The 57671-nt window shown below is 50.2% G+C and carries 47 protein-coding genes and 2 pseudogenes (1 of these 49 running past the window's edge); 18 read left to right on the top strand and 31 right to left on the bottom strand.

Annotated elements, in window-relative coordinates:
- A protein-coding gene (locus FYJ62_RS05615; RefSeq protein WP_154548606.1) for an NAD-dependent succinate-semialdehyde dehydrogenase crosses the window boundary here: on the top strand, positions 1–523 show its end. It extends 863 nt beyond the left edge of the window; only the last 523 of its 1386 coding nucleotides appear in the window; the start codon falls outside the window, past its left edge; it ends in the stop codon at positions 521–523.
- Between the two features lie 99 nt (positions 524–622).
- Here FYJ62_RS05615 and FYJ62_RS05610 read toward each other — a convergent pair whose 3' ends face one another.
- From FYJ62_RS05610 to FYJ62_RS05600, 3 genes are all read right to left on the bottom strand, one after another.
- A complete protein-coding gene (locus FYJ62_RS05610; protein WP_154548604.1) occupies positions 623–1810 on the bottom strand; it encodes a zinc ribbon domain-containing protein in 1188 nt (395 codons plus the stop codon).
- 131 nt (positions 1811–1941) lie between these two features.
- Entirely contained in the window at positions 1942–6498 is a 4557-nt protein-coding gene (locus FYJ62_RS05605; RefSeq protein ID WP_154548602.1) for an MMPL family transporter, read from the bottom strand.
- A gap of 14 nt (positions 6499–6512) precedes the next feature.
- Positions 6513–7091 (bottom strand): TetR/AcrR family transcriptional regulator, encoded by a 579-nt coding sequence (locus FYJ62_RS05600; protein ID WP_154548600.1) that lies wholly within the window; start codon positions 7089–7091, stop codon positions 6513–6515.
- Positions 7092–7248: 157 nt separating this feature from the next.
- On the opposite strand from FYJ62_RS05600, the gene FYJ62_RS05595 reads away from it, so the two are divergent.
- Positions 7249–7482 carry a hypothetical protein gene (locus FYJ62_RS05595; protein ID WP_154548598.1) on the top strand — a complete coding sequence of 78 codons (234 nt, stop codon included), beginning with the start codon at positions 7249–7251 and terminating at the stop codon, positions 7480–7482.
- 134 nt (positions 7483–7616) lie between these two features.
- Here FYJ62_RS05595 and FYJ62_RS05590 read toward each other — a convergent pair whose 3' ends face one another.
- The 4 genes from FYJ62_RS05590 to FYJ62_RS05575 form a co-directional block, all read right to left on the bottom strand.
- The gene (locus tag FYJ62_RS05590; protein ID WP_154548596.1) at positions 7617–8558 is read right to left on the bottom strand and encodes a serine hydrolase; all 942 of its coding nucleotides are present in this window, start codon (positions 8556–8558) and stop codon (positions 7617–7619) included.
- Positions 8559–8875: 317 nt separating this feature from the next.
- Positions 8876–10054, bottom strand: coding sequence for an RNA-guided endonuclease InsQ/TnpB family protein (locus tag FYJ62_RS05585; RefSeq protein WP_154548594.1), 1179 nt, complete (start codon positions 10052–10054; stop codon positions 8876–8878).
- A 40-nt stretch (positions 10055–10094) separates the two neighbouring features.
- Complete coding sequence (tnpA, locus tag FYJ62_RS05580; RefSeq protein WP_407657299.1) at positions 10095–10520, bottom strand: IS200/IS605 family transposase; 426 nt, start codon at positions 10518–10520, stop codon at positions 10095–10097.
- 158 nt (positions 10521–10678) lie between these two features.
- Complete coding sequence (locus tag FYJ62_RS05575) at positions 10679–11596, bottom strand: magnesium transporter CorA family protein (protein WP_154548590.1); 918 nt, start codon at positions 11594–11596, stop codon at positions 10679–10681.
- Between the two features lie 81 nt (positions 11597–11677).
- Between FYJ62_RS05575 and pepI the strand changes: the two genes are divergently transcribed.
- The gene (gene pepI / locus FYJ62_RS05570; RefSeq protein WP_154548588.1) at positions 11678–12559 is read left to right on the top strand and encodes a proline iminopeptidase; all 882 of its coding nucleotides are present in this window, start codon (positions 11678–11680) and stop codon (positions 12557–12559) included.
- Here the strand turns inward: pepI and FYJ62_RS05565 are convergent.
- Both FYJ62_RS05565 and FYJ62_RS05560 read right to left on the bottom strand, forming a co-directional pair.
- Positions 12556–13083 (bottom strand): GNAT family N-acetyltransferase, encoded by a 528-nt coding sequence (locus tag FYJ62_RS05565; RefSeq protein WP_326831997.1) that lies wholly within the window; start codon positions 13081–13083, stop codon positions 12556–12558. The two genes, pepI and FYJ62_RS05565, sit on opposite strands and share 4 nt — an antisense overlap.
- 86 nt (positions 13084–13169) lie before the next feature.
- Positions 13170–14060, bottom strand: coding sequence for a DNA/RNA non-specific endonuclease (locus FYJ62_RS05560; RefSeq protein WP_154548586.1), 891 nt, complete (start codon positions 14058–14060; stop codon positions 13170–13172).
- Between the two features lie 139 nt (positions 14061–14199).
- On the opposite strand from FYJ62_RS05560, the gene FYJ62_RS05555 reads away from it, so the two are divergent.
- Positions 14200–15030: an aldo/keto reductase gene (locus tag FYJ62_RS05555; protein ID WP_154548584.1), complete on the top strand. Its 831-nt coding sequence runs from the start codon at positions 14200–14202 to the stop codon at positions 15028–15030.
- A gap of 229 nt (positions 15031–15259) precedes the next feature.
- Here FYJ62_RS05555 and FYJ62_RS05550 read toward each other — a convergent pair whose 3' ends face one another.
- Together FYJ62_RS05550 and FYJ62_RS05545 are read right to left on the bottom strand one after the other, a co-directional pair.
- Complete coding sequence (locus tag FYJ62_RS05550; protein ID WP_154548582.1) at positions 15260–16006, bottom strand: PAS domain-containing protein; 747 nt, start codon at positions 16004–16006, stop codon at positions 15260–15262.
- A 240-nt stretch (positions 16007–16246) separates the two neighbouring features.
- Positions 16247–17878: an ATP-binding cassette domain-containing protein gene (locus FYJ62_RS05545; RefSeq protein WP_154548580.1), complete on the bottom strand. Its 1632-nt coding sequence runs from the start codon at positions 17876–17878 to the stop codon at positions 16247–16249.
- A 139-nt stretch (positions 17879–18017) separates the two neighbouring features.
- On the opposite strand from FYJ62_RS05545, the gene FYJ62_RS05540 reads away from it, so the two are divergent.
- Together FYJ62_RS05540 and FYJ62_RS05535 are read left to right on the top strand one after the other, a co-directional pair.
- Positions 18018–19082 carry a hypothetical protein gene (locus tag FYJ62_RS05540; protein ID WP_154548577.1) on the top strand — a complete coding sequence of 355 codons (1065 nt, stop codon included), beginning with the start codon at positions 18018–18020 and terminating at the stop codon, positions 19080–19082.
- A 71-nt stretch (positions 19083–19153) separates the two neighbouring features.
- Complete coding sequence (locus tag FYJ62_RS05535; RefSeq protein WP_154548575.1) at positions 19154–20068, top strand: proline-specific peptidase family protein; 915 nt, start codon at positions 19154–19156, stop codon at positions 20066–20068.
- 62 nt (positions 20069–20130) lie between these two features.
- Here FYJ62_RS05535 and efp read toward each other — a convergent pair whose 3' ends face one another.
- Both efp and coaA read right to left on the bottom strand, forming a co-directional pair.
- Positions 20131–20688: an elongation factor P gene (gene efp, locus FYJ62_RS05530; protein ID WP_154548573.1), complete on the bottom strand. Its 558-nt coding sequence runs from the start codon at positions 20686–20688 to the stop codon at positions 20131–20133.
- 51 nt (positions 20689–20739) lie between these two features.
- Positions 20740–21657, bottom strand: coding sequence for a type I pantothenate kinase (coaA, locus tag FYJ62_RS05525; protein WP_154548571.1), 918 nt, complete (start codon positions 21655–21657; stop codon positions 20740–20742).
- A 94-nt stretch (positions 21658–21751) separates the two neighbouring features.
- Between coaA and FYJ62_RS05520 the strand changes: the two genes are divergently transcribed.
- Positions 21752–22324, top strand: a complete 573-nt coding sequence (locus tag FYJ62_RS05520) for an SGNH/GDSL hydrolase family protein (RefSeq protein WP_154548551.1) — start codon at positions 21752–21754, stop codon at positions 22322–22324.
- Between the two features lie 100 nt (positions 22325–22424).
- Positions 22425–23177: a LiaF domain-containing protein gene (locus FYJ62_RS05515; protein ID WP_154548549.1), complete on the top strand. Its 753-nt coding sequence runs from the start codon at positions 22425–22427 to the stop codon at positions 23175–23177.
- 110 nt (positions 23178–23287) lie between these two features.
- Here FYJ62_RS05515 and FYJ62_RS05510 read toward each other — a convergent pair whose 3' ends face one another.
- The 4 genes from FYJ62_RS05510 to helD form a co-directional block, all read right to left on the bottom strand.
- A complete protein-coding gene (locus tag FYJ62_RS05510; RefSeq protein WP_154548547.1) occupies positions 23288–24115 on the bottom strand; it encodes an amino acid ABC transporter substrate-binding protein in 828 nt (275 codons plus the stop codon).
- A 2-nt stretch (positions 24116–24117) separates the two neighbouring features.
- Positions 24118–24750 (bottom strand): amino acid ABC transporter ATP-binding protein, encoded by a 633-nt coding sequence (locus FYJ62_RS05505; protein WP_154548545.1) that lies wholly within the window; start codon positions 24748–24750, stop codon positions 24118–24120.
- 13 nt (positions 24751–24763) lie between these two features.
- The gene (locus FYJ62_RS05500; protein WP_154548543.1) at positions 24764–25405 is read right to left on the bottom strand and encodes an amino acid ABC transporter permease; all 642 of its coding nucleotides are present in this window, start codon (positions 25403–25405) and stop codon (positions 24764–24766) included.
- A 388-nt stretch (positions 25406–25793) separates the two neighbouring features.
- On the bottom strand, positions 25794–28085 hold the full coding sequence (helD, locus tag FYJ62_RS05495; RefSeq protein WP_154548541.1) for an RNA polymerase recycling motor HelD: 2292 nt from the start codon (positions 28083–28085) through the stop codon (positions 25794–25796).
- A 165-nt stretch (positions 28086–28250) separates the two neighbouring features.
- On the opposite strand from helD, the gene FYJ62_RS05490 reads away from it, so the two are divergent.
- From FYJ62_RS05490 to FYJ62_RS05475, 4 genes are all read left to right on the top strand, one after another.
- The gene (locus FYJ62_RS05490; protein WP_154548539.1) at positions 28251–28916 is read left to right on the top strand and encodes a matrixin family metalloprotease; all 666 of its coding nucleotides are present in this window, start codon (positions 28251–28253) and stop codon (positions 28914–28916) included.
- Between the two features lie 27 nt (positions 28917–28943).
- A complete protein-coding gene (locus FYJ62_RS05485) occupies positions 28944–29597 on the top strand; it encodes a histidine phosphatase family protein (protein ID WP_154548537.1) in 654 nt (217 codons plus the stop codon).
- 139 nt (positions 29598–29736) lie between these two features.
- On the top strand, positions 29737–30423 hold the full coding sequence (locus tag FYJ62_RS05480; protein WP_154548535.1) for a glycerophosphodiester phosphodiesterase: 687 nt from the start codon (positions 29737–29739) through the stop codon (positions 30421–30423).
- A gap of 142 nt (positions 30424–30565) precedes the next feature.
- Positions 30566–33478 carry an SEC10/PgrA surface exclusion domain-containing protein gene (locus tag FYJ62_RS05475; protein ID WP_154548533.1) on the top strand — a complete coding sequence of 971 codons (2913 nt, stop codon included), beginning with the start codon at positions 30566–30568 and terminating at the stop codon, positions 33476–33478.
- A 236-nt stretch (positions 33479–33714) separates the two neighbouring features.
- Here the strand turns inward: FYJ62_RS05475 and FYJ62_RS05470 are convergent.
- The 6 genes and pseudogenes from FYJ62_RS05470 to FYJ62_RS10775 form a co-directional block, all read right to left on the bottom strand.
- Positions 33715–35093, bottom strand: a protein-coding gene (locus FYJ62_RS05470; RefSeq protein ID WP_154548531.1) for an IS3 family transposase whose coding sequence is annotated in 2 segments (ribosomal slippage) — positions 33715–34607 and positions 34607–35093 — 1380 coding nt in all. Because the reading frame shifts where the segments join, the coding sequence is not laid out codon by codon here.
- A 469-nt stretch (positions 35094–35562) separates the two neighbouring features.
- Complete coding sequence (locus tag FYJ62_RS05465; RefSeq protein WP_154548529.1) at positions 35563–36870, bottom strand: RNA-guided endonuclease InsQ/TnpB family protein; 1308 nt, start codon at positions 36868–36870, stop codon at positions 35563–35565.
- 2 nt (positions 36871–36872) lie between these two features.
- Positions 36873–37487 (bottom strand): IS607 family transposase, encoded by a 615-nt coding sequence (locus FYJ62_RS05460; protein ID WP_154548527.1) that lies wholly within the window; start codon positions 37485–37487, stop codon positions 36873–36875.
- Positions 37488–37574: 87 nt separating this feature from the next.
- A complete protein-coding gene (locus tag FYJ62_RS10990) occupies positions 37575–37655 on the bottom strand; it encodes a hypothetical protein (RefSeq protein WP_326831998.1) in 81 nt (26 codons plus the stop codon).
- Positions 37656–38164: pseudogene (locus tag FYJ62_RS11070) on the bottom strand (transposase); the annotation flags it as partial.
- A gap of 482 nt (positions 38165–38646) precedes the next feature.
- Positions 38647–42768, bottom strand: coding sequence for a glycoside hydrolase family 70 protein (locus FYJ62_RS10775; protein WP_154548524.1), 4122 nt, complete (start codon positions 42766–42768; stop codon positions 38647–38649).
- 113 nt (positions 42769–42881) lie between these two features.
- Between FYJ62_RS10775 and FYJ62_RS05445 the strand changes: the two genes are divergently transcribed.
- Positions 42882–43760: an IS982 family transposase gene (locus FYJ62_RS05445; protein WP_229771845.1), complete on the top strand. Its 879-nt coding sequence runs from the start codon at positions 42882–42884 to the stop codon at positions 43758–43760.
- Positions 43761–43966: 206 nt separating this feature from the next.
- Here the strand turns inward: FYJ62_RS05445 and FYJ62_RS05440 are convergent, their stop codons facing one another.
- From FYJ62_RS05440 to FYJ62_RS05425, 4 genes are all read right to left on the bottom strand, one after another.
- On the bottom strand, positions 43967–45496 hold the full coding sequence (locus FYJ62_RS05440; protein ID WP_154548512.1) for an ATP-dependent nuclease: 1530 nt from the start codon (positions 45494–45496) through the stop codon (positions 43967–43969).
- Positions 45497–45622: 126 nt separating this feature from the next.
- On the bottom strand, positions 45623–46399 hold the full coding sequence (locus FYJ62_RS05435) for a tyrosine-protein phosphatase (RefSeq protein ID WP_154548510.1): 777 nt from the start codon (positions 46397–46399) through the stop codon (positions 45623–45625).
- A 28-nt stretch (positions 46400–46427) separates the two neighbouring features.
- Entirely contained in the window at positions 46428–47105 is a 678-nt protein-coding gene (locus FYJ62_RS05430) for a fructose-6-phosphate aldolase (protein WP_154548507.1), read from the bottom strand.
- A 31-nt stretch (positions 47106–47136) separates the two neighbouring features.
- On the bottom strand, positions 47137–47844 hold the full coding sequence (locus FYJ62_RS05425) for a VanZ family protein (RefSeq protein WP_154548505.1): 708 nt from the start codon (positions 47842–47844) through the stop codon (positions 47137–47139).
- A gap of 206 nt (positions 47845–48050) precedes the next feature.
- On the opposite strand from FYJ62_RS05425, the gene FYJ62_RS10615 reads away from it, so the two are divergent.
- From FYJ62_RS10615 to FYJ62_RS05400, 5 genes are all read left to right on the top strand, one after another.
- Positions 48051–49886, top strand: a complete 1836-nt coding sequence (locus FYJ62_RS10615) for a hypothetical protein (RefSeq protein WP_195837400.1) — start codon at positions 48051–48053, stop codon at positions 49884–49886.
- Positions 49887–50024: 138 nt separating this feature from the next.
- The gene (locus tag FYJ62_RS05415; RefSeq protein ID WP_154548504.1) at positions 50025–50459 is read left to right on the top strand and encodes a GtrA family protein; all 435 of its coding nucleotides are present in this window, start codon (positions 50025–50027) and stop codon (positions 50457–50459) included.
- A gap of 107 nt (positions 50460–50566) precedes the next feature.
- Positions 50567–51031: a VanZ family protein gene (locus tag FYJ62_RS05410; protein WP_154548502.1), complete on the top strand. Its 465-nt coding sequence runs from the start codon at positions 50567–50569 to the stop codon at positions 51029–51031.
- A gap of 128 nt (positions 51032–51159) precedes the next feature.
- Positions 51160–51621, top strand: coding sequence for an RpiB/LacA/LacB family sugar-phosphate isomerase (locus FYJ62_RS05405; protein ID WP_154548500.1), 462 nt, complete (start codon positions 51160–51162; stop codon positions 51619–51621).
- Positions 51622–51872: 251 nt separating this feature from the next.
- Positions 51873–53579: a hypothetical protein gene (locus FYJ62_RS05400; protein ID WP_229771844.1), complete on the top strand. Its 1707-nt coding sequence runs from the start codon at positions 51873–51875 to the stop codon at positions 53577–53579.
- Positions 53580–53640: 61 nt separating this feature from the next.
- Here the strand turns inward: FYJ62_RS05400 and FYJ62_RS05395 are convergent, their stop codons facing one another.
- The 4 genes and pseudogenes from FYJ62_RS05395 to FYJ62_RS05380 all read right to left on the bottom strand — a co-directional run.
- A complete protein-coding gene (locus tag FYJ62_RS05395; protein WP_195837399.1) occupies positions 53641–54894 on the bottom strand; it encodes a C39 family peptidase in 1254 nt (417 codons plus the stop codon).
- A gap of 65 nt (positions 54895–54959) precedes the next feature.
- On the bottom strand, positions 54960–56009 hold the full coding sequence (locus FYJ62_RS05390) for an IS30 family transposase (protein WP_154548496.1): 1050 nt from the start codon (positions 56007–56009) through the stop codon (positions 54960–54962).
- A gap of 229 nt (positions 56010–56238) precedes the next feature.
- Positions 56239–57369, bottom strand: coding sequence for an acyltransferase family protein (locus tag FYJ62_RS05385; protein WP_154548494.1), 1131 nt, complete (start codon positions 57367–57369; stop codon positions 56239–56241).
- 114 nt (positions 57370–57483) lie between these two features.
- Positions 57484–57671, bottom strand: a pseudogene (locus FYJ62_RS05380) (IS256-like element ISLdl2 family transposase); the annotation flags it as partial.

The following is a 57671-nucleotide window of genomic DNA, read 5'->3' as shown; positions in this document are numbered from 1 at the left end:
AGGCTTGAAGTGGGGCGACCCGCTGGACCGGACCACCACCCTGCCGCCTTTGAACTCAGAAGGCACCAAGCAAAAGCTGTCCAAGGCAGTCAGAGATGCCGTCGCTGGCGGGGCCAAGGTTTACTACCAGTACCCGGAGATCGACTCCCAGGGGGCCTTCTTCAGCCCGGTAATTTTAACGGACATCGCCAAGGACAACCCGATTTTTGACCAAGAGCTCTTTGGCCCGGTCTGCGAGGTCTTCAAGGTCAAGGATGAAGACGAAGCCGTTGCCTTAGCCAACGACTCCAGCTACGGCTTGGGCTCATCCGTCATCTCCAGCGACGTGGCCCACGCGGAAGCCGTCGCGGCCAGAATCGAAACCGGAATGACCGTGATCAACGGCCGCTGGATCACTGACGCAGCCCTGCCCTTCGGCGGGGTCAAGAAGTCAGGCTATGGGCGTGAATTAAGCCCGCTGGGCCTCTATGCTTTCGTCAACGAGCACCTCGTGGTCGACTTCAGCCAGCAGAACCAACAGTAATTGCCAGTTAAATTTATCCACTAAAAAAGCCGGACTTGAAATTCAAGTCCGGCTTTTCTTGTGCACAAAATGTTGATAATTTGCTTATTCTTCGGGTTCTTAGTCCTTCTTTTCTGCTTGCTCCTGCTTTTTAGCCCGCTGCTTTTGGGCCAGAGGCTCAAACATGCTGTAGCCTGTCAGGCCAGTCGTGAGCAGGGAGTCAAAGATCAGCAGCCAAGCGGAGGCATTCAAGGCAACCGCGTAGCTGTGCAGGCCGCTGAAGACCGAGTAGATGAACTGGGTATTGACCACCCGCCCGGCTGGCAGGTGGTAGGTCACGTAGATGACCAGGACCGTTTCCAGCAAGGACAGGAAGAAGGCCTTGACCCGGCTGCCCTTGGTATTTTGGACGATGGCCAGCAAGGTAAAGATTGGCAGGATGATCCAAGCGGCCAGGACCGCGTAGATGATTGCCGCCGGCACGTATTGTCCGCTCTGCATCAGGGCATTCCCCGTCTCAAAAAAGACGCTGGCAATGGTCATGCGGCTGCCGCTGCCGGCCGTGAAGCCGTAGCCGGCAAACAGAAGGATCAAGGCAATGGCTGCCGTCATCACCGCGGCGATCTGGACCCAGCCAAAGTCATGCTTGCGGGCCTTTTTGGCCGGTTTGAGCTTAGTCTTGTGCTGCTCAACCTTAACGTGGACCTTGGGATGCTTGCTGGCAAAATGCTGCTTCTTCTCTTCCAGCTCGCTTTCCCGGTCGTCAAAGGAATCAAAGACCTTGCTGGTAGTCTGCTTGAATTCATCAGTCAGGTTCTTGTCGGCCTCATATTGGCTGACTTCCTTGTTCCGGCAGACCCACCAGAGGGCGATCATGGAAACGGCAAAAGCCGTCCAGCCGATCTCCCGGCTGAAGCTCATGATGACCAGCAAGGCCACGCCAACGCAGAAGGCGATGGTCGTGTTCTCCCGCATCCACTGGAACATGCGCTCGGCCGTCGTGTTGACCGCGCTCTTGGACTTTTCCGCCCGTTCTTGGGACTGGTAGGACCGCCGGGTCAGTTCCCTTTTGGGAGGCTCAGTTGGCTCGGCCGGCTCAGCCGGCTTTGCCTCCTCGTCGTCCAGCCAGGATGACTGCGGCGCCGCTTGCTTCATTTCTTGCGTCTCTTGCAGCGAATCATTGCTTGCAGCTTCTGGTTCTTCGCCAGTAAAGTAGTCGCGCCGGTACTTGGCCAGGTTGAAGCCGCAAGTGCGGCAGTAGGCGTCTTGGTCAGTCACTGGCTGGCTGCAGTTCGGACACTTGTTCATGCGAATCCCTTCTTCCCGTTCTCTTCAGGTGTCTTTATATTATATCATAGCCATTTTTTGCCAAAAAACATAATAAAAGAGGACCCACGGTCAGGTGAGTCCTCTTTGCGCTGTTAACGCAGTTTTTCAATTTAATTGTTCTTGCCGAACTTGAAGCTGTGCTTGCCAGCTCTTCTCTTGAACAAAGTGAACCCTTCGTAGGTCAGCTTAGTTGAAGCAGACAAGTTGATTGGCATCAGGAAGACCAGAATCAGCAGGCCGATGATGACGCCGATCGCAACTTCGATCAAGGTTGGCACGCCTGATGGAATCAAAGCGGCGAAGGTACCACCCAAGATGATAGCAGCGGAGATGACAACCGTACCGATGACGGTACATGCTTCCAGGATCCGCTCGCTAGGCAAGCGCGATGCATCCCCATCGCGGTAGCGCATCATCACGAAGATGCTATAGTCAACGCCCAGGGCAATCAGCATGATGAAGGTGAAGAATGGAACATTCCAAGCCATCATGTCTCTGTGCATGATTGAGGTAACGAACCAGCGGGTGATTGACAGTGAGCAGAAGTATGCCAGAACCAAAGTCCCCAAAATGTAGACTGGCTGCAGCAGACTGTGCGTTACGAAGATCAAAGCGATGCCGATCCCGACCAGCATGATCGCAACCGTTCTCGCGAAGTCCTGACTGGCCGTGTTCTTGGTGTCTTCAATGATTGAGCTTTGACCGCCCATGGCCACCTTGGCCTGGCCCAGGTCGGTCCCCTTCAGGGACTTGCGGGCCATGGCACTCAGTTCTTGTGAGTGCTCAGCGGCACTTTCAGAACTTGGGTTGCTGTCCAGGATGATGATGATCATCGCACTCTTCTTGTCTGGGCTGAGCAGGACGCTCATGGACTTCTTGAAGTCCTTGTTGTGCTTCAAAACGTAGCTTGGGACATAGAAGGTGTCTGAAGCTGGTGAAGTTCTCAAGCCGTTCAGGTATGAGCCAGCTGAAACCAGCCCGTTGTTGACAGTAGTCAAGCCGTTGGTGATCTGCGGCGTCTTGTCAGCCAGTTCGCCGGCACCATCCGCCAATTGCTGAGTCCCGTTGTCGAGCTTTTCAGCACCGGCAGACAGTTGGCTGGCACCGGAAGTGCCTTGGCTCAAGCCGTTCTTCAATTGGCCCGCACCGCTTTGCAGCTGGCCGGCACCATTAGCCAGACGGCCGGCGCCATTAGCCAGTTGGCCAGCACCGCTGAGACCAGCGTTAAGGCCGCTGGCCAGAGCATTGGCCCCGCTTTGCAGGGTGCCCGCGCCGGAGTTCAGTTGACCGGCACCGGAGTTGACCTTGTCAGCACCGCTAGCAACAGCAATCGCCCCGCTGTTGACCTTGTTGGCGCCGCTGACCAGCGTGCCCGTGCCAGTGTAAAGACTGGCGGCACCGTTGTTCAGCTTGCCAGCGCCAGAGTAGAGGCTGGCGGCACCGGAGTTGACCTTGCCGGCACCAGCGTAAAGGCTGGCAGCACCAGTGTTCAATTGACCGGCACCAGCGTAAAGCTTGGCGGCACCAGCGTTCAATTGGCCAGCGCCATCATAGAGGCTGGCCACGCCAGTGTTGGCTTGGCCCGCGCCAGCGTAGAGGCTGGCGGCACCGGAGTCAACCTTGCTGATCCCGTCATACAGGGAAGCAGCACCGGAGTTCAGCTTGTTTGCGCCTTGTGACAGGGCCAAGGCCCCAGCCATCCCCTTGCTCAAGCCGCTGTAAAGTGAGTTTGAGCCGGTGTAGAGTTGGTGGGCGCCAGTTGCCAGGGCGTCAACCGCATTCTGCATCTGGCTGATCTTGCCCAGGCCAGACTTCAGGCTGTTAATCCCTGCGCTTGCTTGACTGTTCAAAGTGCTTGAACCATTAGCCAGCTGAGCAACGGCTGCCTGCAATTGCTGCACTTGCGTGCTCAAGTCAGCTGTTGAGCCAATATTGCTCAAGCCGCCGGCTGCTGATTTAATGCCACTAGCGGCAGTGCCCATGTTAGCAGCCGCAGAACCGGCAGCGCCCAAGCCGCTGCTTGCAGCACCTAAACCATTCTTAGTAGAAGACAGGCCAGATTTCAGAGCTTCGAGGTCCTTTTGCAGTTCTGCCTTCACAGTTGGGTCTGAAACCTTGCTGATTGAACTTGCCAGGCTGCCGGCTGCTGAGCTGGCAGCACCTAAGCCGCTGCCAGCATTCGTCAAGCCAGTCTTAGCATCAATCAAGCCCTTTTGCAGAGAGCCAACTTGCCCTTGCAGGTTTTGCAAGCCGCCGACTAAGCTGGAGATCTTTGAACTGTCGATATTTGGCACGCTGATTTGGCTGACCTTGCCGTTCAACTGCTGCAAACCGTTGTTAAGATCAGTCAAGCCCTGGGACAGTTGGTCAAGCTGGGCAGCGTTCAAGGAGCTGGCGTTTTCTGACAGCTGGCTCTTCAGCTGGTCAAGGCCGTTGACCAGGGTGTTCATGTTGGCCGTCAGGTCCTTGGCCCCGTTGGTCAAGGTCTGGGTGCCAGTGTAAAGGCTGCTTGCGCCAGTTGCCAAAGAGTCAGTCCCATCCTTCAGGCTGGAGCCGCCAGTTACCAGCTGGGCAGTGCCGTCTTTCAAGCTGCCAGCACCAGTGTACAGACTGCCAATGCCAGTCTTCAAAGTGCCAGCGCCAGTGTAAAGGCTGCTGATGCCGTTCTTCAAAGTGCCAGCGCCAGTGTAAGCCGTGCTGATGCCGTTCTTCAAAGTGCCGGCACCAGTGTAGAGGCTGGCGGTACCATTCTTCAAAGTGCCAGCGCCAGCGTACAGGCTGGCAGTACCGCTCTTCAAAGTGCCGGCACCGTTCTTCAGGGTCTGGGCCCCGGTTGCCAAAGAACCGGTCCCGCTAGCCAAAGTCTTGGACCCGCTGGCCAAGGATTGCGTCCCGTTGGCCAAAGTCTGGGTCCCGTTCTTCAAAGTGCCAGCGCCATTAGCCAGTTGGCCGGCCCCATTGGCCAGCTTCTTGGTCCCGCTGTAGAGGGCGTTGGCCCCAACGGCCAGGGTCTGTGACCCGTTGTAAAGGCTGCCGGCTCCGTCGTAAAGGGCAATTGAGCCGTTGTACAGCTTAACCGTCCCGACGTACAGGTCCTTGGCCCCATCGCTCAAGGTGCCAGTCCCTTCGTGCAGGGCATCAGCCCCGCTGGACAGCTTCTTGGCCCCGTTAGTGACCTTTTCGCTGCCCTTGGTCAGCTTGGTGACCCCGTTTTCCAGCTTCTTGGTCCCGTCGGTGACCGTCTTCAGCTGCTTCTTCACGTAGAGCAGCTTGATCTTTTGGTTGTATGGCTCAGTAACTGAAATGACCTTGTCGACCCCTTCTGACTTGCGCAGCTTGCGGGTCAATTCGTCAATCAGCTTCAAGTCCTTTTCATTGTCGAGCTTGTGCTTGCTTTCAATGTACAGGTATGATGGCATCGCCATCCCCTTTGAAAAGTGCTTCTCGACGATGTTCAGCCCCTTCTTTGAAGGAACTGAGTCAGCTACTTCCGCTGAGTTGTCGTAGTTCAGCACGTTTGAGTAAGTCAAAAATGCCGGCGCGACGACAACGGCTACGGCGGCCAGGAAGGTGACCGGCCGCTTCAAGGTCTGGGCAGAAATCCCGTGCCATAACTTGCTTGGGTTTTCCGCGTCAAACTTCTTGCTTGGCCAGAACATGTTCCGGCCCAAAGTCATCATAAAGAATGGGTTCAAGGTCAGCAAGACGATCAGCAGGACCAAGACGCCCACGGCCACGCCGGAAGCTGACCGGTAAACGGAGAACTTGGCCAGTCCCAAGGCGCTGAAGCCGATCAGGATGGAGGAGCCTGAGTACAGGATGGTCCGTCCAGCCTTCTTGATCGAGTCCTTGGTGGCCGCGGCCACGTCCATTCCGCCCCCTAAATTTTCTTTGAAGTGGTTATAGAGCAGGATGTTGTAGTCGGTCCCGATCCCGAACAAGACGATGACCATGAAGACCTGCGTAAAGTTTGAGAATGGGAAGTTGGCCTGGTTGACCAAGTTGGTAACGATTGAGAAGGCAACCATGAAGGAAACCCCAACCGTCAGCAGGGAAACCAAGGGAACGACTGGTGATTTGAAGACCAGCACCAAGACGATGAAAATGAACACGACCGTGATCAATTCCGTCTTCTTGATCCCTTCCTGGATCGAACTGGTAAAGTCATTGCTCAAGACGTCGGCACCGGTGACATAAGTGTCCACGCCGCTAGTCTTGGTGGCTTTGTTGATCTCGTCGTAGATCTTGGAGATGGTCCCGTGCTTCTTGGAGATGTTCATCTGCATTACCCAAGTCGTGCCGTCCTTGGACTTCAGCATCTTCTTGGTCGCGATGTTCTGTTGCGGGGCCAGGTAGTCCTTGATCCCGTACTTCTTCTTGTTGCTGGTGACACGATCGATCGACGCTTGGATATTGTCCTTGTCGGTCTCGGTCAATTTGCCAGTCTTCTTATTGAAAACTACAGCAACCTCATAGGTATTCTTCTTCTTGCTGCCCCAGTTGTTTTGAATCAGCTTGGCCGCTTCGCTTTCCACGCTGCTTGGCAAAGTGATGTCACTGTGTGCCCGCGTCAAGGCGTCAACGTTTGGCAAAGCGAACAAAGAAATTCCCAGAATGAGGATCCAGGCGATCAGGGCGCCTAGATGATTCTTGAATAGCTTCTTCAACTTACTTTTCCTTTCTAATTGCTAACACTGGTCGGTAATTGACTTTCCGTGCTTGGATTGACAAGTCGCAAAATCATGTCGTGATAGTTCCGGTCTGCTTCTTCTGGCGTCTCCGCGTCCTTGGACATCCGGTCCAGAAAGACGTAGCCCAGTACCGCGCCCACCAAGGCGTGCTGAGAAGCAATGTGCTCCGTTCTCAGGTGCAGCTTGTCACCTAGTTCCAATATGCTCATAACTTCCTGCACGATGGCTGAATCATCAGGAAATTCATTCAGATGATACAGAAGCACCGCCAGGGCCTGGTCATGTCGCAGCCAGTCGCGGACGATGTCCGCGAACTTGAGCAGGGCATCCTGACCGGACAGGCCGATCAGCTGGTCAACCAGGGCTTGGTAGAGCAAACGGATTCTGCTAGCCGCGACTAAAGAAAGCAGCTGAGCCCGGTTCTTCACGTAGTGATAAAGCGATTGACTTCGCACCCCAAGGGCCTTGGCCAGATTTGGCATCGTGGTTTCAGGCAGTCCCTGGTTTTCAATCAACTCAGTCGCCGCTGCGATCACCTTGTCTAAATCCAAAGTTCTCTTTTGAGTCATAATTGCTACCACTTTTTCCTTTCAACTACCAAATTATATAACTACGCAGTGAAGATTACAATCTACAAATTGTAGATTATTCTTGAAAAATTTGCAGTTTTCTCTTGTAAGCGGCTTCTGTAAGCGCTATAATCAGAGGCGATAGGAGATGAAAACAATGAAAAAATGGTGGATTGCCAATGTATATTGGCTGACAATGGTAGCCTTTCTGGTTTACCAGCTCTTCACTTACCGGGCTGAAGACGGCTCCATGATCAACGGAGCCGCGGCGACTATCGTCTTGGTCTCGGTTATTACATTGATTTCAGAATTTCAATTTGCCTGGTACATGTGGCTGACGGGAAAGACTTTCATCTTCAAGCGCCGCCACAAGCGCAACTTGAAATTTTAATTCCTATCAGCAAACAGAACCCTGCTGAAAAAGCTCTGTGCCAACTATTGGCTCTTTAAAAGCAACACAATAACAACACACTATAACGACATAAGAAAAAGGAGATTCACGCGAATCTCCTTTTTCTTATGTTTTTATTTATTTTTGCTCATCCAGGCACTGACGGTCTTGCCTAAGGCCGCGAACTTGTCATTCTTTGAGGCCCAGACGCTGACGACGTAGCTGCTGGAGCCATTGTTGACCAAGGCTACGGCTGAATCGTCATCCCCGATCTGGTAGACCGTCCCGCTGATGGACTTGACCAGCGGGCTCTTCTGCCTGCTGGTGGACAGGGCCGTCAGGATGCTTTGATTGTAGCTGCCGACCACCTTGCCCTGGTAGAGGGAGACCATCACGGCCCGCATGTCCGCGGCCGTGGTCTTGCCCACGGACTTGCCAGAGAAATTGCCGCTGATGCTGGTCTGGCTGGCCCCCATTTGCTTCAGGCAGGCCGTGACTTGGTCCTTGCCGATCTTGCGCAGCAAGGCATTGGCCGCCGTCTTGCTCCCCTGCAGCATCTGCTGGCGCAGGTAGCTGGGCCCATAGCTGATGCCCTTGGCTACCCCGGCCTCCTTGCCGGCCACGTCGCTCTTTTCAATCTTGATGGCCGTTGATGCCCCCAGCTTGCCGGCCTTTTCCTGAGCATAAAGGGCAATCAAAAGGTACAATTCAAAAATCTTGCTGGTCGCGTGGGCTTCTTTGGTGTTGCGCAGGCCCGCGAAGGTCTTGGCCTTGGTCAGGGACTGGACTTCAACCTGGTAGTTGGCATCTTCCCCCATGACCTTCTTCACTTGCTTGGCCAGGTCCTTGTTTGAGCCGGACCTGGTATAGATGTGGTTGCTGTACTCAATTGACCCGACGTTTGGCTCCTTGCCCCCGGAGCTGGAAGGGGCAGCGACCTGCTTGGTCACCTTCCCCTTCTTCTTGACCTGGATCACGGTCAGCTCCCGGTTTTCAGCGGCTCGCTGGCTGGATGTATACAGGCCAAAGGCAAACAGGGTCGCGATCCCGGCCCCTAACAAAATGCGATTATTCATGCTTTGCAGATTACCTACTTTTCTTGAACTACTTTTGCTGTCAGCTGTTTATGACATGCTCCCCCGACCAAGGTCGGGGGTTTCTTTATAGGCTAGTGCTCACGCGCAGCCTACAGCTTCTGAGAACGACCAACTTATTCTTGCAAGCGGGCTTGACCGAAGTCAAGCCTGCTTTTTTACTGGTTCTGTCCAGCAAGCTGAACAGCAGTGCAAAAACAGAGGTCAGTCTATTTATCACGGAAGTGCCCCCTCCGACGATTCCGCCAAGCCGCATTGACTGCTGCTTGACGGTACGATTTTTTGCTTGCCCAGCTCTCTCAGAGCTGGGCAAGTCCTTTAAGCAAAATATTGATTGATGCATTGATGTCACGGTCATGATGCGCCTTGCAGAATGGGCAGTCCCATTCCCGCACTGACAGTGGCTTCTTGCCCGTATCCTTGCCGCATTTTGAGCAGATTCGGCTGGTGTATGCTGGATTGACCTTGATGAGGATCTTTCCGTACTTCTTGCACTTGTACTCCAGCATGTCACGAAATCTGCCCCAACTTTGGCGCAGAATTGAGCGGGCACGGTGGTGATTCTTCGTCATGTTCTTGATCTTGAGATCTTCAATGACGATGACGTCGTATTCCTTTACCAGCTGATCCGAGATCTTGTGCAGATAGTCATCGCGCTGATTCGTGATGCGGCTCATATAGCGGTTCTTGGCGACATTGGCTTTCTGCCAGTTGCGATAGTCAGACAGGCTTTTTGCGCCAAGAGCCTTCCTGTTGGCGTCCTGCTGCGACTTAACCAAAGCCAAATGACGGCGCTTGGATGACTTGCTCTGCCAGATTTCTGCTTGTTTCTCGCAGTAATCTGATGAGAACTTGTCAAACTTTCTGCCGTCTGACAGGATGGCCAAGTGCGTCAGCCCCACGTCAATGCCAGCTGCCTTGCCAGTCTTTGGCAGGAAGGCGGTCTTTTTCTCCACAATGAGAGAAAGCCAGTAGCGCCCGCAAGCATCGACGCTGATCGTGTAGCGCTTGATCTTGCCGTCGATGACGCCGGTTTTCGATGATCTGACTCTTCTCAGCTTCGGCAGGAACATGTTTCTTTTGCCCATGATCCGGATGCCGGACGACTTGCCAGTATATGACTGCTTGGCGCTATGCTTTGAGTGGAAGCGGGGCTTGCGTCTTGTTCCGGCAAAGAATGCCTCCCAGGCATCGCTGATGTTCTTGGTCACGATTTGGAAGCTGGAGCTGTCGCTTGCCTTGAGGAATGGATATTCGTTCTTTAAAGCGGGAAGCAGATTGTTAAGATCGAATTCCGTTAACAATTTTGATTTCTTGTTGTTCTTGTAGCGTTCCTGATAGAGGCTGACAAGCTGATTCCAGAGGAAGCGGTCATTGCCAAAGAACTGTCTAAGTTTGGCTTGTTGTACGAGAGTCGGGTACAATCTGATTTTTACTCCATATTCCGGCAGATCTGACTTGCGCTTGCGTATTGCCATGTCGCTTCCTCCCTTCTAGCGTTTAGTGAAATGGTCTATTTCATTGCGTCTCAATGTATTTCTTGACGACGGCTTCGGTTGCCACTCCAATGCTTCCTGCGTAATAGCTCGGTGACCAGACGTGACCACCCCAGAAGTATTCCTTCATCGTTTCCGGGTACTTTTCAAAAAGCCACTTGGCCGTAATGCCTTTGAGCTTCTTGACGATATTTGTCACGCTCTCTTTTGGTTTGGCAGACAGCAGAATATGCACGTGAGTTGGCATTATTTCCAAAGCCTTGACCGTATACTCATTCTCATGGCAGATCTGCAGGATCTTGTCCTTGAGTGAATCGACAACAATCGGATTAGCCAAGGCTTGATTGCGATACTTGGTACACCAGACGATGTGGTAATTGAGGTTGTATGCGTAGCCTCGTCCATGGGTGATATCTGGCTCATCATTCCTGAATTCGTATTTAACTATATGAGTTGCACCTTCTTCCAGCATTTGCAGTCCTTTAGCTATTTATATTATATCGCACATCGAACTAATGTTCACGTATTAAAGTAAAAAAGGGGGCGATTCAACTCGGCATTGAAATGCCAAGTTTTCTCGCCCTCAACGTAATAAACATAAGGATCTTAGAAGAAATGGTGCTTGCGCATCAAGAGGATCAGCCAGACCATGAGGGCGACCATCAAGATGACGATCACGATCCAGTCGTAAGCCGCGTTAAAAATCGGCAGCTTGACGTTCATCCCGTAAAAGCCGGTCAGGATGGTCGGGATGGTCAAAACCAGGGACCAGACGGTCAGGAACTGCATCGTATCGTTCAGGTTGTTGTTCATCATGTTGTTGGAAGTTGAGGACAGGGTCTTGGTTACCTGGCGGGAAATCTGGACCATTTCTGAAGACTGGCTGGATTCAATCAGGACGTCGTCCAGTCTTTCCTTGGCCGGCTTGGAAAAAGTCAGCTGGGAGTGCTGCAGGCTGTTCAGCATCATCTGGTCGGTCTGAATGGAGCTGGACAGGTAGACCAGGGACTTCTCGATATTGGACAATTCAACCAGGTCCTGGTTGTTGATGTCGTCGCTCAGCTTGGCGTCCAAGTCGTTTCTTTCCGCGTCCAGCTGGGTAACGGCCCGCTGGAAGTACTGGGAGGCAAACATCAAGAAGGTCACCAGCAATTCGGTCACGTCCTGGGCATGGGAAAGACGCCGCAGCATCTGCGGGTCGTTGAATTCGTCAAAAACGTAGCTGGTCTCGACCGTGTGGAAGGTAAACAGGTTCTTGTCCTGCAGCAAAAAGGTAATCGGCCGGGAAATGAAGTGCTTGCTGGCAGCCGTTGGCCAGACAGGCACGTCGTAGACCAGCAGGTGCGTGTCGGTGTACTTGTCATAGTCATAGTGGGGCCGCTCATGCCGGTCAGATACGTAGGAAATGATTTCCGGCGTAAAATAGAATTCCGATTGCAATTGCCGGCTGTCGTCCTGGCTCAGGCCGCTGATGTCGTACCAGCTGTAGTCGGTATCAATTGGAAAAATTTTTTGTTTAATCATGACTTTCCCCACCTTCAATTATTTCTTCATTAATGTTACCATTTTTTACAAAATATATTGCGCTTAAAGAAGGTTAAAAATATGCAAATTTTAGAAAAATACCTGCCGTTTGGCAAATACCAGACATATTGCCGGATCGTCGGCGAAAAAACGGCTAAAGCGCCGCTGCTGCTCCTGCACGGAGGGCCGGGCTCCAGCCACAACTATTTTGAAGTCCTGGACCAGGTAGCCCAGACCAGCGGACGGCAAGTCATCATGTACGACCAGCTGGGCTGCGGCGAGTCATCCATCCCTGACGACACGCCCGCGGTCTACAACGCCCGGACTTGGGTCAAAGAGCTGGAAAACGTCAGAGAGCAGCTGGGATTGGACCAGATCCACCTGCTGGGCCAAAGCTGGGGCGGGATGCTGGCCATCATCTACATGTGCGACTATCAGCCCAAGGGCGTTAAATCCGTCATCCTCTCCTCTACCCTGTCTTCAGCCAAGCTGTGGAGCCAGGAGCTGCACCGCTGGATCAAGTACCTGCCGGAAAAGGAGCAGGCAGCCATCCAGCAGGCGGAAGAAAGCGGCGACTTCTCCGCGCCCGCCTACCAAGCCGCCAACGCCCACTTTATGGAGCAGCACGCGATCAAGCTGACCCCGGACATGCCAGAGGCGGTTTTGCGCAAGAAAAAAGGCGGCACCGTTGCCTACCTCACTGGATGGGGTCCCAACGAATACACGCCAATCGGCAATCTCCATGACTATGAGTACACGGATGACTTGTCCAAAATGCAGCTGCCGGTCCTGATTACCAGCGGCACGGATGACCTGTGCACGCCTTTGGTGGCCAAGACCATGTTTGACCATTTGCCAGCTGCCAAGTGGGAGCTTTTCGCGGGCTGCGGGCACATGCCCTTCGTCCAGGAAAACGAAAAGTACCGGAAAATCCTGACCGACTGGCTGGTCCAGCATGACTAGCCCAGCAGCAGATTCTTTTTAAATAAGTAATCGATTTGATGATCATCGCCAACGACGAACTCATGCTGGCCAATCTTTTGGTAGCCCTTATGAGCGTAAACGTCCTTGGCTTTTTCATTATGCTCCCAAACGCCCAGCCAAATGGCGTGCTTGTGCCACTTTCTGGCTTGGGCTTCGGCGTAGTCCAGCAGCTGGCTGCCGATCCCCCGTCCTTGGAAGTCCTTCTTCAAGTAAATGCGCTCGACTTCCAGCCCGTTGTCGTCCACGCGCTCGCTTTGGGCCGTGTTGACGTTGAGCTTCATGTAGCCAGCCAGCTGCCCGTCTTCGTAGACGAAGTAGAAGAAGCTGCCGGGCGTTTCCAGCTCCCGCAGAAGGCGGTCACGGTTGTAGTGGCCGTCAAGAAATTTCTGCATGTTTTCTTCAGTATTGGAGTCCTCAAACGTGGCTTGGAAAGTCTCGCGGCTGAGCGCGACCAGCTCATCGATTTGATCGGGCTGAACTTGCTCGATTGTCAGTTTTCCCACTTTTGTTACCTCTCTTGCAATATATAACTCAGTTCTTTAGCAGTTTGCCAGCCTGTTGCAGGCTGCTTGGCCTACTGAATTCTATTTTAATGCAGATTTGCCCGGCTGTTTAGTTCAAAGCCGTCATTGACCGTCAAAGACCGGTCAACCTTGGCCCGCCCCGTCGCGTAGTCAAAGGCGTAGCCGGGCTGGACGTTGAACAAATAGACGTTGAAGTCCAGGCTGCCGTCGGTAGCAACGGCCTGGAGGTTGATCCCCCGCGCCATCAATTCCTGTCCCCGGAAAATTGGCGTAGCCTGGTAGATGACCTTCTTGTTCTGCCGCAGGGCCGTCCGCACCTTGCTTTCAAAAATCGTCTGGATCTTCTGGTTGGAGTAGGCTGACTGGGTGAAGAGGTTCTTGGGATTGTTCTGGTCTCCGGACTGGTTCTTGGGGTTGTAGTTGCCGTCCTGGTCGATCCCGGCTGACACGGAATAGGCGATCAAGTGGCCGCGGTTGTAGAGCTGGGTGCCATTGCGACTGTTGTAGTGCCAGCCGGTTGGCTGGATGTATTGTCTTACTCTTAAAGAGTCATTGGCCACGTTTCTTTTTTCCAAAAAGCCCGTGTTGGAGCTGGAAGTCCGGTTCAGGGAATCCAGGTTGGAGTAGATGACCCGGTTGACCTGCCAGGCGTTCTTGACCAGGGTCGAGTGGTTGCCGTTCACGTAGACGTAGCTCTTGCCGCCGGACTTGAAATTGAGCTGGGCCAGCTTGCGGTAGTCGCTTTGGGCCAGACCGCCGTAAACCTTGCCGGCCGTCTGGGCCTTGCTGACGGTCTGGCTGGATGACGCTGAGCTGCTGGTGGCCGGACTGATCTGCGGGTTGACCGTCTGTCCGCCTTGGGTGTAGATTCCCCACAAGACCGCGATGGCCGCGATGGCAGCCGTGAGCAGGCTGGTATTTTGGCGCTTCTTGGAACGCCGGCGCTTTTTTGCCATAAGTTATCCCTCTCTGTTTCTGTGCTTGCTGCTAGAAAATATGTTCTCATCCATTTTAGCTGATTTGCGCCGCCCAGGCCAAAATTTTTGAACTGGTTTACAATATTTTTAACAGCAAAAAAGCAAGGAGAAATATATCATGGAACATTTCAGATTAAATGACGGCAACTTGATCCCGGCCTTAGGCTTCGGGACCTACAAGGTGCAAGGCTTCCCGGGCGTGCAGGCCATCACCCAGGCAATCGAGAACGGCTACCGCCTGCTGGACTCAGCCGTCCGCTATGAAAACGAAGGGGCTCTGGGCAAGGCGATCAGAAACAGCTCGGTTGCTAGAAGCCAGCTGTTCGTCACTTCAAAATTGCCAGGGTCAAACCACGAATACCAAGCCGCGATCAACGAAATTGAAGAAAGCTTGCTTAGAAGCGGTTTGGACTACTTCGACCTGTATCTGATTCACTGGCCAAATCCGCTGGAAGACCACTACGTTGAAGCCTGGCAGGCCTTGATTGACGCGCGCCGTTTCGGTCTGGTGCGGTCAATCGGGGTTTCCAACTTTGAGCCAGAGCACATTGACCGGATCATCAAAGAGACTGGCGTGACTCCGGCCGTCAACCAAGTCGAGCTGCACCCTTACTGGTCAAGCAAGAAAGTCCGCGAATATGATGATGCCCACGGAATCGTTACTGAAGCTTGGAGCCCGCTCCTGCGCGGCGGTGAGGTCTTCAAGGAAGACTTGCTGCAAAAATTAGCCGCCAAGTATGGCAAGACTCCGGCCCAAGTCATCCTGCGCTGGGAAACCCAGCTGGGCGTCGTGCCGATTCCAAAGGCTTCTTCCAGCCAGCACCAGTTGAGCAACCTGGACATTTTTGACTTTAAACTGACCCAGGACGAAGTGGCAGCTTTGACCGGACTGGACAAAGCCGACGGCCGCCGCGCTGACCGCAATCCTAACCAGCACCAGGAATTCTAAGCTGTCGAACTCAAGCCTCGCCACCGCCGGTGGCGAGGTTTTGTTTTGCTTGAATTATTGAAAGAAGTACCCTACTGAAGCCAATCCCTGTCACCTTGAGCTTTTGTCCCAGCTAACCAAAAAGACCAGCCGGCTGGCTGGTCTGAAAGAGATAATATGGTACTTTTGCGTAAAGAAAAATAATGTCTTAATGGGGTAACAAAGAATTTATTGTCAACTCAGTTCTTTATTAGTGGTGGGAAGCACCGCTAGTTGCGTCTGCTTCCGGCTTCTTTTCTGCTTCTTCCTTGGCAGCGGCTGCCTTGGTTGAAGGACCAGTCGTGGCGTCTGGGTCAGAGTTGCGGCGATAGGTCGCGCCAGTTGCGGCATCGGTGTCGACAACGAGCTTTTGGCCAGTTGCTTCACAGAAGTACTTCACGAATGGATAGATGTCTTGGACCCATTCGTAGATCCCCATGTAGTTGCCTTCTTCGTCTTCAACGCGCTTGTAGTAGTGCAAAACGAGCTCAGTCAAATTGCCAGTTGGCACAGGCATCCAAACAGCATCGTGGCCGCCTTCCTTGGTGCGCAAAGCGTGAACGACCTTCTTGGCGGTTGGGATCACGTCGCGGATGTCAGGGTGAACCGTGCCCATAGTGTCACCGACTTGGTCAGGCGTCCGGCCGGCCTTCATCTTGTAGTTCGGGTCTTGTGGACGGTTGTACCACAGGAATTGGTTGTTGTCGTCAACAAAGGTCATTTCGCCAAAAGTGTTGCGCAGCATCCAGTTGAGCTGGTTGACCGTGAGCAGGCCGGCATCCAGCTTAACGTAGTCATCGCCTTCAGCGGCGCCAACCTTGGCCGCTGCCTTGTCCAGCCATTCCGGGTCGTTCTTTTCCAAGCCGTCAACCGTGTAGCGGCTGTGGCCAGTTGCTTCAAAGTCTTCCTGCAAATATTCTTCAGGGTTCATGTCCTGAAGCCATTTTGGTTCTGCCATCTTGATTTCTCCTTCGATTTCTCAAACAGCTGATCTATCTATCACTTACTTAATTACGTCCTTCATTATATCGTGAAAGCATTTGCAACGCAAGGCTCGATATTTAAATATCAATATATTACAGTCATCAAAGCAAATGTTATTATATATTTTAGTAAATATCGACCGCTCTTCCGGCCCATTTTTGCCAAAAAGAAAAGCCTGGGCAGCTGGCTGCCAGACTTCACGTTAGCTAATTTCCTATTTGGTCGCCTGCAGAATTTCCCGTTCCGCGGCGTTCTTGTCCTTGACCTTGTCGAGGACGATAATTTGGTCGAACATGGCCTTTTCAATATCCGTGATCTTGTGGGCCACTTCCACGACCGCGATCTTTGGATTGCCCAAAAGGGTCTCATGGATTTCCAAAGACAAGCGCGGGTCCAGCGCGCTGGTTGCTTCATCGGCCAGCAGAATTGGCCGGCCGGACAACAGGGCCCGGGCGATTTCCACCCGCTGGATCTGCCCGCCGGACAGATTGTTCCCATTTTCCCCGACCTGGTAGTCCAGACCGTTTTCCGCGATCAGGCTGTCCAGGCCCGCCTCATGGCAGGCCATAAGCAGCTGGTCCTCAGACACCTTGCGCCCTAAAGTCACGTTAAAACGCAAAGTATCGTTGAACATGAACGGCTTCTGGTTGACGTAAGAATAAAAATTATGGGCCTTGTACCAGTTGCCGGTAACGTCTTCCCCATTGATCATGATCTTGCCCTGGCTTGGCTTGTAGATCCCCAGCATCAGGCGCAAAAGCGTGGTCTTGCCCCAGCCAGACGGGGCCATGAGCAGGATCTTCTCGCCCGGCTTGACCGTGATGTTCACGTCCTTGAAGATCTGCCGCTTGCTGTGGCGGGTCACGTAGGCCAAGTTCTTGATGATCATCCCGTTGAAGCCGCCAACCTCATAGATGTCAGCCTGCTGGACGTAGTTCAAAGCCTTCTGGGTGCGCTGCCACATTGGAACCGTGGACTTGACCTGGTTGAATTCGTTGAACAGGGTAACGACTGGCGTGATAAAGTTGATCGCCAAGTCGACCATCATCACCAGGGTCCCGACCGCCAAGCGCCCCCTCATCATCAAGATCCCGCCAATCGTGCACGGAATGATGAAGCAGAAAAGCTCGGCGGATGAATAGATCAGTTCCAGTGCCCAGGCCTGGGTCAGGGTCATGTTCCGCAGGGCATCCTCCATCCCCTGGGCCGCGCCGATGGCCCGGGTCACGACATTGCTGCGGACGTTGTACAGGCGGGCGGATTGGGCCCCGTTAAGGGTATCAGACACGTACTGGGTGTAAATGGCGTTTTTTTCCGTCCAAACCTTGGCCTTCTTGGTGATGATCCGGCTGGTCAGCATCTGCACGATTGCCGGCGCGATCGTGGCGACAATGAAGACCAGGGTCATTTCCCAAGAATTGTAAAAAGCAAACAGCAAGGAGCCGGCAAAGGTCAAGGACTGGTAGATGATGTCCAATTGGGCCGTCACCCGGTTGGTTTCGATCTGCTTGAGATCGTTGGTCATAAAGCTCAGGCCGTCTTTGGTATCCAGCGTGTTCTGGTCGACCAGGTAGCGCAGGTTGGCGCTCTTCAGGGCCATGTTGACGCTTCTGATGATGTTCATCTTGGTCGTTTCGTACAAGAAGTTGCTGCACATGAAGAGCAGCTGGCCCCCGGCCGTCAAAGCCGCGAAGCCGACCAACCGCATGTAGTCGCCCTTGCCTGACGAGGCAATGTTCAGCATGACTTTCAGCATGTAGGCGACGAACAAGACGTTGCAGGCCTTGATCGCTGACAAGAGCGTGAACAGCATGACTTGACTCTTGCGCGCATATTTGAGACTCATAGCAAGTACCCCCTCTTTATAGTCCATTATAGCAATCTTTCGATTTTTTCTGGAAAGCATTGCTATAATTAAACTAAAACATAAGATTTTAAGCTGGTCCCAGCAGCTTAAAAGCACAAATAGAAATGAGGGACTTATCATGAAACTTGTTGAAGTGCATACCAAGGCCGACCAGCAGACTGACGGCTACTACTTGGGCTATCTGGTCTACCAGAATGACGCGGTGACCGTCCTGATTGCTTTAGATGATGACGCCAACGCCAGCGGCGTGATGGTCCTGAACAACGATGACCTCTTGGGAGTCGTGGAAGAGTCGCCAAGCATCGCCTACGTCCAGCGCTTGATCGATGAAGGGCAGTCGCGCGACCCCTTTGACTTGATGCCGCGCAACCAGCAGCTTTTGAAGCGGCCCTTCAGTCAGCTCTACCAGGCAGCCGAAGCCGCCCTGCTTGAAGACATGCCCTTGACCATCACCTTGAACAACGGCGAAGTCTACGGGGGCATCGTCATCCAGAGCACGCTCAGCGAAATCCGCATCCGCCAGATCAATGACGACTACAGCCTGGACCGGCTCTACCTGGCCGTGCCGACCAAGCAGATTTCCAGCCTAGAGATCAACGCCGCTTCCGGCAAGCTGTGGCAGGAGTGGTACGCGGCCCGCAAAAGCGAGCCGGCCTTTGACTACGGCTTGTGTGAGCTTTACCTGGACTGGGTGGACGACGACCGCTTCGGCGGCTGCCTGCTGGGCCACGTCATTGCCCAAAATGACCACTACCTCCTTTTGGAAAGCGTCAGCAAGTACGGGCAGCTGGAGTCGATCTGCCTGGTCAACCGGGCCGACATCGTCCATGAAACCGATGCTTCTCCGGCCATTGCCTACACCAACTACCTGATCAAGCGCAACCAGGAGCAGGGCCTGTTTGACCCCAACAACTTCTCCAAGCTGGCCAAGAGCCTGCACCACATCCCTACCACGCGCGAGGTGATTCTGACCGCGGGCAAGCACCTGGTCAACATCGACGACTACGAGTACGACGGGGAAAACCTGGGCTACGTGACCCATACCGACGAATATGGCTTCACGATCAAGGATGCCTTGACAGGCGAAGAGACCGACCACCCCTACCACAATGTCTGCACCATCGACCTGGCCAGCGTGGAACTGGAAAAAATGCACGAGTACCTGGCCGCGCAGAAGCGCTGATTTAGCGGTAGAATTGGGAGGAAAGTTTTTTTAGAAAGAGGAAAGTTTTTTTAGAAAGTAGAGAAAACGTTATGAAGCAAGGAACTACGATTATCACGCTCGACAACGGCTACCACTTGTGGACCAATACCCAGGGCACGGGCACCATTCACCTGCTCTGCCTGCACGGGGGGCCAGGCGGCAACCACGAATACTGGGAAGACACGGCTGAGCAGCTGCAGAAGCAGGGCCTGGACGTGCAAGTGCACATGTACGACCAATTGGGCTCGCTTTATTCAGACCAGCCCGACTACTCTGACCCGGAAGTAGCCAATAAGTATTTGACCTACGAATACTTCCTGGATGAAGTCGAAGAAGTCCGCCAAAAGCTGGGCATCGACCAGTTCTACCTGATCGGGCAAAGCTGGGGCGGGCTCTTGGTCCAGGAATACGCCGTCAAGTACGGCGACCACCTAAAGGGGGCCATCATCTCCTCCATGGTTGACGACATCGACGAATACGTGGCTTCCGTCAACCGCCGCCGGCAAGAAGTCCTGCCGCAGACCGAAATCGACTTCATGCGCGAGTGCGAGGCCAAGAACGACTACGCCAACCAGCGCTACCAAGACGACGTGCAGATTTTGAACATCAACTTCGTTGACCGCAAGCAGCCTTCCAAGCTCTACCACTTGAAGGATCTGGGCGGCACCGCCGTCTACAACGCCTTCCAAGGCGACAACGAATTCGTCATCACGGGCAAGCTCAAGGACTGGCACTTCAGAAGCGAATTGCCAAAGATCAAGGTCCCAACCCTGCTCACCTTCGGCGAATGCGAAACCATGCCGCTGGACACGGCCAGAACCATGCAGAAGCTGATTCCGAACTCCCGCCTGGTAACCACGCCAAACGGCGGTCACCACCACATGGTCGACAACCCGGACGTCTACTACAAGCACCTGGCTGACTTTATTAAAGAAGTCGAAGCCGGAACTTTCAAGGGCGAATAAAGCAAAAATGCACCTCCAGTAATGGAGATGCATTTTTGCTTCTTATTTTTCGGATTGCTTTTTTAAGCACGGCCCTTGTAAGCACCAGTTTCGGTGTTGATGACCAGTTCGTCGCCTTCGTTGATGAAGTCAGGAACGGTAACGACCAGGCCGGTTTCCATCGTAGCTGGCTTGCCGCCTGAAGCAGCCGTGGCACCCTTGATGCCTGGCTGGGTTTCCTTAACCTTCATGTTGACGGTGGCTGGCAGCTGAACGGCCAGCAATTCGCCTTCTTCAGTGAATTCCAGGATGACTTCGATGTTTGGCATCAGGTACTTTACGTCGTCGCCAAGCTGGTCAGCTGAAATCGCGTATTGCTCGTAGGTTTCGCTGTCCATGAAGTTGTAGCTGTCGCCTTCAGCGTACAGGTACTGGGCGTTCTTCTTAACGACTTCTACCAGCTCGACCTTTTCGCTTGGCCGCATGGTCTTGTGGATGACTGAGCCGGCACGAACGTCGCGCAGGTCCATCTGCATCACGGTGTTGCCCTTGCCTGGCTTGTGGTGGTTGGCTGACAGAACCAGCATCAGCTTGCCGTTTTCGTCAAAAATCATGCCCTTTTTCAATTCAATAGCTTGCATTAATTTTGCTCTCCTTAGTTCAAGTAAATGTGCTGTTTTTCATTATAGCATTTAATAACAGCGGAGGTAAATTTTATCAATCAAATGTCCCTCAACCTTGTGCAGGATCAAGTTGGCCCGTTGCTTGGTCGGCGCGATGTACTGGCGCAGGTTGACCAGGTCGACCATCTGCCAGGTTTCTTCCGCCAGGCGCTCAGCCACGTCCAGGGGGCCATTGGCCAATTTGTAGTAGAAGTTGCTTGGGTCGTTCTTCTTCAGCTTCATGATCTTCTTAAAGCGCTGCATGTACCATTCCTCGATCAAGTCCTCATCGGCATCGATGTAGATGGAGAAGTCGAAGAAGTCGGACGTCACGACCTGCCCGCTTTCCGGCAATTGCAGGGTATTGATCCCTTCGATGATCAAAATGTCCGGTTGCTCGATGTGCCCGTACTTGCCCGGCACGATGTCGCTCAGTTCCTGGGAATACAGGGGATAGACCACGTCAGCCTTCTTGCCGCTGGCCACGTCGCGCAAAAAATCGCTCAGCATCTGCATATTGTAGCTTTCCGGGAAGCCCTTGCGGGGCATGAGCCCTCTTTGTTCCAGGATGGAGTTGGGGTAGATAAAGCCGTCCGTGGTCATCATTTGGGTCTTCAAATCCGGAAAGTAGCGCGTCAACAAGAGTTGCAGGAGGCGGGCCGTCGTTGACTTGCCCACGGCAACGGAGCCGGAAATCCCGATGATGTACGGGTGCACGATGGGATCGATGTGCAAAAAGCGCGCCCTTTTTGCACTGGCCTCTTTCTTGAAGCTGTAAGCCAGATGAATGTAATTCAGCAACGTTTCATAAATTTCATCAACGTCCTTGACGTCCAGCTCATCGCCCAGGGACTTGACCTGGGCCAGTTCCTCGTCAGTGACCTGGAGCTTGACGTGCGGGGTCAGCTTGGCCCATTCTTGCCGGTTAAATTCTGTGTAGTTTTGCATTTTATATTTGTCCTTTTTCCGATCTTACACTATTATAAAGGAAAACGTTCACAACACGCAAAAAGTGCTTTTGTAAAGAAAACAGGTGAAAATCATGAAAAAAGTTATTCTGTTCGGTGACTCAATTTTCAATGCTTACGACGGCACCCGCGACACTGACCGCTTCGCGGCGGCCATGAGAAAGCGCCTGGGGCCAGACTACCAGGTGGAAAATATTTCCACAAGCGGGGCAACCGTCAATGACGTCCTGCCACGCGTGGACTCCCTGCCCAAGTGCGACATTCTGGTTGTGGAATACGGAACCAACGACTCCTCCAAGGACTGGGGGATCAGCCTCTACGACTACCAAGAAGGGCTGGAAAGCCTGCTCAAGAAGGCCCAGAAGGTGACCGGGGCCGCCAATACCCTGGTGCTGTCCCCGTCAATGCCGGACTTCAAGAACCCAAAGATCGCTTCTTCCTACTCCCTGGACGATTTGGACCAGTATTCTGAAGCCGCCCAGCGCGATGCCGGCAAGACCAACTCCTTCTTCTTTGACCTGACCCACAAGATGGAACGGCTGCAGGACCTGCCATCCTTCCTGACTGCTGACGGCCAGCACTACAGCGAGAAAGGGATCTCCTGGCTGGCCGACGTGGTAGCCGGTGAAGTCTTAAAAATGGACTAAGGAAAAAGCAAGCCTAAAAGCAAGGCAAAATATAATTTTTTCAGTATAATTTAGCTAGAAGAAGCTATTTCCCATAGTAGATGGAAATGAGGGGAGAATTATGCGCAAACGCAGCAATATTACCTGGGGGATCATCTTCCTGGCTGCCGCCTGCCTGGTGATCCTGAGTCAATTGGTTCCCGGCTTCAGCCGGATTTTCGTCTTTTCCTGGGGCCAGGTTTTCTGGCTAGTAATCCTGGCCTGGGTCCTCTATAAATCACTCAAGGGCCGGGTCGCCTTCTTAAGCGTCCTGGCCGGCGGCTTCATCGTCATGATCTTTAGCGATGCCTTTGGCTGGTTCCACTGGACCGGCTACCTGACTTTGGGGCTGATCCTGCTGGCCATTGGGGTCCAGCTTCTGGACAAGCATGGCAGCCGCTATGAAAGCGACGATGAGTTCGTCTTTTCAGCAACCGACAGCGACGGCGACAAGGTCGACGTTGAGCCGGTCACCAGCCGGACCCGGTCCTCTTTGGGCAAAGAGCGGGTCGCGATCGACTTGGTCATGGGCCGGACCCGGCGGCGCCTGCACAGCCGCAACCTGCACAAGCTGTCAATCGACTGCGTGATGGGCCAGCTGTCCGTCTACCTCGACGACGTCCAGCTTAAAGACAACGAGGCCAAGGTGGACTTGGACTGCTTCTGCGGGGAAGTCACCCTGTACGTGCCAAAGGAATGGCACGTTTCAGTCGACATGCCCAGCTTTTTGGCCAGCTTGGAGACTTTCGGAGCTGAAGATGCCGCTCCTGATGCTCCAGTGCTCAAAGTAGACGGCGACACGGTCTTCAGCCGCGTCCGCATCGTCCGGGTATGACATGCCTGGGGAAAAACTCAAACGAATATAAAAGGCTTCTAGAAGCGATAAAACTTCTGGAAGCCTTTTTATTTACAGCAGAGAGCTGCTGAAGCTCTCTTTTTGCATGCTTACTTTTGTAAATAGTTGGAATTGGTCCCAAACCACTTCTGGTTGATCTGCCGCAGCTTGCCGTTTTGCTGCAGGCGCTTCAGGGCCCAGTTGATCTTCTTTTGCAGGGTCTTGTCGCCCTTGCGCATCCCCACGGCAAACAAGTCTTCCGGCACGCCCTTGTTGATGATGACCTGATAGGAACTGGAATCAGCCTCGTGCTTGATGTAGTAGTCCGCGTAGGTTTCATCCAGCAGGATCCCCTGGATCCGTCCAGCATTCAAGTCCAAAAAGGCGCTAGGAATCGTATCGTACAAGACCTTGCTCTTGGCCTTAAGCGACTGCTGCTTGCCATCCAGCCAGATCTCCGCCGTTGACCCGCTTTGGGCCCCGACGACCTTGCCGGTCATCTGCTTGAAGGACTTGATCCCGCTGGCCTTCTTGACGACCAAGACCTGGCGGTTTCTTAAGTAGGCCTTGCTGAAATTGACCTTCTTCTTCCGCTGGCTGGTCACGCTGTAGCCGTTCCACAAGACGTCGATCGTCCCGTTGCGCAGCTCGGTTTCCTTCATGGACCAGTCGATGGTCTGAAAGTCTGCCCGCAAGCCCAGTTCCTTAAGGACGGCCTTGGCCAGGTCAACGTCATAGCCGACCAGCTTTCCGTCCTTTTGGCGGAAGTCCATGGGCACGAAGGTGTCATCCAAGCCAATGATAACGCTCTTGCGCCGCTGGATCCGGGACCAGGTGTCCTTGGTATTGGCCTCTTTGGTCAGGTTGGAGCAGCCAGCCGCCACGAACAGGCTGACGGCCGCGGCCAAGATGACCAGCACTTTCTTCAGCTGCTTCATGCTCATCCCTCCAATGGCTTGACTTCAAAGACCTGGTCGGCCACCTTTTTGGCAAAGTCCATGTCGTGGGTAATGATCAATTGGGTCAAGCCGGTTTCCTTAAAGCCTAAAATCAATTCCGCCACCTGGTCCCGCATGGCCGGGTCCAGGGCACTGGTCGGCTCGTCATAGCAGAGGATCTTGGGCTTCATGGCCAAGGCCCGGGCGATGGCCACCCGCTGCTTTTGCCCGCCTGAAAGCTGGTAAGGATACAGCTGGCTCTTGTCAGCCATCTCCAATTTGCCCAGCAGGTCCCGGGCTTCAGCTTCCGCGGTCGCCTTGTCTTCTTTCAAGGCCAATTGCGGGGCCAGGGTAATGTTGTCCAAAACGGACATGTTCGGAAACAGCTTGTAGTCCTGGAAGACGACCCCGATCGCGCCCCGCTCTTCGCCGCTAAGGTCGTAGCGCTCGCTGTCCAGCTGCATCTGTCCTTGGTCGGCCGTCTCCAAGCCGGCGATGATCCGCAAGAGGGTCGTCTTCCCGGCCCCGGAAGGACCAACGATCGTCAGGATCTGCCCGTCGTCCAGCTCGAGATTAACGTCTTTTAAAATCTGTCTTGGCCCAAAGCTCTTGGCCAAATTTTCAATCTTCAGCATTGTTCAGTCCCTCCTATCTGTAGTAAGCGAAGTGTTTTTCCAAGCGGCGCAGAAGCAAAGTGCACAAGCCGATCAGGATCAGGTAAATCAGGCCAACCAGGACCAGCGGCACCAAAGTCACGTCTCTTGAGGTGGCCAGGTTGCCGGCCCGGAGCAAATCGCCCAAGCCGATCACGTAGACCAGGGATGAGTCCTTGACCAGGTTGATCACTTCGTTGCCGATTGATGGCAAGACGATCTTGGTCACCTGGGGAATGATGATCTTGCGCAAGGTCTGCCCGTAAGTCAATTGCAGAACCTTGGCCGCTTCAAACTGCCCCCTGTCGACAGCCTGGTTGCCGCCGCGGAAGATTTCCGCGAAGTAGGCCGCGTAGTTCATGACGAAGGCCACGAGCGCCGCCAGATAGCGCGGGAAGGTGATATGAATGATGGGCAAGCCATAAAAGACAAAGATCAGCTGCAAGAGCAGCGGCGTCCCCCGCATGATCCACACGTAAAAGTTGAGAAGCCATTTCAGAGGGGCAAAACGGCTGCTTAAGCCAAAGGAGACGATCATCCCCAGCGGGAGGGAGATGACCAGGGTCTCAAAGAAGATCTGCAAGGTCATGCCCGCCCCGCTGAAGAGCGATGGCAAAATTTCAAAAACGTATTTCATGCTTACCCACACTTTCTATTTCTGCTTAATCAATCTGCCGGCCGATTTTCTGAAAAACAAAAAAGTCCCCCTGGCCCATGGGCCAAGAGGACGACAAATAATCGTGATTCCACCTCGCGTTCGCCAGCCCCTCACGGCAGCTGGCCTCACCAAGTTTACGCGTTCATAAACTCGCGGCTGTAACGGGCCGTCCCGGAAGGGGCTACTGCGGTTCGCCCCTCCTGCTCACAGATGTGTGTTCAGCCGCCGCCCTGCTCCCGTTTCCATCAGCGGGGAGTCTCTGCGTGTCCCGCGCGCGGCCTACTTCTTCTGTTCTTCGCAAATCGATTGGTTTGATTGCAATATTAAACTACTATTAAAAATCCGTCAACATTTTTTTGAAAAAAATTTACTTATTTTCGTAAGTTGCCGGATCAACTGCCAGCAAGGGGCTCTTCTCACCGGCGTAGACGATGTCCAGCTTGTACATGGCCCGGGAGGCAATCGTGTAGACCAGCTGGGTCTCATCTTCTTCGTGGTAGGCCGCCTTTGAGGCATCCCACATGACGACCGCGTCGAATTCCAGCCCCTTGGCCAGGTAAGACGGCAAGACCAGGTCCCCTTCAACCAGGCGCTGGTTGGCGTCGCGGATCAAGGTGGCCTTAGCCCCGTGCTCCTTGAGCCAGGCAGCGGCTTCCTGGGCGCTGGCCAGGTCCTTGGCAATCACGGCCGTGGTCATCTTCTGGGCATCATTGGCCTTGATAGCCGCCAGCATGGCCTCCCCAGCCTCTTCCTTGCTCTCGCGGCCCCAAACTTGCGGGCGGGGTCCTTGGCGGTTGAAGCTTTCGATCTTCTCCCCGTGGCGGAGAATCTGCTTGGTAAAGTCGGTCAGCTGCTTGGTTGACCGGTAGGACTTGGTCAATTGGACCACCTTGGTCTTTTCCGGATCAAACAAGCCAGAGATCTGCTTCAGCAAAGTTGAGCTCTCATCCTTGGTAAAAATGGCCTGGTTCAAGTCGCCCAGCATGGTGAACTTGGCCCGTGGGAAGTTGTAGCGCAGGTAGGCCAGCTGGAAGGCTGAGTAGTCCTGAATTTCATCGATGAAGCAGTAGCGCATCTCGATGTTGGTCTGGCGGGCAACGATCAAGTCGTAGAGATACAAGTAGGCGGAAGCGTCCCGCATCTCGATTTCGCGCTGCTTGAACTTTTCCTTGACGCCCTCGACGTGCTCAGCCCATTCGCTTTCGCTGATGCCGTACTTTTCCAGCTTGGTCATCTTTGGCACGGCCCGCAGGAAGGCCAGGTACTGGGCCCGGACGTTCAGGAAGTGGTTGCGGTTGATCCCCTTGGCCACCTTGGCCAAGTGCTTGACGACGATCTTGCGGCCCAGGAACTTGCGCTCAGCCTCTTCTGACGGAAATTCCTGGTCTGGTCGGTCGTACATGCTCAGCATCTGCTCGTGGCTCAGGCTTTCGATTTCCTTGGTCACCCAGGCCTTGCGGATTTCAGGCGCGATCTTCCGGTTCAGGCGGTGAATCAATTCCTCGCGGGTAGCGTCGATCCGGTTGCCCAGCTTGTAGTTTTCATTGAAGGAGTAGTAGAGCTCCTTGATTTCTTCCTTGCTGAAGAAAGGCTTCTTCTTGGTCCGGAAGTAGATGTTTTTAAAAATCATCCCGGACTTGTTCAAGTGCTGGCCATACTTGGTCACCAGCTCGAAGAAGGCCAGCGAGTCCTTGAAGCGGCCGATCGCCGTGTCGGCCAGGCTGTCCTCGAACTGCTCAAAAAGGTTCTGGACGTGCATCTTCGGCAAGCGGCGGTTGATGAACTGCCAGTAGGTCATTTGGACCATGTTCTGCTCGCCCATTTCCGGGAGAACGTTCTCGATGTAGTCGTTGAACAGTTGGTTCGGGCTGAACATGATGACGTTCCCGCTCTTCAGGTTGCCCCGGTAGCGGTAGAGCAGGAAGGCAATCCGCTGGAGGATGGCACTGGTCTTGCCCGACCCGGCAGCCCCCTGGACAAACAGCAGGTCGCTCTTGGTGTCGCGGATGATCTTGTTCTGCTCTCTTTGGATGGTCTTGACGATCGACTTCATCTGGATGGAAGACTTCTCAGACAAGACCTCCATCAGCATCTGGTCGCCGATGGTCTCGTCCGTATCAAACATGTTGACGATGATGCCGTCTTCGATCATGAACTGGCGCTTCTTGGACATTTCCACGGAAACTGGCCCGTCTGGGGATTCATAGGTCACGTGGCCGATCTTGCCGTCGTAGTAGATCGAGGAGATCGGGGCCCGCCAGTCGTAGATCAGCAGGTTCTTGTCCTTGTCCATGAAGGAGGCCAGGCCGATGTAGATGGTTTCCGGATCCTCCCCTTCTTCCTGGAAGTCGACCCGGGCGAAGTAGGGGTGCTCGTGCAGGCGCTTGAGCGTGGAAAGCTCACGGGCGTTGACCTGCCAGGCATTGTCGCGTTCTTTCAGCATTTGCTGCTGCTGCTGGATCGACAGGGCGGTATCCATAGAGGTTGAGTAGTCGTCAAAGTCCAGACGGATGTCGTCATAGAAGTGGGCGGAGATATCCTTGGCTTCCGCCTTGTCTTTGGCGATTTGGCGGGCCAGCTCATCTCCTTGCTGGTCAATCTGGCCCAGGATCGAATCCAAGTGGGCCTGTTCTTTGTTGCGTTCTGAAATTTCTGCCATGCAAACACCTTTTCTAAAAATCTTGCATAATATTGTACCATCTTTTCAGCCCGACCGGTACTTTTCCGTCTCTCGCCCGCAAGCGGCTTCAGGAGAAAAGGCAAGTATTTTGCTAGGCAGAGCCCTGGAAAAAAACTATAATATACTAGCTAGAAGGAGGCCTTCATGAGAAAATTTTTCAACTTCTTAAAGAACCTGCTGGTCCTGACCTGCCTAATTGGGGTCGCTTGGACCTACCAGGACCAGATCAAGGACGTCGCGGCTGACTGGGGCAGCAAGCTTGCCGGCTGCCTGCCAGACAGCCTCAGCACGGCCGACCTGGCCGAGAAGACCATCTCGGAGAATTCCAAGTCCACCATCAAGAACACGACCGGCTACACCTGGCCCAAGAAGACCGCGACCGTCTACATCGACTTAAAGCGGTCCAGCCAGGTTGACCTTTACAACGCGACGATCAACGCCATGGCCGCTTGGAATCAGACCGGGGCCTTCCGCTTTAAGCAGGCTTCCAGCAAGAAGAAGGCCCAGATTGTCGTCGTCTCCGCCTACAAGTCAGACGGAGCCGCCGGCCTGACCACCTACAAGTACTCCAGCCGCAACCGCCGGCTCTACTCGGCCAAGGTATCCCTGAACACCTACTATTTGGACAGCAGCTACTACAACTACTCCCAGGCCCGGATCGTCAACACGGTTGAGCACGAGCTGGGCCACGCCATCGGCTTAGACCACCGCAATGGGGTCACGGTCATGTACCCGACCGGGTCTTTGTACACGATCCAGCCGAAGGACATTGCCTTGGTCAAGAAGATCTACAAGGGCAAGAAATTTTAGCTGAAGCAGACAGAAACAGAGGCAGACATGAAACGCATTTATTTGATCCGGCACGGGAAGACTTTTATCAACAAGTACAACAAGATGCAGGGCTGGTGCGACACCCCATTGACGGCAGAAGGGCGCGAAGGTGCCGAGCAGGCCGCTGAGGCCTTAAAGGACCTGCCTTTGGACATTGCCCTGTCCAGCAACACCCTGCGGGCCAGCGAGACCTGTGAGATCATCATGCAGAAGAACTGCAACAAGGACCTGCTCCAGCACCTGGCCTATCCTTACTTCAGAGAACACTTCTATGGCTACTTTGAGGGGATGGACAATGACGTGGCTTGGCGGATGGTCGGCGCGGCCCATGGCTTCACCAGCGCGGACGATTTGGCCAAGAACGCGACCTGCGACCAGATTGCCGACTGGACCAAGGAAGCTGACCCCTACCATGACGCTGAAGACAGCACGGAATTTTGGGCCCGCTGGCAGAAGGGCTTTGACCTGATCAGCCAGCTGGACGGGGCAGAAAACATCCTGCTGGTCAGCCACGGCTTTGCCATCAAGTCCCTGGCCCAGCAATTCGCGGTCAGCGGAATTGACACGACGGTCCACCCAAGAAACGCCTCCATCTCCACTTTGGTGATGGACGACCAGGGGCAATTGCGGATGACCAGCTACAATCAGCTGCATCTATAATTTTTTACCAGTTTTTTACAGGCAAAAGCCTTGCAAGTTTAACCAGACGCTCTATAATATGTGCCAGCAAAAGAAAAAGCCAATTGCTTTTTCTTTTTTATTCCATTCCTAATTATTAAAACGGAGCGCAATTAAATATATGAGAACTAAGATTTTTGGTCACCGCGGCTACCCTGCCAAGTTTGCTGAGAACTCCCTGGAAGGGTTTGACTACTGCTTCAAGCATGGGGCTGAAGGGATTGAATTCGACGTGCACCTGACCAAGGACGGAGTCCCGGTCGTCATGCATGACGAAGACATCAAGCGCACGACCAACGGCAAAGGCTTGATCAAGGACTACACCTTGCGGGAATTGGATCAATTCCACCTGGCCAACGGCGAGCGGATTCCCCGCCTGCGCGACCTGTTTGAACTGGCTGAAGACTACGACGGCCAGCTCAACCTGGAAATGAAGACCAACAAGTTTGACTACCCTGGCCTGCCAGAGAAAGTTTTTGACCTGGCTGACCACTTCAAGTTCAAGCAAGAAATCATCTACTCATCATTTAACCTGCAGACCCTGGTCCACGCCAAGGAGGTCCGCCCCAACCAGAACTACAACTTCCTGACTGACAAGGAAATCAAGAACCCAGTAGAGTTCATCAAGGAGCACGGCTTCAGCGGCATTCACCCAGAGCACTTGGTTAACACCAAGGCCGTTGAAAGAATCTGGACCGTCGACAGCAAGGCCCGGGCCAAGAAGATCATCCAATACGGCGCTGCCGGCTTCTTTACCAACAAGTTCGAAGATATGATGGACTTGCGCAAGGAAGTTGCCAATTACTAACAGAAGATCAATTAAAAGAGTTGTCTCGACTGACAGCTCTTTTTTTGCGCGGTAATTTTCAACATAAGCAGATTGTATTCGGTTTCACCAAGTGCTAAAATCGACATGTCTTATATGTGATATCAAAGGAAGGAAAAGTAATATGCGGAAAATTTCCAAAAACATTCTGCTCATATCATCTGTTGGCTTGGCCAGCTCCGCTTTTGCGGTAACTGCTACCCACCCAGTGTTTGCCGCAAGCAATGTGGCTACTAACGCGAACTCAAGCCAGGATGTTGCCAGCGCTCAAACTCAAGTGAACGAAGCACAAAAAGAAGTTGATCAAACCCAAGGCCAATTAAAGACGGCTGAGGATCAATTAAACAAGGCCAACAGTGACTTAGACCAAAAGAATGCTGACCTGCAAAATGCCAAGGAAGCTGTTGATAACGCAAATAGTAAGGTGGCTAGTGCAAGTAGCGACAATTCATCCGCTCAAAGCCAGCTGGACCAAGCACAATCTGCTGTTGACTCTGCCAACAGCGATTACCAAAATGCCGTAAAAGAAGATAAGGATCAGCAGCAAAAAGTTGCTGATGCTGAAAGTGAATTGAAGGATAAGCAAGGCCAGCTTGATGAAATTCATAAGAAGAACAGCGATATAAACACGCAAATCGACTCTGCAAACGCAGATATCAATAATTACCAGAGCCAAATCTCCGACTTACAAAAGAAGAAGGATGAACTGAGTCCTAAACTGGATGCTGCTCAGCAGGCTCTTAACGCCAAGCAGCAAAAAATTGACGCTGCCACGCAAGACCTGCAAAAAGCTCAAAAAGATTTGGATGAAGCAACTTCTACTAATGAACAGTTCACCCTGCCGCAAAGCTACATTGACTATGTAACTGGCAAGTCAACTGATTGGGATACTGCCACGAAAGATTTACAAGAAGCCGCAGCTAGTCACACCTACCCGTTTACTGTTGGGGATGCAAGCGATACTGTCTACGATGATCCATCCGCCCTGTCAGACTCTGACCGTAAGCGTCTGAACCTTTATGTCAAGAATCTGATTGATTCAATTAATTCACAAGTTGGATCAACCAACAAGATGACTGTTACTGATGGCTCTCTTGAATTAGCCAAGCGTTACACGCAAAAATTCCAAAGTAGTAACGAAGAATTATTTAGAAAATACAATGCAGCTTTGTCAGCTTCAAGCAATATGGGTTTGGATCAATATGCGGTTATTGGATATGACATTGCCGCCGATAGACAAGTTATTAGTAAGTCCGTTTCCATATCCAACGGGAATGTACAAACTTCCTATGAGTACGGAACCACTAAAATGAGCGAAATCGTCAAAACGGCCTTTGACTTGATTACTCAACAATTGACTGATCCAAGCACCTACAAGAGTATCATTGACCACAATAGCTATTTCTCAGTTGCCGTAACTACCCAAGACGATAAGTTCTACGTCTGCCTTTTGACAATCTACCCTTACAACCTTCCAAGCAGCTTCGGTACTAAAGAAGTTTTGCCAGTAAGCAAGGAAGAAATCGCTGCTAAAAAAGATGCGGTTAAAAAGGCTCAAACTGCTTTAGACCAAGCCAAAAATGATGCAAATCCAGAACAAAGCACCTACGATCAACTCCAATCTCAAAGCCAAAAACTGGATAAACAGATCAGTGACTTGCAAGCGAAAATCAATGATGCTCAAAACTCGATTAACGATTTAAGAAGTCAAATTGAAGATGATCGCTTTGCTCAACTGGATGTAAACGTGGCAAACGCTGACTTAACTCAAGAACAATCTGCCGCTCAATTAACTGCCGCTAAAGTTCAAAGTGCTCAAACTTGGTTGAACACTTCCCAATCAACATTGGCATCCGCAAAACAAGCTGTTGATTCGACAAAGGCTGAATTAGATAAGGCAGAATCTGATTTAAACAATGTAAAGCAAAAACTTCAAGTAGCTCAACAAGCTTATGATTCTGCATCTAAGGCACAAAGTGATGCTTCAAAGAATGTAGACTCCTTAAAGCAACAATTGGAAACTGCTAAAAAGAAGCTTGCACATGCTAAAGCTGAATTAGTTCTTGCTCAAACTAAGCAAAACACTGACAACAAACAAAACCAAGGTAGCTCTGACAACAAGCAAAGCCAAGGTAGCTCCGACAACAAGCAAAGCCAAGGTAGCTCTGACAACAAGCAAAACCAAGGGAGCTCTGACAACAAACAAAACCAAGGTAGCTCTGACAACAAGCAAAACCAAGGGAGCTCTGACAACAAACAAAACCAAGGTAGCTCTGACAACAAGCAAAGCCAAGGTAGCTCCGACAACAAGCAAAGCCAAGGTAGCTCTGACAACAAGCAAAACCAAGGGAGCTCTGACAACAAGCAAAGCCAAGGCAGTTCTGACAACAAGCAAAACCAGGGCAGCTCTGACAACAAGCAAAACCAGGGCAGCTCTGACAACAAGCAAAACCAGGGCAGCTCTGACAATAAGCAAAACCAAGGGAGCTCTGACAATAAGCAAAACCAAGGCAGCTCTGACAACAAGCAAAACCAAAGCAAATCTGACAACAAGCCACAGACTAGCTCATCAAAGAAAACAACAACTAGCCAAAAGTCAACGACAACGAAGGCTAAGACTGCCAAAAAGACAACCAACAAGGCTAAGAGCTCTAAGAAGTCAACCACTAGCAAGAAAGCCAAGACTACTAAAAAGCCAATTAAAAAGGTCAAGGTACCTAAGAAAACGATCAAGAAGGCTAAAAAGTCCAAGAAAGTAGTTGTCGCAAGCAGCAAGTTCATCAGCCTCAAAGGCAGCAAGAAGGCCTTTGTAGGCAGCTGGAAGAAAGCCAAGTCCGTTTCTGGCTACCAAATCCGCTATAGCACGACTTCATCAATGAAGAAGGCTAAGACTAAGAGAACCAAGGCAACGAAGGTTAAGATTTCCCGCTTAAAGAGCAAGAAGAAGTACTACGTACAGCTTCGTTCTTACCGCAAGCTTTCCGGAAAGACCTTCTACTCTGCTTGGTCAAAGGCTAAGTCGGTCAAGACCCGTTAGTCTATTCAAAAGCTAATATTGTATAAATAAGAAACTATTCCACGCATGGAATAGTTTTTTTAGTCTCTACTTATTTTCATTAGTCTGACTGACCGACTTTGCTTTTTAAAACAAAAAGAGCAACTAAGCCATAGTTGGTTTAGTTGCCCCTCTAAAAAGCGCTAGCGCTTATTGAAGTGCCATAGAAAAGTTAGACATTTTAGAAAATCTTAAATAGTTGCCATTACACGATCTCTTTATTTTACAGGGGTCGTGTAATTTAGTTTATTGGACCGTCTGATGTTGTTAAACCAATATATGTATTTTTTAAGTGCTTGTTGGACTTCCTCCAAAGAGTGCAGCTTAACTCGATTTAGCTTCTCACGTTTCATTAAGTTGAATATAGTTTCACCCGGTGCGTTATCGTAACAGTTTCCCTTTCTGGACATGCTTTGAACTAGTTCCATCTCTTCCAAGCGGGCTTGGTAGGTTGGACTTTGATACTGAGAACCTTGATCAGAATGGATAACTGGGTGGGAGTATGCCGGTAGGTTGGTTTCCAATTCATCTAGCATACCCAATACTAAATCCATGTCGGGGGAATAGCTGGCAGTACATGCAAGGATCTCCAAAGAAGCCTCATCCACTACAGGAGAGATATAGACTTTCTTACCGTTAGTTAATACATATTCCGTAATGTCGGTATGGAGAACGTGATACGGCCTTTCTTCGTCAAAGTGCTGCTGAAGCAGGTTATCAGCTACTTTGCCTACAGTACCCTTGTAGGAGCTGTATTTCGCTGTTCTCTTGTGGTACAGCTCGGTCTTCAACCCGATGCTTCGCATCAGCTTACGTACTGTTTCCATCGCCAATTTAATGCCCTTGTCGCGCAGTGCAGCCCACATTGGACGATAGCCATACGTGCCTTGGCCTTCGTTGTAGTAGATATCTTTGATAAGCTCTTTTACTTCGGCGTATTTATCCTTCTTAGCAATTCTTTTAAGGTTGTCGTAATAAGTCTTACGATTGAGATTAAGAGCTTTAAACAGCTGTTTTAACTGAAATTCTGGGTAGTCTGCCCGAATATCACAAGCTATCTGTGTCTTTTGTCGATTGGAAAGCTCGGATACCGGGCGGCCACTTTTTTTGCGATGATGAGCTCCAATTTTAATTCTTCGATTTTGGCATCTTTTTCCTGAAGTATGGCCTCATATTTCTGCTTATCAGTTAGAGTTTCTGTTTGCTTATTGCGCTTGACTTTCTTGCTCTTCTTAGGCATTTTAGCGGGTCTACCTTTCTTGACAGGAAGGAGCGCCTCTGGACCGCCTCGTTGGAACTTCTTAGTCCATGAATGCACTTGTGACGGACTAATATTGAATTTAGCAGCTACCAGATTACGTCCTTCATCGGATTTTAGATAGTAGCTTACCACATCCAGCTTAAAGTCAACAGAATATTCTCTTTTGGTTCGCTTAACTTTTAAGCTTTCCAAGCCATTGAGTTCAGCCGCTTTCACCCACGTACGAATCAGAGATGGAGTGATATTATACTTTTTACTTAATCCATTGTATGAGCCTCTGTCATTAAGATAATCAGAAGCAACTTGTACTTTTAGTTCGGATGAATATTTGGTCATAAAAATACCCCACAATCGTTAGATGTCTATGTCTAACAATTGTAGGGCACTTCATATTTTTTATTGGTTTTCTTAAGAGCACCAAATGAGTTCTTAGTAGTTGCCTGGTTCTTAGAAGCCGCAGTGTACTTCTCTGAAGTCAAGTAGCCACTCTTGTTTAAGGTGTAAGTATATGCACCAGCTGTAAAAAATGTGTGCAGATGTGTATTTTAGTTTGGACTAATGGAATCACAGAGGTCTAATGATATTGACCCTACACACCAGCTTTGACGCTTTACTCGCAAACATTTTTCTTATTGCCGTCATCACTGGTATTCCGATATCTCAACTAGGAGGTAATCGCATTGACCAGCGCAGGCACTTGCGTGCCACTCTTGCAACTTCTTGGAAAGACTCTCGCCAATCCTCGGGTACAGCTAACCCGCATGGCTATGACCGAAGCCACAGCCTTAACTTCGTTTTTTTGAATTTACAGTGCCTTATTCAATTCTGGATGCTCAGCCAGCGCTAAAAGGCTAAGCATTGCATTCTTGTCCCGATCTACAACCTTGTTGTAGTTCGGGCATTTTTTGTTGTAGCAGACGTACTCATTGTGCTTGGTGCCGTGCTTCTTGTTGCCATAAAGGGTGATCTTTTCATCGCCCTTTTTAACATTGCCACAGGCTGCACAGCGCTGAGTAGACGGGTACAGCTTGCTTGCCAAAATAAGCTCCTTGCCGTACCAATCGCACTTGTAGGTCAAGATCTGCTTGAATTTGCCAAACATTGACCGATGCACGCCTTTAGAGGCCACATGGCTCATCAACATGCCCTTGACAGACAGATTTTCGATTACGATCTTGTCATAGTCTCTAACCAGTTCAGTCGTAAACTTCTGGATCAGGTCGTTTTGGATATTGCCAGCCTTCCGATAGCAAGCTTGAAGCTTGGCTCTCGTCTTCAAGTAGTTCTTGCTGTTGTAGGCCGCTTTTCCATTTTGGATTCGTTTTCTGGCAAGTTGTCTTTGATAGTGCTTGATCTTCTTGTAAATCTTGTCAAGACGCTTAGGCAGGACGTTTACCCGACCTTCCGTGTAATCGAAGTGGCCAACGTTGACGTCAACGGCTGTTACCTTGCCTGTCTTAGCTGGCTGCTTAATGTCTTCAACCTGGAAAGGAATGGCTGCGTAATAATTACCCGCTTCTGTGAAATAGCTGATTACGCTGAAGTCATCAGAAAGCACAGGCTCATTTAAGCGAATCCGGCCAAGTGGCCAATCCTTGCGCCCCTGCGGGCATTCCAGCTTCAGAATCTGTCCTTCGATTTTGCTTTGGTCGCTCTTAAATCCTTGGCGAGGGGCTTTGCGGGACTTGTACTTCGGCTTGCCCCAGTTTGGCTGGGCTTTGTCAAAGAAGTTCTTCCAAGCATTGCCAAGATCCTGCACTGCAAGATTGGCAAGATGAGCTGGATAGGCCAGTCTCCAAGCATCAGTTTCCTTGTCAGAATTGAGCTCATTGCGAACTCTCTGCCAGCTTGGAGAGGGGTTTGCTTTAGCTCCAGGGCTGTTTCTGTCGATCTCGCGAATTACCCTGCGGACTTCATCATGGGTCTTCGCAGCTTCTTTGACTATTTTTACTTTTTCAGTGTAGTCAGCCATCAACCGTCTGATCTCGTACATATCGTTCCAGATATCCAGAGCATGATTCCATGCCCAGCGCCGATAGCCGCACAGCTCGATAAAGAGCTGCTTTTGTTCTTCATTAAGCTGAAGCTTGTAGACTCTGGTCTGCGTTCGCATCTTTAGTCACCTTCTTCCTTGTGTGGCAGCTTTGGATCTTCTGCTATCTCTTTCTTGTATCTTCTCAATCCATACAGACGACAGGAGAAGACATGAATAACGCTCATCAGATCCTCAACCAGTTCTTGATCCGGACTGGTATCTGGATTGTTAAGAACAACAATCTCAGTGCCGTGTCTTTGACAGAAGTCTTCGAACCAGTCAAAGCCAAAACGAGTGAAGCGGTCTTTGTACGTGATAAAGATTTTGGCAATTTTCTTGTCTTCCACGTCCTGCAGAAGCTTATTCCATTTAGGGCGGCGATAGTTAAGGCCACTCCCAATATCGCTGATTCGCTCATCGAGGATGACTCCTTTGGCATTGCAGTACTGGGTAATAAAATCCATCTGATTTTTCAGATTGTTCTTCTGCCCCTGCGAAGAGACACGTGCATACGCAACGTTCTTCCGTTGCTCTGGCACTCCGAGAAGTCTGTTGAGCTGTTCCTCAGTATAGTAGCGTCTGTTGGCTACGTTTCTGAAAGCATGAAGCTTTCCTTCACGATCCCAGCGCTGCAGCGTGCTTACTGAAACGCCCAAGACTTTAGCAGCTTCATTGGGCTTGTAGACTTTAGACATAAAAAATAGACTCATCCTTTCTATTAGGATGAGTCTATTATACCACCATCTAAATACGTTAGCACATTTTAACTACGTATTTTGAGACTAGTAGTTAACACCACTCTTAACGGTCTTACCCTTGACCATCTTGCCGCTCTTGGTGAAGTAATACCATGAGCTATTGATCTTGGTGATTACATAGCCAAGAACATACCCGTCCTGAGATACGTGGCCTTTAAAACCGTAGTAGTAAAACTTTTTGGTTGAGTTATAGCCATGTTGGCTGTTCCTTCAAACACCTTAGCTCTACGGTTTCTGATTGGCTGACACAAAGGCATGGGTAGACTGTCAATGATCATATACTGATCAAACAGATCGACTCTTGACTTCAGATCGTTGACGATCTGAGCAGTGATGCCAAGAAGCGCTCTAGCCCTGCGATTAAAACGAGACCTAGAAAGACCACAAAGTCCCCAGCAACGGGCAAATCTGCGCTGAGAAGATATACCTTCCTCAGCTTGCCAGACAAGTAATGCAATGATTTCGTAGTCTGGAACCTTTACCAGACCGGCATTGCGGCGGTGAGTTAACCGAGATGGGGCGTACTTGTAATAAAGTTTCTTGCAGATTTTCGACAAAGCTCTAAATTCTACTTGCAAACAGTGACTATAACGTTTAATCTGTAGTTGGTTCAACATTGTAAGGACTCCTTTATGTTTTTTCCAACTAGAGTCTACAATGTTGGACCTTTTTTGTTAGGAAATTGAAACTATATTTCAACTAGCACCACGCGTAGGTTGATAATGTTTTGTTTAAATTCTTTGTCGTAACGAGTTGGCATGTAAAAATTCCTTCCTTTTGAGAGACGATTTATTCATTATACCCTCTCTTAAAAGTTGTCTCAGGAATCAGCTTACATCCATTCTTTCTAATGGATTGTGTGGTAACACCATTAAAGACCTTGATGGTTTTTTCTGTCCACTTAAATGTTCAACTTAAATTTTACAATCTGCCTTAACCATACAGGCCTTAGCAAGTCATGCTTTCATCCTGTTGTCCTTACTAACCACAAAATGTAACAAAACAGACAAAAAACTGCAATTTACCAGGAAGAAATCCCATAAATTGCAGTTTTTCACTCTTTTAAGTTCCGTAGTGTAATATTGTCGTAATCAGCTTAGGAAAGCTTGATTTTTTTTAGGAAAGCCTGATTCTTTAATTCCTGTTGAACATAGTAATCACTCGATCCCATCTGTTCTGGAAGGATCGTCTTAAACTTATCGTTATTACCACCATCCAGGTAAGCGTAATCGCCATTAGGTAATTTCACAGCTAAACCAATTCCAATATTTTGAAGTGATGTACCGTTTTGGTATTTAGCAGACCACTTAGTAATATGAGTAGTTGGATCAGGAGCTACGCCGGTAGAAATGGCCCTCGTGGTGAACAAGTCAGGATACTTGGACTGTAACTCTGACAGATACTTACCACCATAAGTTTCCTGTCCGTTTCCACCACCGGCTGTGTATGCAAAGTAGATTTGATTAGCATATGTCTTACCATTGACGTAAATCTGCGTTCCACGATCGTTAGCTCTGGTAACCGTTACTGCTTCTTGACCGGAAAAGCCAATCATCTGGTTCATAACAATATCTTCCTGAACCTTTAAGCCAGCGCTATGCAAAGCGGCAATCGCGTTTGCTAATTCTTCACCACTTCCATACTTGGTTGGATTAGCATTAGTCCCTAGGTTATAGCGATCAGTTATAGAATAACCTTCGTTATAGCGACTCATACCAAACGGTGTGTAAGCAGGGGCCATCCAGAAGTCAGTGATTCCCAGGTTGTTAAAGAGCGCAGCGTTTTTGGCAATAATATTATATGCATGATTCTCTGTACTTGTTGGTTCAGGTTGATACAAACTAAAGTCTTCATAGATCATATGAGAATCAAGTGCAGCATTAGATTCGAAGATCTTATTACTATCCGCTGAAACAGTGGCGGCATTAGTAGTAACATCCTGATTTCCAGAAACAACTGGGACCCACACACCAAGATATCCACTTACATAAGGATTGCTGTATCCCTTAACAGTAACCTTCAAAATACCATTATCATCAGTTGTTAAGGTCTCTGGATTTTCAGCACCATCAGCATTATATGTTAAACCATTATCCGTTGTGTCAAGCAAGTTACGATACCGCTCATTAGCATGGGCACGACCCATATTAATAGAAATTGTTTGCTCTGCCATTTGTGGATTGTTACCAACGATAACTGCCATTCCACTCGTTCGACTCAAACTATCAGTACCCTCACTATTAGCATCAGTACCCTCACTATTAGCATTAGCAACGCCCTTACCATAACGAACGCTTGCAATTAAGTCATCGCTAAGCTTGGTCATTGTTTGTCCGCCGCTAACAAATTGTTTCCGTGCCTTCATTAACGTCGTAATTGCATCATAGTAGATCGACTTTTCCTGCATATATTGTGCAGTTTCGTTGTAAAGATCACCATAGTAAATCTGCGGTACAGTATCTTTGTTGCTTAGAAGAATTGCATATTGTGCTGGAACGTTATACTGAGCATACTGCTTATCGGTCTTCTTTTGATCAGCATAAAACTCTTGCCAAGCTTTGTTAGCATATTCTGCTTTATATGCTGATCCCATAATGTAAGCTATGCCAGGATGGTCTTTAATAATTAACCTATTAATCAAGTTCTTGCGTTGATCATGGTTAGTGACAAATGACCAGTTTGGAGTAGCTTCATTTTCCGTAACGTCATTTTGCCGGTTAACAATACTATTAGTAACCAGAGCACCAATATTATCACGATTGTTAGCACGTCCGAGGACATTTTCTAAAGTATAGAATTCTCCAGAATCCATGTACAATTGTGGATTACCCTTCTTGTTCAACATCCGGGCAGCACCTGCATGGTATCCTTCGTTATAGCTTAAGTGATTATTAGCATTTTGCGGGTTACCCTTCATATGGTACATATCATTCATTAATTGTCCCATCTGGTCGAGCACATCAGCATTAATATTATCAGCAGCATCAATCCGGAAACCGTCAAAATTACCATCCCGGTTATAACCCATCAGCTTACCATAATTTAACAAGAAGTATTCCCAGTTAAGGTTCTCAGCTTGTACTACCGGATTAGAGTTATCAATATCATTTCCAACCAATAACTCAGGACTGTTATCGCTATTATCATTACCAGTTTGGTTATTGATCGTACGGTTCATTAAGCGATACTTACTATCAGCGTAACTAGTATTACCTCTACGTTGATCTTTTGAATCATTATTAACGAAGATTAATTGATCGTCATCTACAGTTCCGCTTTCATTAGGCTTATAATTTGGCACGCTCTGTACTGATAATTCAGATGAAGCCGATAGTTCAGGAACAGTAGCTGCAAAACCATTAATGTCATTTGCTAACTTACCCGTTCCCTTATTAGTAGCAATACTTTTTTCAATTACGTAACGAAGATTTTGTGCGGCCGTGTTAAGAACTGTTGCATCTGTGTCCTTATTAAGCTTTGCTGCCGATGCCTTTGTTAATCCATAATTAGCATTCTCATAACCATGATTAACAAAATACTTAATGAATTGTGCCTGAACATCCTTATTTGGCCATGCATACATCAAGATTGGCCGCCAGTCACCAGCCCCGGTCTTGTACCATTTCTTACCATCTTGGCTTGTTCCAATTGGTCGGTACCAACCACTGTAGCTAAGGTAGCCATCAACATTGTTAATGGAGTTGGCATCCATCGAATAGGCCAAGTTATCCCAAGTACCAGCGTCGAAGCTCTTAATAAGCTTGTTTGTCCGCATATCATAAATATTAAACTTGCCGTTTTCAATTGCCCCACGGACGGTGACCCTTGCGTCACCGTTACCACCGAAGTAATATAATTTATTGCCTTCTTGATAAGGCCGGTTACGATATTGAACGTGGTCCGCGCCGTAATATTCTAGCTTGTTCTTGCCGTAATGACGTAAGCCAGTTACTGCGTCACCATTGCTGCCAAAGTAATACCACTTATTTGCCTGACGAGCATAACGATTACGATACTGAACATGATCTTTGCCATAATATTCCAGCTTGTTCTTGCCGTAATGACGTAAGCCAGTTACTGCGTCACCATTGCTGCCGAAGTAATACCACTTATTTCTCCGACTAGCATAACGATTACGATACTGAACATGATCTTTGCCATAATATTCCAGCTTGTTCTTGCCGTAATGACGTAAGCCAGTTACTGCGTCACCATTGCTGCCAAAGTAATACCACTTATTTCTCTGACTAGCATAACGCTTACGATACTGAACATGATCTTTGCCATAATATTCCAGCTTGTTCTTGCCGTAATGACGTAAGCCAGTTACTGCGTCACCGTTACCACCGAAGTAATATAATTTTTTGCCTTTTTTATGATACCGGTTACGATACTGAACATGATCTTTGCCGTAATATTCCAGCTTGTTCTTGCCGTAATGACGTAAGCCAGTTACTGCGTCACCATTGCTGCCAAAGTAATACCACTTATTTCCCTGACTAGCATAACGATTACGATACTGAACATGATCTTTGCCATAATATTCCAGCTTGTTCTTGCCGTAATGACGTAAGCCAGTTACTGCGTCACCATTGCTGCCAAAGTAATACCACTTATTTCCCTGACTAACATAACGATTACGATACTGAACATGATCTTTGCCATAATATTTTAGCTTGTTATTACTGTAGTGTCGTAGACCAGTGATAGGTTGTCCATCATTACCGTGATTTCGGTTGGCGGCACTCGAAAAAGCCTTGGTAGTAGCGCTTGGGGTAGCAATTACTGCTTTAGTGTTTGAGTTGGCAGTTTTGCTACTCGAAGCAGCCTTGGTGGTTGTACTTGAGGTAGCGGTTGCTGCTTGGCCCTGATTTTGGGCAGAAGAAGAGGCAGCCTTCGATTCCGTGGTGGTTTCTTGACTGCCGTTGTCAGTTGCCGCGGGAGTTTCTGCAGTCTTGCCTGCATCTGCATTGGCATTATTGTCTTCTGTCTGCTTGGTACTTTCCGTGCCGGCAGCTTTTTCCGCTGTATTCGTCTGCGTCTGGGCTGCTTGCTCGCTAGCAGTCGTGGTATCAGCCTTTACTTGGCTGCCCGCGCCACTAGCCCAGAACATAGTCATCCCAAGAAGCACAGACGTCATACCTACGCTAAGCTTTCTTAAGGACCATCTTTGCTTTTCGCTAGATGGTTCATTCATCATTTTCTTTCTTGAATTCATACTCTGATGCGTCTCCTAATTTTTCCTAAGAAGTTATTTGCATATACTAATACACTGTAATTATATAACTGGCATTTCTTTATTCAAAAAACAGAAAGGAATCCCTTACAATGTTGAACCAACTACAGATTAAACGTTATAGTTACCGTTTGCAAGTAGAATTTAGAACTTTGTCGAAAATCTGCAAGAAACTTTATTACAAGTACGCCCCATCTCGGTTAACTCACCGCCGCAATGCCAGTCTGGTAAAGGTTCCAGACTACGAAATCATTGCATTACTTGTCTGGCAAGCTGAGGAAGGTATATCTTCTCAGCGCAGATTTGCCCGTTGCTGGGGACTTTGTGGTCTTTCTAGGTCTCGTTTTAATCGCAGGGCTAGAGCGCTTCTTGGCATCACTGCTCAGATCATCAACGATCTGAACTCAAGAGTCGATCTGTCCGATCAGTATATGATCATTGACAGTCTACCCATGCCTTTGTGTCAGCCAATTAGAAACCGCAGAGCTAAAGTATTTGAAGGAACAGCCAACATTGGCTATAACTCAACCAAAAAGTTTTACTACTACGGTTTTAAAGGCCATTTTGCCGTATCTCAAGACGGGTATGTCCTTGGCTATGTAATCATCAAGGCATCAATCCACGATGCAAAAGAAGCAGAAGAGCTGATTCTCAGTACCCGTACCGAAGGGCACTTTATCTTAGGCGATGAAGGTTATATAGGCAAACGACTGCACGATGCCCTCAAGATAGACGGTTATATACAGTGGACACCTTATCGGAAAAATATGAAGGGTGCTAAGCAGCATAACAAAAGAGAGCTAATGGCAATTCGCAGAACAATCGAGAGTGTGTTTTCAGTACTAAAGTACTACGAAATTGAAAATATACTTGCAAGAAGTGTAGATGGTTTCCAACAAACTGTCGAGATAATTGTATTAACTTACAATATCAGCTACATCCTACATAGATATGGATTCAGCTTCTTCAACTAGCACCACGCGTATTCTGGCCTATTTCCATACTTTTTGTTACCGCTTTTGATTGCTCATTCTCTTAAATTACTTATTTAATGATATTGCATGTAAAAAGTAGCGACAGGGAGGCAAAATAGTTGCTTTTATTAATCTCTATGCTTCTATGCTTATTTCACCAATTTCTGACTATGACATGCTCCCCCGACCAAGGTCGGGGGAGCATGTCATGGCAGTTGGTCCATAAAATGATCGATCTTTAAGAAAAATTCTACCAATTCGCGGTGGTCCTGCCCATCCCGCTGGTAGTGGTCTTGCAGATCAGCTAAAGTCATGTTTTCCATCAGCTTTGAGGCCGTCTTGTCCTTGGCCCAGCTGCGGTGGCGCTTTTCCATCAGGTTGTACATGTGCAGCTTGACGTCCTCATACGGCGCAAACTTCAGCACCTGGCCATCCTCTTTAAAGACCAGGTAGTTTTCAATTTCCCGCTTAAAAGTCGCGTGAACGTGGCTCTTGTTTTGCGGGTACTTATTCTCAATCCGCCTAAGGTGCCGGCGGCTTTGATCAGCTTCCGGCGTCCCCTTGTCAGAGTCGATCATGATGAACCAGGGCTCATTCAGCCGGGAAAAAAGGTCAAAATTGAGCCAGGAGATCAGACTCCCGCATCCCCCAACCGGCAGGATAAACAGCCCCTTCTGGCTGAAAGTCTGGTCAACCAGTCCCGCTTCATACATCCATTGGTTGACTTTGGTCACGAAGCGGACGTCTTCTTGCCCTTCCACCAGCAAGACGCAGCGCGACTGGACGGCCCGGCGGTCGGCTTCAACGCCCAGATTCTTCTGGGCTTCCTCCAGCACTTCTTCCTCTTGCAGGAATTCCCGCTGGCCAGCCACCTGCTTGACCATCCGGGCTCCTTCCAGGGGCAACAGGCCCATCAAGTAAGGCGTATGCGGAATCAGGATGACCTGCTTGCCTTTAGCGACCAATTTCAGGGCGGCTTGGGCCAGCTTGTCCTCCTCTTCCTTTGTCAGGTTGTTTTCTTCAAAGGCATAGATGACATTTTCAATATTGGCGTTTTCGCTCTGGGCCAACATGAAGGCCAGAACGATCTGGCTGCTTGTTTGCAAGTTGCTTTCCTCAATCGTGGTCTGCTGCTTGATCAAGTCCGCCAAGTTCTGTTCCTTGAATACGAAATTAGGCTTTGGACCTGGAGCCAGTTCTTGGTAGTTGGCCAATATCTGAGACAAGTTGCGGCCAACCCTGGCATCAAGAAAGTCCTGGACCTCCTTGATTTCCTGGCGCTTGTCACGGATGGCGCTGCGAACGACAAAGTTCAAAGGGCTAGTGGCCTTTGATTCTTCATCAAAGAAGACATACAAGGGCAAGCTGCTGATTAAGGCCCGGTAGCGGCTGAGGGTGCCAGCGTTGACTTCCTGGAAGGCTTCGTCAGTCTTTTCCCTAAAGTAGTCCTTTTCAGCCAGGTAGTTCTTCAAGTCAAAGACCTTCTTGACCGTCAGCTGGTCGAAAGTGCAGGAAATGGCTATTTCCCAGTCTCCCCGGTCCAGAGCTTCCTGGTTCAAGTCCTGCAGTTTCAGCGGTCGCTTGGCAGCCGAGCCATTGAAGAAGATATCCAAGGCCCGCAGCACCGTCTTCTTGCCGGCTTCATTCTGTCCAAGCAAGGTCGTCATGGGATCCAAGTTCAGATCAAGGTGCCGGTAGCCACGGAAATTGCGCAGATGCAGTCCAGTTAAAAACATGCTCTTTCTCCTTATGCTTTTCGTTGCTTGTTCTTCCTTACCGCTTACCTCAATTATACGATTTTCGGACATTAAAAAGCCGGCAGAAGCAGCGATTCTGTCGGCTTTTCGTCTTTAGTTGTCTTGTTAAAAGAGGCCCAGGAACTTCTTGCGCTTCTTTGGCAAAGGCTGCCAGTTCATCTTGACCAAGTCGCCGTTGACGACCGCGCGGGCGTTATTGATGAATTCCTCCCGCTTGCTTTCGCCAAATTCCTTGGCCAGCTTGTCCAAGGCAGCCTTCATCTGGTACTCGCGCCTTGGCAGATCGTGGGCGTCACTGGCAAAGAAGGCGCATTGGCCAGCCTTGATAAAGGCCCGGCTGCAGTCTTCGATTTTCTTGCCGAAGATGCCCGTATATGAGCTGGCCGTTACTTGCACCAGGCAGCCCATTTCAATGAAAGTCTGCAATAATTCTGGATTATCCAAAATTTCATTGTTTCTTTCCGGGTGCACCACGATCGGCACGATGCCGCGGCTGGTCAGCTCATAGACCATGTTCTTGGCGTAGTGGGGCACGGCGTTGCTTGGAAATTCCAGCAGCATGTAGGTGTTGTCCTCATCCAGGAACAAAATGTCATCATCGTCCAAGGCCTGCGGCAAGCCGCCTGACAGTCTGACCTCATGGCCTGGGAAGACCGTCAAGGGAATGCCGGCCGCGTCAAGCCGCTGCTGGTATTCTTCAGTCAGCTTGATGACGTCTTCCTTGTGATTCAAGTAGCGGCCGTTTAAAGTGTGCGGGGTGCAGACCGCGTGGGTGATGCCATCAGCCACGGCATCCTGGGCCAGCTTCAAGGAAGTCCCCCAATCCTTTGAGCCGTCGTCAATGCCCGGCAAAATATGACAGTGAATATCAACAAGTACCATAATTTAGCTCCTCACTAACTATTTTTCTCTACAAATCGTATACGTGCTTTCCTGGATGCAGGTCCTGCCAGTCCTGGGCAAAGCCGGCAACCGCGGCAGAAATGGCCGGATTGGCAAAGGCACTGGCGACCACGTCAACGCCAACCGTTACCGCTTGGGCGCCAGCATCCAAGGCATCGGTCACCTCTTGCACGTTGTGAAAGCTGGCCGCCAGGATCTTGCTCTTGGAGCCGGTCCGCTTGCCAGTCTTGGCCACGTTAGCAATCACTTGCTTGGCGTCAACGTTTTGGTTGACCATGCGGTTGAAGTATGGGGCCATGTAGTCAACTTTCGCCATCATGGCCTGATACATTTGAAACTCTGAGTAGATGGCCGTGGCCGTAATATGAACGCCTTTTCTCTTTAAAAGCTTCATGGCCTTTAAGCCTTCTGGCGTGGTTGGCACCTTGATGTAAACGGATTGATCGACTTCCTGGAGAATCCTTGCCGCGTCCTTGACCATTTCTTCCGCGCTTTCGCCCACGACTTGGACGTGCAGGCACTTGGCCGTGCCGATGATCTTCCGGATCGCGCGCAAGCGGTCAAAGACGTCTACGGCAGCCGCCTTTTTCAAAATCGTGGGGTTGGTCGTGATCCCGCTTAATTGCAAATGATCATTCCAATATTCAATGGCAGCTAAATCTGCCGTATCAAGCATGAATTCCATTTCTCTTTCCTGTCTTTCTGCTTTCCCTGCCTTATTCCTTGTCCTTGCCTTCTTGCAGGCGGCGGTAGTCCTTGCGGGTCAAACGGGCATGGGTGTCCACCTTTTCCCCACGCAGGGTCCGGCTGACCCGGTCCAGTCTGGCAGCTTCCGCTTCGCCGCGCGCCTGTCTTTCAGCGGCCTGTCTGGCCTTGCGGGCCCGCCGCTCCTGGATGGATTTAAGCCAAAGGCTGGGCATGATGGCCACTGCCCCAAAGAAGGCTCCCATGGTATTGGCCAGCATGTCGTTGACGTCGTAAACGCCCAGGCCGGTCAGTCTTTGGAAGTGCTCAATAAAATCGGACAGGCAAAAGCCCAAGAAGGTCGTAATGATGATGCTGTGAAGCCACTTGGACCAAGCAGGGATGATGTAGCCTAGGGGGATGAACAGCATGATGTTCATGATAAAACCATATCTTCCCCCGTAATTGGAGCTGGCAAAGACTTTCTTAGCGCCCCACTCCCAAAAAGAAGGGTTCTTGACCAATTCGCCAATCGAAGCTAAAAGCACCGGGTGCGTCGCGTAGTAGACCGCGGAAGTGATCACCCGCGAGGCTACGACATAGTAGACCAAGGCGCAGGCATAAACCACGGTGATAATTAAGCGCAGAAGCTTGTTGCCAGTCCGGATCCCCAGGTAGCCGGCGAAAACGCATCCCCCGATGACGATAAATCTGATAAGCAGAGCCAATTCGTGTCCCATTTCTTTCACTTCCCTTTATTAAGTGCTTGTTTTATATTTTAAACCACCTCAGCCATTTCAACAAAAAGAAGCGGCAGCTTCATTCATCTTTTTTTGACTTGATATCAACAATTTTTAGCCAATTTAAAACGCAAATGCTATATAATACCAGTAGTTAGAGTACTCCAGCTTAGAGAGACTCATTGTGTTAAAGAAAGGAAAGAATTATGAATAGCAAACGTTTCTTCACTGGCAAGAAGCTGCTGACCGCGGGCGCTCTGGCTTTGGCTCTGGCAGCCGGTGCCACTCAAAGCAGCCAGTTTAAGGCACTTGTACCAGGCAATGGTACGGCTAAAGCCTTTTATGTCCCAACCAACGATGAATGCAAGTACGTGATCAAGAGCCAAGCGGACTTGGATAGATTCGTCAAGCAAAACGCCTTTGTCAGAGACTCACTCTTGGAATTCAAGTTTGAGAACTCCACGCCAATCAAGTTTCCAAAGGACTTTGACCTGAAGCTGATGTGCGGGGCAAAATTTGACTTCACTGCCAAGTCAACTGGCGATATCGACTTCAACGGCACGAGATTGATGATCGACCGCCGCTACGGCACCAAGAAGAAGATCGACTGGAATGCTGACTGGCCAGAAACCGTCAGAACCAGCTGGACGGTTGAAGGCGACCACCAGGGCCAAGTCATCTCCAACTTGAACGTTTACGGGTCCGTTCAAGGCTCAGTCAACTCAAAAGGCGTCGTAAGTTCTGACTACAACGGCGGGTTGCAGGTTTCCATGCTGCACACCAAGAACGTGACCTTCAAGAACATGAACTTCCACCAAGTTCAGTACTACAACCGTCACGTCTTTGACGTCATGGGCTGCACCAACGTTACTTGGGATGGCTGCCGCTTCTACGGCTATGCTGGTTCTGGCTTCAGCCAGGCCGGCTGGAACGCAATTTACGAGCATGACAAGGAACCACACGGCATCTTCTCAGAAGCCATCCAGTTTGACGTTGCCACCAAGGAAGGCGCGGGCGGTGACCCTAACGTCAACGCGTCAGTTTTCGGCAAGGATCTGTTTGACGGCGCTGGTACTCAAAACGCCACGATCAAGAACTGCTATTTCGGGCCTGAAAAGAACGGCCTGTCTGGCGGGGCGATGATCAATGGCCTTGACAAGAAGTTTACCTTCCCTTACGGCGCATCAGTTGGTAGTCACAGCATCAACGAAATCACCAAGAAGTCTAACTACAAGAACTTTAACGTAACCGGTTCTACTTTCGAAAATACTGCAGTCGCCGCCAATACGCCAGCAACTTACTACAAGCACATGGCGCCAATCCACTACCGCTACTCAGCGATCGACAAGGCTGCTGACATCAACACTTTGAAGGCAAGCAACAACACGTTCATCAACATCCTTGACCGCGGGGACAGCGGGATTCCTGACACCCTGGACGGGCAAAACCGGCCATTGTACAAGAAGGACCTCGGCCTGCACAAGGCTTGGTTCCGGAACGCGCCTGAATACCTGGCAACCGTCTCAAACGGCTTTCCAAAGATGAATGCCAACGGCAGCAAGTACACTAAGGCTGTTTTAGCACATCCAGCTAAGAAGGCTGCCAAGAAAGCTCCTGCTAAGAAGACCACGGCTAAGAAGACTAGCAAGAAAGCCCCTGCTAAGAAGACTAGCAAGAAAGCCCCTGCTAAGAAGACTAGCAAGAAAGCTCCTGCTAAGAAGACCACAGTCAAGAAGACTAGCAAGAAAGCTCCTGCTAAGAAGACCGTAGCCAAGAAGTCTAGCAAGAAAGCTCCTGCTAAGAAGACCGCAGCCAAGAAGTCTAGCAAGAAAGCTCCTGCTAAGAATACCGCAGCCAAGAAGTCTAGCAAGAAAGCTCCTGCTAAGAAGACCGCAGCCAAGAAGACTAGCAAGAAAGCTCCTGCTAAGAAGACCGCAGCCAAGAAGTCTAGCAAGAAAAAGTCAACTAAAAAGAAGACGACTAAAAAAGCAACCAAGAAGAGCAGCAAGAAATCAAGCAAAAAGACTAGCAAGAAAAAGTAAGCTCCTCGTCTGAACAAAAAGCCCGTCAGCAAAGCTGGCGGGCTTTTGCTTTTCACTGCATCCCCATCTAATTTATGCTATGATTCTTAACGGTAATTTTTTAAATCACTGATACTAGTAGAAAGAAAAATAACAAACATGGATAAGCAGAAATTCAACGAATTATGGAACAAGTACAAGGACGTAATTCCCTACGTCTTCTGGGGCGTCATGACCACCTTGGTCAATATCGCCTCCTATTGGCTGTGCAATAGCGTCTTTAAGTGGGCCATCATGCCTAGCACAATCATTGCCCAGTTCCTGTCCATTATTTTCGCCTACCTGACCAACCGCAAGTGGGTTTTCCACAGCCAGGCTTCAACATTTGAAGAATACGTCCACGAGATTGCCAGCTTCTTTGCGGCCAGAATCGGGACTGCCCTGCTCGACATGGCAATCATGTTTATCTTTGCTAAGCAGATGCACCTGAACAGCATGATCATCAAGATCCTGGCGAACGTGGTCGTCGTTGTCGTCAACTATGTGGCCAGCAAGTGCTGGATCTTCAAGTCAAAGGACGACAAGCAGCAATAAGCTTTTTTCTTAAATAAAGGTAATTTTCAAAGCATTTTTCTTAACAAAGCGCCTCAAGATGTTATCCTAGTAAGCATAGTTTATGGATGCAGAAGGGGGATCAGCTGATGAAGAAAACATATAAATACGCGGCTTTGGCCCTGTTTGCCCTTTCGGCGCTGGCCATTACCGCCTTTACCTTTCAAAATTCCAGTCATTCCGCGGCTTTGACCATGAGGTTCGTCAACCTCTTTGAGCAGGTGCACTTCCACTTCACGGGGACGATCGTGGCTTGGTGGCCAGTCTACCATATGATGCGCAAGTTTGCCCACACGATTGAATACTTCTTCTTAGGATTGACTGCCTGCTTCCTCTTCAATGTCTGGGGCAGCAAGCATTATGCCGGCTGGGCCTTAGCCACTAGTGCCACTTGGTCTTTGATTGACCAAACCAGCAAGCTGCGGGTGCCGGGACGGGAATTCGATCCAACCGACTTTCCATTTGACATCGCCGGCTACCTCTTGGGGATTGGGCTGGCCTGGGTCTTGACCAAGACTTTGCCAATGGCCAAGGTCAAAATCAGCAACAATTAACGAAATTACAAAGAAATGTCCACGCCAAAAGCGTGGGCATTTTTGTTTTGCTGGTTCAATCTAAGCTGGCCGCAATCATGATAGAATAGAGGCGAAAACAAGTTATTAAAACTAGAAGAAGGTAAAAAATGAAGATTGCAATGGCAAACGACCACGCCGGCACCCGGCTGAAGAATGAGCTGAAGGCTTACTTGGAAGCACAAGGACATGAAGTCGTTGACTTTGGGACCGACAATGAAGAATCCTGCGACCTGTCAGACTTCGTCTACCCAGCCAGCCTGGCTGTAGCCAAGGGCGAATGCGACCGGGGCATTTTCGTTGACGGGGTTGGCTATGGCAGCGCCTTGATCGCCAACAAGATCAACGGCATCTACGCCGCGGTCTGCCAAGACCCGTTCTGTGCTAAACTGGCCCGCCAACACACCGACTCCAACGTCCTCTGCCTGGGCGCCAAGATCATTGGCGACATGATGGCCAGTGAAATCGTCAAGACCTGGATGACTACTGACCCGCTGATGGAAGAAAAGTACCGCCGCCGGGTGGACAAGGTCAAGGCGATCAACGACAAGCACTGCGTCCCTGTTAAATAACGCGTTTTGACAAAGCATTGAAAAAGCAATCAAGCACTCAGCTTGGCTGCTTTTTTGTCCCCTCTTCAGTGTCCTATTAGGTACTATTATTATCTTAGAGAAAGGAAAGTATAAAATTGCTTCTATCGCAACCGATAGCGAGCAAGCAGCTTTCTTTTGCGGGAAATTTTGGCAAACACTTTTATTCATCTGTTAGAATACTTAATGGCAAATAAATCGGTATATCTGCACTAAGAAAGAGAATTTACATATTGGAAAGAAAAAATATCCTGCAAATCAAGCAAGAGGACGGTTCTTGGAAGCACAATCTGGCCTACCTCGGACTGCTGCTGGCCGTCTCATTGGCAACGGTTATTTACCTGGCTGACACCAAGGCAATTTTCGCCTTCTCTGACTGGAGCTTTCATGCTTCACGGCTGGAAGAGCTCTACCTGAATCTGAAATCCGGGTCTTTTTTGACCTTCATCGCCGCCCGGACCTTCCATAATACCGGCGTCGCCTCCTTCCTCTTCTACCCCTACCTTTTCCTCTATCCGTGGGCTTTCCTGCGCTTTATCTTTTCCCCAGTCAACGCTTTTTACGGCTGGTATGGCTTGGTGACTTTTGCCACGGCCGCGATTGCCTACTTCTCCATGAAGGAGTACTCTAAGAATTCCCTGGCCGCGTTTCTTTTTTCCTTGGCCTACACTTTCGCCCCTTACCGGCTCTACCTGGGCGGGGCCGTGTTTGGCGAGTACTTGGCCGTCACCTTCCTGCCACTCGTTTTCCTGGGCATCTATGAAGTGCTGTGGGGCAATCGGCACAAGTGGTACCTGCTGGCCATTGGCGGAGCCCTGATTGCCTACTCGCACATCTTATCGGTCTTCTTGACCCTGGAGTTTGCCGTGGTCATCTTCATCATCAAGCTGATCACCAGCCGCGGCATCAGTCAAGGCCGCGGCAAAGCTTTGGGCTTAAGCATCATCGTCTGCCTGCTCTTGGTCTTGCCAGTCATTGCCCCCTTCTTCACTGATTTTATCGGGCAAAAACTGGTCAGTGCCAACCCTCACATTACCCAGACGATTGATCTTGGCCCCCTGCTCCTCAGCTCTTTCTCGGCTCAAAAGGGCTGGAAATTGAGCTTTCTGCTCATTCTGACCATTTTTGTCGCCTGGGCCCTGCTCAAGAGCGGACGCGACTGGATCATCTACGGGCTTGGCCTCTTTTCCTGCATCCTGGCCAGCAGCTTTTTTCCTTGGAAACTCTTAGCCGGAACGCCTTTTGAAATGGTCCAGCTGACTGTGCGCTACTTGTCATACGCAGCCTTGTTCTTGACAATTATTTTTGCCCAGGAAACAAGCGCGCTGCTGGGGCAAGCAGGTGAAAAAAGCAGGCGGGCCTTAATCTGCGGCTTCACCTGCTTTATGGTGATCTTCACCTTCAGTTCCTTGGCTGCCTACCGGGACATCTTGGTCTCTGAAACGATTGAAGACATGCCAAAGACCAGTGCCAACAGCACCCAGCCGACTCCCTTCAAGCTCTTGCGCAACAAGAACTACCACAACCAGTTCAACTACAAGATCCTCTTTGGGGAATTTGACTACATGCCAAAGGTTGCACGGACCAGCGTCAAAAAACGGCACTCACTCCTCCGGCACAAGGCCTATTTGAACGGAAAGACCTTGAACCTGCATCCCCTGATCAAGTCCAACCAGATCACTTACCAGGTCAAGAGCAAAAAGGCCGCGGCCATCGACCTGCCCGTGATCGCCTACAAGCACACGACCGTCAGCGTCAATGGCCAAAAACGCTCCTTCCGCCGCGGCTCCCGCGGGACGGTCGTCGTTAAGCTTGACCGCGGTCAAAACACGATCACGGCCGGCTACCAGCCAAGCCCGCTCTTTTATCTGAGCATCGTTATCAGCATTTTGACCTGGCTGGTCTTGATCAGCTGGCTGATTAAATGCCGGCTGAGCTGATTTTTTATCGCAGACACAAAAAACGAGTACGTGAAGCAACACGTACTCGTTTTTCTATAAGCTATTTCAGCATGATCGCGCCATTGTTTAAGCCGCCAGTTGCTTCTCTGGTGAAAGTCGCGATTGAAACCCAGGCCTTGGCCCCGTAGTCAAAGGCGTTCCGGTGGCTGGAGCCGCTGCGAGCGCTGTAGTAGCATGGGTCGTAAATCAGGAAGCGGCCCTTCTTGCAGCCGACGATGACTTTGGCATGCTGCTTGCGGTAGAAGCGGGTTTCATATCTGGAGAAGCCATAGTACAGAACTGGATGCCCGCTTTGCACGACCGCCTTGATCTTTGCAACGCTGCTGCCGGTAATGTTGGTAAAGCCGCTGTCAAAGCGCTTCATATAGCTGGTCAGCGTCGAAGCCGCCAGCAGGCCGCCGAAGCTGGCCATGGAGAAGACGCCGCCGCTTTGTGGCAGGTGGCTGTAAGCATAGTACATATTGAACGACTTGTTCTTGATGCTCAGCAGGGTGGCTGAGGAAGCAACCGAGCAGCCTTCCGGCGCCCAAATCGGCGTGAACTGGCTGTGCCAAGTTGGCGCGTGCAGCACCCCGCTAGCCAAAGCGTAGTAGTCCCTGCCGCCGACAAAGGCAAACTTCTTGACGTACATAGCCCCATTCTTCTTGCCAAAGTAGCAGCCCTTGCCCTTGATCTTCTGGTAGCCGGTCTGCCTTTGCCCGTTTGCCGCGTAGTATTTCTTAGCTTTGCCAACCGTCTGCAGGCCCGTGGTCATGTGGGCATTTTTCTTGTTGAAATAGTACCACTTGCCCTTGATCTTTTTCTCCCCGTACTGCAGCTGGCCATTGGCGGCATAATAGAGCTTGTACTTGCTCTTGGTCTTCTTTTTGTACTTCTTCTTGACCAGCTTGCCGCGCTTCTTAACCCATTTATAAGCCGTCTTGTAAGAAATCTTGGTGACGGTTTGCAAGCCTGTCTTCATCTTGCCGGACTTGTCCTCAAACCAGTACCAGTAGCCGGCAATCTTGTGCTTGCCATATAACATGCGGCCTTTGGCATCATAGTAGACGGTCTTCTTTGGTGAAGTCAGCTTCTGAAAGCCGGTCTGCATCGCCCCGGTCTGCTCGTCAAAAAGATACCACTTGCCGGCGATCCGCTTTTGGCCGTGGACCAGCTTGCCGTTTTCATAGTAGACCGTCACGCCATTTTCCGTAACGAAGCCATCCTTGTCGGCCGCTTGGGCCTTGCTGGCTAAAAAGCCGCTGACGCTGCCCGCGAGCAGGACAGCAGCTAATAGACTATAGCTTTTTTTCATCCTTATTTTTCCGCCAATTGCAAGAATAAATTGAACACTTACCAATAACATCTGGTAGATTTTGACTACCTGTGTCGATAAATATGGTCAAGCTCTATGTCAAAGCACTCTTCTGGAGTCTTGTAGTTTAAGATCTTTCGAGGAAGAGAGTTGCACCATACTTCGATCTTAGCAATGTCTTCCACGCTGTACTTATCCATCCGATCTCCCTTAGGAATATAGCGTCTGATAAGCCCGTTATGCCGCTCTACGCTACCTTTATCACAGGATGTATAAGGGTGAGCATAGTACACAAGCGTCTTGGAAACTTGCTCAAGATTTGATAGATCCGCGAACTCGGAGCCGTTATCGGTTGTGATAGACTTAAAGATTCTGTTCCATTTGGATCCATAAAACTCGCGAAGCTTGTCAAATGCCTTCATGACGCTGGCTGAAGTCTTATCTTCAATCTTGATCATGAAGAAGCGACGTGTCTTTCGTTCACACAGAGTAAGCAGCACATCATCATCCTTGGTCTTGTGTCCAAGAACCAGGTCGCATTCCCAGTGTCCAAAGTCCTTACGGGTATCGATTCTAGGACTGCGTTCATCGATGCTTCGGCCCAGAATGCGCTTGTTTGCACGAGCACGACGAGCCTTGGTATTGCGCTTTACCTTTTCTGGGAGGTCGATGTTCTTGATGTCCATAAGGCCAAGGTCAACGTAGTTGTATAGAGTCTTGGTAGACACGACCTGATCCTTTGGGAAGATACCTTCGGCTAAAGCATAGCCAACGCAGGCATCAAGAGACCAGCCTCGCTTATGGAAACAGTGGGAAACATAGTTGATGAACTTGCTTCGACGAAGGAACAAGCTCTTACGGCCGCATTCGCGTCTATGGCGCTCGTAAGTCATTTGTCCCTTGACAGCTTTGTATCGTTTCACATTGCCAGTATAAAGGGATACAGTGCCTCTTTTGAGCTCATATCCGATTGTACTTGGTGAGCAGTTAAGCTCTCTAGCAATGGCACGGTTTGAGCAGCCAATAGAATGCATCACTTGAATTGTAATTCGATCATCCTTTGAAAGGTGCTTTCCCTTTTGGTGTAGTTTAGTGTTAGAATATGAATGATCCATTTTAACCTCTCTAGAAATGTTTTGTGGTAATTCATATTCTACCAGAAGGTTGAAATGGATTTTTTGTGCTCCGATCCAGTAAAAACGATTTTCACTTACTGGATCGGAACAGTGTTCAATTTGATTTTACAATCGGCGATCCTTATTTTTCTTAAAATTAACTCAAATACGCTTTCACTACAATGATAACTGTAACACCGACCATCCGTTTCCGGCAATCGTTCTTATTTTACTTTTTTATGACAAATCGCTGGCCAAGCTTGGCACCCAACTTCCCCAGGCCCAGGTAGAATTGTTCCAGCAGGGCGCTGGCCAGAAGCGCCAGCAGCAGCAAGGTCAGGTAAGCCACCAGCGGGTTTCTTGACCAGAAGACCGCGATCGTGAATGGGTAAAAGTAGTAGCAGAAGAAGGTATGGATCAGCCACAGATTGGTGCTCATGCGGCCAAAATACCGCAAGACCTTCGAGGCCTTTGCCGACAAGTCCAAGAGCAGCAGGCAGCCGGTCATGAACACCGGCGTGATGACCAGCATCATTTCGCTGACATTGCCAAAAACATTTTCCTGGAAGTAAAAGGCACAGGCAATCAGCAGCAAGCCGATCATGGCTCGCCAAAAGGCGTTATAGCTGCTAAAAAGGCGGCGCAGATTGGCGAATACATCGTATTTGCCAAACACGATCCCAAACAAGTATGAGCAGATGAAGGCATTCGGCATGAACAGCTGCATCCACAAGTAGCTGGAAGCCAGGCTGCTGAATGGGGGAAGCTTAATCAGGGCTGGCAGGAACTTGACCGTAAAGACGGAAGTGAACAGGACCAGGCCGGTCTCCAGATAAACGTTGTTGATTTTCTCAGTCAGATAGTAGTAGATGGTCCCAAGGAAAATCGCGGCAACGAAGACGCGGACGAACCACCATTCCCCGTTGTAGCTTGAAGCATAGCCAGTCAGGTTCTGGAGGAACTTGCCAAAGGAGAAGCTGGCAAAACGGTTCCACATGAAGGCCTTGCTGTAGCGCGGCTGCCTGCTGAAGAACAAAAAGCCCAGCGGGACGAATATCAAGAAGACCCGCCAGTAGACCCGGTACAGACCCCAGATCTTCTTGAGCAAATGAAACCTGTGGGCCTGGATCTGCTTGGCCAAGCCTAAGCCGCCTAAAAACATAAAAATGTACACGCAAATCTTTCCAAAGCTCCCTACCGTCGTCAGTTGCTTTAATGCCGCGGCGGACACGGCATACTGGTATTTAGTGGGGAGCCGGTCGGGGAAGGCCAGCAGATGGTGCATGAGCATCAACAGGATCGCGACCCCCTTTAAGGCCTTGGTATCTTGACGGGAGAACCGCCACTTGTTTGTCTTCAAATTCTTTCCTTCTTCATTCAGTGATCAATATAACTGCCGTTATTAATCTGCATGAGACTGTCAATTCTTTTGTGTAAATAAATCTTTCCGGCTAATTGATTCTTTAACTGTTTTTTAATCGAAGTACGATTCCAAGGTGTCTGCTACTTGACCAAAGCCCTTGTGAACTCGATTAGCGTTGCGGTCGTTATAGTCGATAACTTGGCTACCCAAAAAGTTGTCCAGTGATTCTTCGCTAGGGAACTCTGATTTAGGATTGGTCTTTCGCTTGATCATGCGGTTTATCGATTCGATCATGTTCG

Origin of the sequence: Lactobacillus porci (assembly GCF_009695985.1) — a bacterium.
GTDB classification, from domain to species: domain Bacteria; phylum Bacillota; class Bacilli; order Lactobacillales; family Lactobacillaceae; genus Lactobacillus; species Lactobacillus absianus.
This window is presented reverse-complemented; position numbering and strand designations above follow the sequence as displayed.

What these genes read in the sequence shown, in the direction of transcription:
- FYJ62_RS05590 (WP_154548596.1), bottom strand. Translation starts at nt 8,558, where the DNA reads ATGAATAATCGCATTTTGTTAGGGGCCGGGATCGCGACCCTGTTTGCC.
- FYJ62_RS05560 (WP_154548586.1), bottom strand. Translation starts at nt 14,060, where the DNA reads ATGGCAAAAAAGCGCCGGCGTTCCAAGAAGCGCCAAAATACCAGCCTG.
- FYJ62_RS05475 (WP_154548533.1), top strand. Translation starts at nt 30,566, where the DNA reads ATGCGGAAAATTTCCAAAAACATTCTGCTCATATCATCTGTTGGCTTG.
- FYJ62_RS05520 (WP_154548551.1), top strand. Translation starts at nt 21,752, where the DNA reads ATGAAAAAAGTTATTCTGTTCGGTGACTCAATTTTCAATGCTTACGAC.
- FYJ62_RS05545 (WP_154548580.1), bottom strand. Translation starts at nt 17,878, where the DNA reads ATGAGTCTCAAATATGCGCGCAAGAGTCAAGTCATGCTGTTCACGCTC.
- FYJ62_RS05595 (WP_154548598.1), top strand. Translation starts at nt 7,249, where the DNA reads ATGAAAAAATGGTGGATTGCCAATGTATATTGGCTGACAATGGTAGCC.
- FYJ62_RS05465 (WP_154548529.1), bottom strand. Translation starts at nt 36,870, where the DNA reads ATGCGAACGCAGACCAGAGTCTACAAGCTTCAGCTTAATGAAGAACAA.
- pepI (WP_154548588.1), top strand. Translation starts at nt 11,678, where the DNA reads ATGCAAATTTTAGAAAAATACCTGCCGTTTGGCAAATACCAGACATAT.
- FYJ62_RS05515 (WP_154548549.1), top strand. Translation starts at nt 22,425, where the DNA reads ATGCGCAAACGCAGCAATATTACCTGGGGGATCATCTTCCTGGCTGCC.
- FYJ62_RS05575 (WP_154548590.1), bottom strand. Translation starts at nt 11,596, where the DNA reads ATGATTAAACAAAAAATTTTTCCAATTGATACCGACTACAGCTGGTAC.
- FYJ62_RS05440 (WP_154548512.1), bottom strand. Translation starts at nt 45,496, where the DNA reads ATGTTTTTAACTGGACTGCATCTGCGCAATTTCCGTGGCTACCGGCAC.
- FYJ62_RS05555 (WP_154548584.1), top strand. Translation starts at nt 14,200, where the DNA reads ATGGAACATTTCAGATTAAATGACGGCAACTTGATCCCGGCCTTAGGC.
- FYJ62_RS05585 (WP_154548594.1), bottom strand. Translation starts at nt 10,054, where the DNA reads ATGGCAATACGCAAGCGCAAGTCAGATCTGCCGGAATATGGAGTAAAA.
- FYJ62_RS05610 (WP_154548604.1), bottom strand. Translation starts at nt 1,810, where the DNA reads ATGAACAAGTGTCCGAACTGCAGCCAGCCAGTGACTGACCAAGACGCC.
- efp (WP_154548573.1), bottom strand. Translation starts at nt 20,688, where the DNA reads ATGCAAGCTATTGAATTGAAAAAGGGCATGATTTTTGACGAAAACGGC.
- FYJ62_RS10615 (WP_195837400.1), top strand. Translation starts at nt 48,051, where the DNA reads ATGAATAGCAAACGTTTCTTCACTGGCAAGAAGCTGCTGACCGCGGGC.
- FYJ62_RS05405 (WP_154548500.1), top strand. Translation starts at nt 51,160, where the DNA reads ATGAAGATTGCAATGGCAAACGACCACGCCGGCACCCGGCTGAAGAAT.
- FYJ62_RS05415 (WP_154548504.1), top strand. Translation starts at nt 50,025, where the DNA reads ATGGATAAGCAGAAATTCAACGAATTATGGAACAAGTACAAGGACGTA.
- FYJ62_RS05435 (WP_154548510.1), bottom strand. Translation starts at nt 46,399, where the DNA reads ATGGTACTTGTTGATATTCACTGTCATATTTTGCCGGGCATTGACGAC.
- FYJ62_RS05505 (WP_154548545.1), bottom strand. Translation starts at nt 24,750, where the DNA reads ATGCTGAAGATTGAAAATTTGGCCAAGAGCTTTGGGCCAAGACAGATT.
- FYJ62_RS05550 (WP_154548582.1), bottom strand. Translation starts at nt 16,006, where the DNA reads ATGGCAGAACCAAAATGGCTTCAGGACATGAACCCTGAAGAATATTTG.
- FYJ62_RS05425 (WP_154548505.1), bottom strand. Translation starts at nt 47,844, where the DNA reads ATGGGACACGAATTGGCTCTGCTTATCAGATTTATCGTCATCGGGGGA.
- FYJ62_RS05600 (WP_154548600.1), bottom strand. Translation starts at nt 7,091, where the DNA reads ATGACTCAAAAGAGAACTTTGGATTTAGACAAGGTGATCGCAGCGGCG.
- FYJ62_RS05410 (WP_154548502.1), top strand. Translation starts at nt 50,567, where the DNA reads ATGAAGAAAACATATAAATACGCGGCTTTGGCCCTGTTTGCCCTTTCG.
- FYJ62_RS05430 (WP_154548507.1), bottom strand. Translation starts at nt 47,105, where the DNA reads ATGGAATTCATGCTTGATACGGCAGATTTAGCTGCCATTGAATATTGG.
- FYJ62_RS05510 (WP_154548547.1), bottom strand. Translation starts at nt 24,115, where the DNA reads ATGAAGCAGCTGAAGAAAGTGCTGGTCATCTTGGCCGCGGCCGTCAGC.
- FYJ62_RS05460 (WP_154548527.1), bottom strand. Translation starts at nt 37,487, where the DNA reads ATGTCTAAAGTCTACAAGCCCAATGAAGCTGCTAAAGTCTTGGGCGTT.
- helD (WP_154548541.1), bottom strand. Translation starts at nt 28,085, where the DNA reads ATGGCAGAAATTTCAGAACGCAACAAAGAACAGGCCCACTTGGATTCG.
- FYJ62_RS05395 (WP_195837399.1), bottom strand. Translation starts at nt 54,894, where the DNA reads ATGAAAAAAAGCTATAGTCTATTAGCTGCTGTCCTGCTCGCGGGCAGC.
- FYJ62_RS05390 (WP_154548496.1), bottom strand. Translation starts at nt 56,009, where the DNA reads ATGGATCATTCATATTCTAACACTAAACTACACCAAAAGGGAAAGCAC.
- FYJ62_RS05490 (WP_154548539.1), top strand. Translation starts at nt 28,251, where the DNA reads ATGAGAAAATTTTTCAACTTCTTAAAGAACCTGCTGGTCCTGACCTGC.
- FYJ62_RS05485 (WP_154548537.1), top strand. Translation starts at nt 28,944, where the DNA reads ATGAAACGCATTTATTTGATCCGGCACGGGAAGACTTTTATCAACAAG.
- FYJ62_RS10775 (WP_154548524.1), bottom strand. Translation starts at nt 42,768, where the DNA reads ATGAATTCAAGAAAGAAAATGATGAATGAACCATCTAGCGAAAAGCAA.
- FYJ62_RS05540 (WP_154548577.1), top strand. Translation starts at nt 18,018, where the DNA reads ATGAAACTTGTTGAAGTGCATACCAAGGCCGACCAGCAGACTGACGGC.
- FYJ62_RS05500 (WP_154548543.1), bottom strand. Translation starts at nt 25,405, where the DNA reads ATGAAATACGTTTTTGAAATTTTGCCATCGCTCTTCAGCGGGGCGGGC.
- FYJ62_RS05535 (WP_154548575.1), top strand. Translation starts at nt 19,154, where the DNA reads ATGAAGCAAGGAACTACGATTATCACGCTCGACAACGGCTACCACTTG.
- coaA (WP_154548571.1), bottom strand. Translation starts at nt 21,657, where the DNA reads ATGCAAAACTACACAGAATTTAACCGGCAAGAATGGGCCAAGCTGACC.
- FYJ62_RS05480 (WP_154548535.1), top strand. Translation starts at nt 29,737, where the DNA reads ATGAGAACTAAGATTTTTGGTCACCGCGGCTACCCTGCCAAGTTTGCT.